A 52,985-nucleotide genomic window follows, 5' to 3' on the forward strand; every position below is an offset into this window, starting at 1 on the left:
CGCGGAACTGTCCGCCCAGCCGAGTCTCGGTTCGTGAGCACGTGACGGACGAGAGGCGCGGTGCGGGCTGGCACCGTGCCTCCCGTCCGCAGGTCGGTCGCGTCAGCGACGGCGGGTCGCGTCCTCGACCTCGCCGACGAGCTCCTCGAGGATGTCCTCGAGGAAGAGCACGCCGAGCGTGCGCCCCTCGGCGTCGAACGCCCGCGCCACGTGACGACCGGCGCCCCGCATGGTCGCGAGGGCGTCCTCGAGGTCGGTCTCGGTGTACAGCGAGATGAGCTGCCGGATGCGCTTCGGCGGCACCGGGTCGTCGTACTCGTCCGGGCGCAGGTCGATGACGTCCTTCACGTGCACGTAGCCCGTGGGGGAGCCGTCGTCGCCGACGAGCACGTACCGGGAGAACCCGCGCTGCGCCACCGCCCGCTCGACGTCGCCGGGGGTGGCGTCCTCGGGCAGGGTCACGAGTTCGGCCATCGGCACCGCGATGTCCTTGACCTGCTTCTCCGTGAACTCGAACGCCATCCGGAGCGTGCCACCGTTGTCCACGAGGGTGCCCTCGCGGCGGGACTGCTCGACGATCGTCTGCACCTCTTCGACGGTGAAGGCGCTGACGGCCTCGTCCTTCGGCTCGACCTTGAACAACCGGAGCACGCCGTTCGCCGCCTCGTTGAGACCGACGACGACCCAGTGCAGCCCGTGGCCGATGTACCAGAGCGTCGGCACGAGCATGAGCGCCGCGCGGTCGGGCATCGAGAAGGAGATGTTCTTCGGCACCATCTCGCCGAACACGACGTGCAGGAACGACACGAGCAGCAGCGTGAAGACGAACGCGACGACGCCGATGACCTCGACGCTCCACCCGGTGAGGTGCAGCGGCCCCTCGAGCAGGTGGTGGATCGCCGGCTCGGAGACGTTGAGGATGAGCAGCGAGCAGACCGTGATGCCGAGCTGGGTGGTGGCGAGCATGCGGGTGGCGTGCTCCATCGCCCAGAGGGTCATCTGGGCGGCCTTCGACCCGGCCTCGGCCCGCGGCTCGATCTGCGACCGTCGTGCGGAGATCACGGCGAACTCGGCGGCGACGAAGTAGGCGTTGCCGAGCAGCAGCACGACGAGCCAGAAGATGCCCCACCAGTCGGAGGCGGAGGAGGCGGACTCGCCGGCGGCGAGGACGGTGACGGTGGTCATCGGGTGCCGCCCTTCGTGGTCGTGCGGGTGGTCGTGCTGTCGACGGTCGGCGTGGACTTCGTCGCGGGGATGATGATCGCGGTCGCGGGGGACTGCGCGGCGGGCTCGGACGGTGGGGGCGCGGTCGGTGTGTACCGGATCCGGTCGACTCGGCGGCCGTCCAGGCGCTCGACGCGGAACACGCCGCCGTCGATGGGGACCTCGTCACCGACGACGGGCAGGCGCCCGAGCGTCGACATGACGAACCCGCCGACGGTCTCGTACGGACCGTCCTCCGGCACCCGGACCCCGGCGCGGTCCTCGAGCTCGTCGGGGCGGAGGAGCCCGGGGAACGTCAGCCAGCCGCGGGAACGGACGACGTCGATGCGGGCGCGGTCGTGCTCGTCGGACACCTCGCCGACGATCTCCTCGACGAGGTCCTCGAGCGTGACGACCCCGGCGGTGCCGCCGTACTCGTCGACGACGATGACCATCTGGTAGCCGCGGCTCCGGACCTCGGCGAGCAGGGCGTCCCCTGGCATGGTCTCGGGTACGCGCTCGGCATCGGTCATGAGCGCGCCGACGGGGACCTCGGGGCGCTTCTCGCGGGGGACGGCGACCGCCTGCTTGACGTGCACGATGCCGACGACGTCGTCGGCGTCCTCCTCGATGACGGGGAACCGGCTGAAACCGGTCCTCCGGGCGAGGGCGAGGACGGCCTCGGCGGACTCGGACACCCGGATGGTGGACAGGCGCGGCCGCGGCGTCATGACCTCGCCCGCGTCGAGCTCGGAGAACGAGATGGTCCGTTCGAGGAGGGTCGCGGTGTCCTGCTCGAGGGAGCCCTCGGACGCGGACCGGCGGAGCAGCGAGGTGAGCTCCTCCGCGCTGCGGGCTCCGGACAGCTCTTCCTGGGGCTCGATCCCCATCGACCGCAGCACGGCGTTCGCGGTGCCGTTGAGGACCGCGACCGCGGGCTTGAACACCGTCGTGAACGCGATCTGCAGCGGGACGACGATCTTGGCCGTCTGCAGCGGCAGCGCGAGCGCGAAGTTCTTCGGGACGAGCTCACCGAGGATCATCGAGAGCAGCGTCGCGATGACGAGTGCCACGATCGATCCGACCGTCTCGACCACGGCCTCGGGCAGCTGCATCGCGAGGAACGGCGCCTCGAGCAGCGTCGCGATCGACGGTTCGAGCAGGTACCCGGTGAGCAGCGTGGTCAGCGTGATGCCGAGCTGCGCGCTGGAGAGGTGCGTCGAGGTGACCTTCAGCGCACCGATGACCGGCGTGAGGCCGGACTCGCCCCGGTCGCGACGGGCCTCGACCTCGGCGCGGTCGAGGTTCACGAGCGCGAACTCAGACGCGACGAAGACACCGGTGCCGAGCGTCAGCAGGATGCCACCGATCAGCATGACGACGTCGATCGGACTCATTCTTCACCCCCCGGACCGTGCGGGGAGGAGCTGCTCACCGTGTGAGCGGCGGATGAGTGGGAGGGCGAAGAGGCATTCGGAGGATCGTCCACAGTGCCCATCATCGTACCGGGTGGGCGTCGGGAAGCCGAGAGGACGTACAGGACGGGTCAGGCGGTCACCCGGGCCCGGTGGTACTGCTGCGGCTCGTAGTCCACACGCACCCCGAGCTCCACCGCCGCGCGCAGGGCGAACGACGGGTCGCGGAGGAACTCCCGGCCGACCATGACGACGTCGGCCTGCCCGGTCGCGACGACCTGCTCTGCCTGGAACGCCTCCGAGATCATCCCGACCGCGATCGTCCCGATCCCCGCCTCGCGCTTGACCGCCGCGGCGAACGGCACCTGGTAGCCCGGGCCGACGGGGATCGGCGCGCTCGACACGTTCCCGCCCGTCGAGACGTCGGCGAGGTCGGCGCCGTGCTCGGCCGCCCACCGCGCGACCTGCACGGTCTCGTCGAGCGTCAGGCCGCCGTCGACCCAGTCGGTCGCGGAGAACCGGACGACGACCGGGAAGCCCTCGCCGACCTCGGCGCGGACGGCGTCGAGCACCTCGAGGAGCGCGCGGGCGCGGTTCTCGAGCGATCCGCCGTAGTGGTCCTCGCGGTGGTTCGACAGCGGGGAGAGGAACTGGTGCAGCAGGTAGCCGTGCGCGGCGTGGAGCTCGACGAGGTCGAAGCCGGCGTCGACCGCGCGACGGGCGGCTGCGGCGAAGGACAGTGCGACGACCCGGACGTCCTCGGCCGCGAGCTCGCGGGGCTCGGCGTAGCCGTCGAAGGCATCCGCCGAGGGGGCGACGGTCTGCCAACCGCCCTGCTCGACCGGCACCGATCCGTGCTCGGACTCCCACGGGCGGAAGGTCGAGGCCTTGCGGCCGGCGTGTGCCAGCTGGATGCCGGCGGCCGCGCCCTGCGAGTGGACGAAGTCGACGATCGGACGGAACGCGTCGCGCTGCTCGTCGTTCCAGAGCCCGAGGTCCTGCGGGCTGATCCGCCCCTCGGGGACGACGCCCGTGGCCTCGACCACGACCGCGCCGGCGCCGCCCTTCGCGAACGACCCGAGGTGCACGAGGTGCCACGGGGTCGGGACGCCGTCCTGGGCCTCGACCGAGTACTGGCACATCGGGGACACCCAGATGCGGTTGCGGACGGTGAGGTCGCGGATGGTGATCGGCTCGAACAGGACGTGCGTCACGCGGGTGCTCCTTCGACGGTCGCCGCCAGGTCCTGCAGGAAGGTCCGCAGGCCGGCGGGGGACGTGTAGTGGTGGCCGACCGCCCCGATCGCTTCCGCGCCGGCGGCGTTCTCGGCCCTGTTGTCGACGAACACCATCTGCTCGGGTGTGATTCCCAGTCGGTCGCAGGTGTCGCGGTAGATGGACGGGTCGGGCTTGAGCACGTGGTCCTCGGCGCTCACGACGACGGTCTCGAACAGCGACCCCATCGGCGACCGGCGGTACGGGTCGCCGAAGTCGAACCCGGCGTTCGAGAGCAGCGCCAGCCGGGTGCCGGCGTCGTGCAGCTCCTCGACGATCGCGAGGGTCTCCGGCTCGACCTCGAACCAGCCGGTGAAGTCGATCGCCCAGAACCGGTGCACGTCCGTGACGCTCCAGGTCCGGCCGACGCGCGCACCGATGGCCCGCCAGTACGCGAGCACCGACAGGTCCCCGCGGTCGAGGTCGTGCCGGAGCTCCTGGTAGACGGGGAACAGCTCGTCCGCGGGCACACCGGTCGCGGCGACGAGGGCGTCCCGCGACGCGTGCGGCGTCCTGCTGATCACCTCCCCGTAGTCGAAGACCACGACGCGACCGGGGAGGAACAGACTCATGCACCCCACCGTACTGTCGGGACGATGAGCGATCCCGTGCCCTTCCGACCGTCCGACGCCGCCCCGTGGATCACCGTGCCGCACGGGGAGTCCACGAAGTACCGCCGCGGGGTCCTCGGCGTCGCGACCGGCTCCGACCGGTACCCGGGGGCGGCCGTCCTCGGTGTCGACGCGGCCGTGCACACCGGCGTCGGCATGGTCCGGTACGTCGGCCCGGACCGCGCGACCGACCACGTCCTCACCCGTCGTCCCGAGGTCGTGTCCGGCGTCGGCCGGGTGCAGGCGTGGCTCGTCGGCTCCGGCATCTCCGCCCCGTCGCTCGACGACCTCGACGCATCCACCGCCGACGCCTTCCGGCACGCCTCCGACGACGGCGTCCCGGTGGTCGTCGACGCCGGCGCGATCCCGCTCGTCGACCTCGGCCCGCTCGCCGTGCTCACCCCGCACGCCGGCGAGGCCGCGTCCCTCCTCGGCGAGTCCCGTGAGGACGTCGAGGCGGACCCGGCCGCCGCGGCACTCCGCGCCGCCCGGCAGACCGGCAGCGTCGTGCTCCTCAAGGGCGAGCAGACCCACGTCGTGACGCCCGACGGCGCCGTCGCGCTCGTCGCGTCCTCCGCGACGCCGTGGCTCGCGACCGCGGGCGCCGGGGACGCCCTGGGGGGCGTGCTCGGCGCGCTCGTCGCCGCACGGCAGGGCCTCGCCGAGTCCGCGGACCGGCGGCTCGAGCCGTCGGACCTGGCGCACCTCGCGGCGACGGCGGCCGTCGTGCACGGGCTCGCGGCGCGCCGCGCCTCGCGTGGCGGCCCGTTCCCGATCACCGGGCTGATCGAACGGGTGAGCGGCGTCGTCCGGGACCTCGCGGTCGACGGCGACGCGGAGGAACCGCGGTAGCCGCCCGGCACGAGGTGCCGCTGCCCGACGACGGATCCGCTGTCGGACGACAGCGGATCCGTCGTCCGTTGCAGACGCGGGCAGCCCGTGGCGACGAGGACCGACGTCGCGGTCGTCGCACGACAGCGGGCAGGTCGTTCCGCTGCGGTGGACGCGAGCACACGACGGCCGGGAGGCACGGGTCGGGCCCGCACCGCGCCTCCCGGCCGTCATCCGGTCACCTCCGACGCCCTTGTCGGCGTTCCCGCACGGCTGGGTCGGTACGCTCGTCCGGTGCAGCGGAGAGCCTGGGTCGAGCCCGTCCTGTTCGGCGCGGCGTTCGTCGCCGTCCACGCCGTGCTGTGGTGGCTCACGACGACCTCCGGCAACCTGCCGCTCGGCGACGTGACGATCACCTACCGTCGCTGGATCGAGACCGGTCAGCAGTCACACGTCTGGGTCGGCGTCGACCAGGTGTGGGTGTACCCGATCCTCGCGATCGTCCCGATGGCCGCGGCGGCGCTCGGCGGTGTCGCGTCGATCGGGACCGGGTGGCTCGTCCTCATGGTGCTGCTCGACGCCGTCGTCTGCGTGGTGCTCTGGCGGTTCCGGGCCCGCGTCGGCGCCGTCCGGATCCGCGTGGTCTGGTGGTGGCTCGTCTTCCTGCTCGCCCTGGGTCCGATCGCGCTCGGCCGCATCGACACGGTGGCGACCGTCCTCGCGCTCGCCGGGCTCGCGTTCGTGGTGTGCCGGCCGGCGGTCGCGTCGGTGCTGTTCACGCTCGCGGCGTGGACCAAGGTGTGGCCGGCGGCGCTCGTCGGGGTCCTCGTGCTCCTGCGTCGCGGACACCGACGCGGCGTGCTCGCGGGTGCCCTCGTGACGACCGCGCTCATCGTGCTCGTCGACGTGCTGTACGGCGGTGCAGCGTACCTGTTCTCGTTCGTCGGGCAGCAGAGCGGCCGTGCCCTCCAGATCGAGTCGCCGCTCGCGACGCCCTTCATGTGGGCGGCGGCCTTCCGTGCGCCCGGTGCGGCCGTGTACTACGACCGGGAGATCCTGACGTTCGAGGTGTCCGGCGCCGGGACCCACGCCGCCGCCGCGGTGTCGACGCCGCTCATGGCGCTCGTCGTGCTCGCCGGGGTGGTCCTCGCGCTCCTGGCCGTGCGGCGCGGCGCACCCCGGACGCAGGCGGCGCCGCTCCTCGCGCTCGTGCTCGTCGCCGCGCTCGTCGCGACGAACAAGGTGGGGTCGCCGCAGTACATCGGTTGGTTCGCGGTCCCCGTGGTGTGGGGCCTCGTCGCCGGACGGGCGAGCGCACGGCGCTTCCTGCCGATCGCGCTGCTCGCGCTGCCGACGGCGTTCCTGACGCAAATGATCTACCCCGGGTACTACGACCAGGTCCTCACCGTGCAGCCGTGGATCCTCGTGGTGCTGACGCTCCGGAACGTGCTCGAGGTCGTCCTGCTCGTGTGGGGGATCGTCGGACTGGTGCGGCTCGGGTCGGGCGCCTCGTTGTCGGGTGCCTCGTCGTCGGGCGGCCCGTCCTCGGGCGCGGCGCGCTCGGTGCGTCAGCGGGGCAGGATGGACGCATGATCGTCGCGTTCTCCGTCGCACCGTCCGGTGGTCCCGCCGCAACCGAGGACGGCTCCGTGCTCGACGCCGTGGCCGCCGCGGTCCGGGTCGTCCGCGAGAGCGGTCTCCCGAACCGCACCTCGTCGATGTTCACCGAGCTCGAGGGGACGAGAGTAGCGCAAATGGACATGAAGGAGGCCGCGTGATGCTAGTCGCGTTCAGCGTTTCACCGAGTGGCAACGGCCGCGAGGACGGCTCGGTGCACGACGCCGTTGCGGCGGCCGTCCGGATCGTGCGCGAGAGCGGGCTCCCGAATCGCACGACGTCGATGTTTACGGAGATCGAGGGTCCGGACTGGGACTCGGTGATGGACGTCGTCAAGCGGGCGACGGAGGCGGTCGCACCGTTCGGGAGCCGCGTGTCGCTCGTGCTGAAGGCAGACATTCGCCCGGGCTACTCCGGCGAGCTCGACGCGAAGGTACAGCGTCTCGAAGCGGAGCTCGACAGTTAGGAGCGGAGTCATCTGATGCCAGAGGTGCGGGGTCGTTGCTGTTGCAGCGACCCGCGGCTCGGAAGGCGCGGCTCGAAGCCGACTTCAAAAATCAGGTGGCAGGGTGTCATTATGGCATTGAGCGACCACCCGACGGCGGCGGACCGTGTGCAGCATTTTCTAGCTACTGTCTCCGATTACGAACGCTTGAACGTTGCGATGCCGATCGGTAGGAGTATCAATCTGCTCGGTCACTCGGACGAAGCCGAGCGCTGGAAGGTGGTCACACACGCTCTGCTCCTCCGGAAGTACTTCGCGAAGACTGACAACCTGTACCTGACGGAAGTCGTCAGGGCGGCGCGTGCGTGCGTCGTAGGCGAAGACCTCCCGGCGCGAACATGGAACGAGATGGAGCAAAACGTCGCCGTCATGCAAGGTGGGTTTGGAAGCTCGTTCGGAGACAGCCCGAAGGTGTATCAGGACGACGAACTGTTGATGGCGCAGCTCTATGGGCGGTTCCTGCACGGCGACTTCGGTAAGTGGCAGACCAGTGAGATGGCCGGGGACCGGGGGAGCGACACCGCGGTCTTCCACGCCACTGTCAATCGGGCCGACCGGGTGTTGAAGCTCGCGCGGTGGCTTCGGCAAGGAGCCGAGGAAGGGCATCTAGCGTACTGACGCTGACCTCGTCGTCATCACGTTGTGGTGCTTCATGGCGGAGCGCCAGACGGAGGCCTAAGGCGGGTACCCGTAGTCGTAGCCATTCAGAATGAGGATGACACCCGGTTGCGCCGGACCGCCCCGTCCTGGCCGTGGGCCTGGCATTCTCGGTGTGGACATATGACCGGATCACGAAGCGCCCGGCGTCCACTTCTCAGCGCCCCCAGCTTTTGACGAGAGGCTGGAGGGCGGTGCCGTCGATGACGCTACGTAGCGGAGTGTCGAAGCGTCGAGGCAGTCGTGTCACGTGCCGCCGACGCCGAACGGCAGAAGGCCCCCTCGCAAAAGCGAAGGGGCCTTCTGGTGTCAGTGCGACTACCGGCGGTCGCGAATTACTGCGCCTGCCGCGGCGGCGAGGACCGCGAGCGCAGTACTCGTCACAACCTGCTGCCGCTCCCACACACCTAGGGCGTGTCCGGTCGAACCGTGCTGCGGCGCGGAGCTGCGGTAGCCCGGCGGCGAAAGTTGAGGCAGAATCAAGGCGAGGGAAGAGGTGGCAGTGTACTTTTCAGAGGCCTACGAGATCGAGCTAGGGACCGACGACGACTGGTTCGATCCGATCCTGGAGGAGGACACGCAGCTTTTTGTCGATCCGTTCCTCGTCTTCGCAGAAACAGAGGGCAGGTGGGCGGATTGTGATGATCTTTTAAGCGGCCACTTCGAGAGGGGCTTCCGGCTACTCGCCGGACATCACCAAAACCCCGAAAGCGTTCAGTATCGCAAGACAATCGACATGATGCTCTTCCCAGAGCCGTCTGAGATTGGTCTGGGTTACGTAGCTTCAGGCTCCAAGGGGTCGGGCACGGGGCGGGGATTTGCGCGGCGAATAGTCGGCGCAATGGCTCTCGCAATAGAAGCAGGGCTCGCTGATCTCCATCGCTTCGAGGAACTTAGCCTGCTCGTCGAGAAAATCGGGCGCGATCGGATATCGGACATTTCGTGCAATCTGCTGAAACAGCGACTGGTGAGATATACGCAATCCATCTGCGAGCGCCACGGGATTTCTCTGGAGAAGTTCAAGGTGAAAAACGCTTCTTTTGACGAGCAGCGTCTTCGTTGGGTTGAATTGGAGGTGGATTTACCCAAAAATCCGTCTACCGGTGCTCCAGTGATTTTGATCCCGAAGCGTTTTCTTCGTGAGTTGCCGACGCTGAACTCCTCAGACTGGTGGGACTGGGTTGAACCTAGCTTTCGCGATGACGTCAATTGGGATACTAGTCGTAAGCTTTCAAAAGCAGACATTGTTGACTTGGCGCGCAAGCACCCAGACCTCGTGCGGGAGTGGACTGAGGCTCGGAGTGGCGATGAGCCGCACCCTTATGACGTCGATCGAGACCCCGAGGGATTGCACAGTTGGCAGGCTCAGGCGCGGGCGGCTGCATCAAGCGACCCGATTGACGATTCGATATCGCGACTGAGTTTGGATGAAGTGGTCGGGCTCGTCAATGAAAAGTTCCGACACTTTGTGGAAGATCGCGGTGGATGGGAGTTGCTCTGGAATGATGACACGTCGGCGCCAAAGCGCGAGACTTCAATTCAACTGCTCTACCGTGGAGTGGTCGAAGCCTACTGCGAGGCGGCGCAAGTATTCGTAGATCGTGAAGTCAATCTCGGGCGAGGGCCCGTAGACTTCGTGTTCACTGGATCGACCCGTCGATCTCTGCTGGAGATAAAGAAGTTCAAGAATGGGCGGTTCTGGGATGGGCTTGAGCATCAATTGATCTCCTATCTGAAAAGCGAGCGCTGCAAATCCGGGTGGTTCCTCGCGGTGCGATTGTCGGACTCTCGGACAGAAGCGCGGCGCCATGCCGCTCTTTCCTCCCGCACTAACGCCCTTAGGAAGTCGACTGGCTTCGACTTGCACAGCCTGGCGATCGACGCTCGAAGGCCGAAATCGGCGAGCAACCTTGGTCACGGCGAAGAGTCCGAAGCGCCCGATGTTGATCCAGAGGAGTTCTAGCTGCCATCCGCGGACGGACTCTCGCCCTAACCACTGCAGAAGGCCGGTAGGCGCACCCGCCTGCGTATCGGAAGCCAGGAGGGGCGGAGCGCATTGGCCGAGTCGGAAGGCGGTCATGGTCGCGAGGCAGTGCCGCGAGGGGTGGGGTGAGGTATTCCTCGAATCGCCACGTGCATTGGTGTCGTGAACTGCATCGGCGCTGAAGCGTCTATGCGCGCAAATGTCAGCATCTGAGATCGACACGCGGGGACTAGGGAGTATCGTGAATTTTTGGGGCACAATCACTGCGGGAGACTGGTTGACGCTCGCCGTGGCGGTGGTGGCAGGGCTGGGTAGCGGTTACGTCGGCGCGCGCATAGCGGCGAAGTCTTCGGAGGAGCTCGCTGCATTGGCGCGTGATGGGGAGGCGGAACACGCTCTCCGTAATTTCCAACGCGGCCTCCGCGACCGTGCGATCGAGCTAGAGGTTGAGCTCACACAGGACGGTGATGTTGTGTTCACTCGGACGTCGCTCGACGCGCTCGGTGAGTTGCGCGCGCTGGCGTACCCTCACGTTTCTCGTCTGGGCAGGGAGAGTCATACGCTCGTTGAAAAATCGACGTTCAGCGGGGACAGCTATGGATCAAGCGATCCGACGCTCCCGATCAACAATCTTTGGGATCGCGCGGAGAGGTTGAAGCGCGCGATCGATGCGGCATTTCCCCCGGATAATGCTTGAAACCCTCAGACCCGCGCTTGCCGGGAGTCGCTATGCCGTTTCGGTAGAGCGGGGTGGGGGGTGAGGGGGAGTCACCCCCCACCCTCGCGAGCACTGGGCCCAGCTCAGACGAGGCCCGGATGCGGCTCCGGTGCCCAGGTGGGGGCTGCCTTCGGTCGTCGTGCCGAGGCACCTTCCGCGCTGCTCTTGCGCGCGTGATGCCAGCGGCACAGAGCGTGGAGGTTGTCGAGCGAGTGGTCGTCGCCGTGCTCGACGTGGTCGCAGTCTGTAGCGTGCTCGTTGCATCGCCCGCCGAGACTGTCGAGTGCTTGGCACCACCGCCTCGCGTGGGCCAGGACAGCGGCACGGCGGCGGCGCCAGTCCGCAGGCAGGCGCGAGCGCCGGTCGCTCGTCGCCCAGCCACTCACCGGCGGTCGCCCTCCCACTGAGCGACGGCCCCCTCCAGGGTGCGGAGGGACCCTTCGAGGGCCTGGGCGGTGCGCTCCAGCATGAGCTCTGCCTCGGCAGCGCGCCGAGCAAGCGTGAGCCGGTCGATCGACGCGACGGTCTCGCCGACGGGGTCCTTCACCCCGAGGGCCGAGGCGAGGGCGAACGAAGCACGACCGGCCGGTGGCGAAGCCATTGCCTCGTCGACCGCGGCGAGAGCCAATGCGAGTCGCAGCGCGGCGTCGGCGTGGCGCCGAACCTGGGCCGGAAGCGGGGGCCGGGACGGCGTCGCTCGGCTGAGGACGTCGGCCGTCATCGGACGCCCGCCCGTGCTCGCAGCGCGGCGGCGACTGTCGCCGGGCTGAACTCCGGTGTCGGCTCGCCACCGTGGCCCGGCGTGAGGTCCGGGGCTGGGCGGACAGGGACTTCGGCGCTTGGCGTCGGCTCCTCGGCCGGTGCTGGGGCTGCCGCGGCTCCTGCGCGAGAGAGCTTTTCCGCCTTCGCGAGGATCACCTCCTCGGTGTCGCCGGAGAGGAACTCGACGAGCTCCTCGGCGATGGAGTGCTTCCGGAGGGCGCGCTCGGTCCAGAGCGAGCGCTCCGCGTCGGCGGCGCGCTTCTCGGCGGCGGTGAGCTTGCCCTCGGGGTCGGCGTCCTTCGCGGCCTTCTCTGCGTCTCCGCGCGCCTGGCGCTCGGTCGCGAGCTCGGTCGTGAGGGTGTCCTTCTCGCCCTGGAGCTTGTCCTTATCGGCGCGGAGGTTCTGGACGAGGGTCCAGGCGCGCTCGGCGTCGAAGTCGTCGCCCCACGGCGGGGTCGAGGTGTCGGTCGAATCGGTCATTCTGTGTGTCCTCCTGGGACGCGAAAGCCCCGGACCTGCCGGGGCTTGGGGTGGGGTGAATTACGCCTCGGACGTATGAACGGTCCGGCGCGTGTCGCTCTCGCGGTAGGCGCGGCGGGCGCGCGAGGCGGTGCGCTCGACGCGCTGCTCGGCGGCACGGCGTTCGCGCTCGAAGGCGAGCTCCTCGTCGAGGACGGTCTCCGGCGTGGTGCCGCGGCGCGCGGCCTCGGCGCGGAGGCGGGCCTGGGCCGCCGGAGAGACGTCGGCGAGGGAGCGCACGGGGTGAGCGCGCTCGACGGCCGCGACGACCGCGACGATGGTTTCGAGGTTCGGCATGGGGTCTCCTATCAGGCCGCGTTGGTCAGGACACGCACGGCGCCCGCGTCCGGCTTCAGGGCCACGGTGCCGTCCTCGTTGTCGACGGCGAGCGGCATGGCCGAGACGCCGACGAACGCGCTCACGGTCGAGGTGTCGACGGCGAGGCTCGGGTCGTATGCACGGATGTGACGGAGGGCGAAGCCCTCGGCCTTCACGCTGGCTCCATGCGGAGCCCCATCGGGCACACGCGGGGCGCGGACGACGAGGGCGAAAGCCTCGGGGATGAAGGCCACGATCTCGTCGGACGCAAGGCGCGTCGACTCGACGATCTGGAAGCCGCGGACCTTGCCGTCGGCGTCGAAGGTCGTACCCGAGGAGCCGACCGGCCCGTCGAGGAGGTCCGTGTAAACGCCCGAGCCGACAGCGGCGATCAGGGTCGCCTCCGTGGGGACGCCGTTGTCGCGGAGCTGCTTCCGAATGGCCGTGAAGACACGTGCGGGGGCCGCCGGGTCGTAGGTGAGCTCGGTCGTCGGCGTTGCCTTCATCGTCGTGGCGACGGTGCGCTCGACGTAGTTCACGATCGAGTCCGCCTGCGGCAGGAGAATCTGCTTCGCGAAGTCGGTCACTTCGAGGTCCATGTCACCCTCGGACAGCACGACGCCGTTGTAGGCGTGCGTGGAGAGCTTGACGTCGATCGACTGCTCGGTGATCGAGCCGCGGGTGAGCGGAGTCGTCGTGTCTTAGATGCCGCGGGTCTGCGCGGCAATCGCGCCAGGGACGCGAATCTTCACGGTGTCGCCGCTGCCGAGGTTGAACTCGGCTTCTAGGTCGCGGTGCAGGAGCGCGGCGAGGCCGAGCCCCTTCCCGACGAGCTCGGCGGCGGTCCCGGCGATATTGTCTGGCGTGAGCAGGGTGTTAGGCATGGGTTCCTAGAGGTAGGAGGACCGGGCGGCGGTTGCGCGTCCGGGCGCGGGTAGGTGGGTCAGACGCCGAAGAGGCGTCGGACGTGCGAGGCGATCTCGCGGAGCTCGGCGTCTGCGGCGGAGCGTGCGACGGCGTCTCCCCAGAGGGCCGCGGCGTCGCGATCGGCGAGGGCCTTCGTCTGGCGGAGCAGGAGGGTTGTTGCGGCGGCGTCGCGGGCCGAGTCGAGGTCGCGGTCGCCGCGGAGACGGGCGACGCGGCACGTCGAGTTGCAGTAGCGGGCCGTTGGGCGCCGATCGGCGGCAAGCCGGGCGCCACAGGTGGCGCATGAGCGGTTCACGGTGGCGGCTCCAACGTTGGTAACGGAATGAGGGTCAGGAGAAACGCCCACCCTCGCCGGGTAGGGCAAGGGTGGGCGTCGTCCTCCGGGAGCGACCCCTTCACAAGCCCGAGGAGGGGTCGGAAGAGAAGGGGGCCAGTGGCGCGGCGAACTATGCCTTCGGGCGAGGGCGCCGCCGACAGGACCGACAACGGCGTTCGAGGCCGTCTTCGGCCGTTGCGTCCGCGCCGAACCCCGAGAGGGGTTGCGGCTCGTTGCACCAGACACACGTCTTCCGCGCCACTGCTCGGCGCCGCTGGCGGCGGGCAAGCCCCGCTAGGGCGATCGCGGTTACGACGCCGGGCTCGTCGGGGTCTTCGAAGGCGAGGGCGGCGCGCCGGATGCGGTCCTCGGGGGTGAGCTCGGCGCTCACTTCCCCGCTACCTTTCGTCGAGCTCGGCGGTAGACGCGTTGATAGCAGGTGGTGCAGCAAGGAACGCCGTCGACTGGGTCTGCTGGCGTGTACTCGCCGTCCGTGTCGCCATACCACCGCCGGGACGCGGTGACGCGGACGGCGGGACCGTACGGGCCGCCGCGAAGTGCGCAGAGCTGGCAGGGCATGCCCATGTCGGCAACCCGAAGGCGGCTCATTCGTCACGGCCCCGTGACGGCAGTGACGAGGTGTCGCTCTCGCCCAGTCTCTCTACTTCTTGTTGACACCAAGAGAAGAGATAGGAGGCGGGCATTAGTCGACCACTTCCGTCACCGGACCGAAAGCGCGGCAGGCGCGGCGGATGGGCCGCGCGCAGGGGCGCGAGGGCGTTGGGTACCTGCATGGTGCTTCTCTCTCTGAGTGTCCGCGGAGAGCGGAGGACTGGAACACAGAGGAAGGGGGCCAGTGGCGTCGAGCTGCTCATGCGCAATAGGAGCGCGAGCGCGCGGAGGCGCCTCTGGTGCGCGAGTCGACTCGGCGCCGCCGCCACCTTCGACACCTTCACCACCCCGGACACGACGGAGCCCCCTCGTTCCGGCGCGGAAGAGGGGGCTACGGGCGGCGACTAGCGACGGTCGAACGCGAGCGATACCCGCGCCGGGTCCCACTTGCCGCGCTGTTTTGCGTAGGCAAGCCCGATCACGGCGCCGCATCCGATCAGAAGCTCGCGGCGCCCGAGGTAGTCACGAGCTTCCCATTCCTCCGCAAACGATTTCCCCGTCTCGACGAGCTCAGACGTCGGGTCGCTAGGGACTGCGTCGAGACGGACCCGCTCAGCGTGCAGCTTCGTGAGTCGCTCAGCAAGTGCACGAATGTCGGCCCCGGGATGCTGGAGCTCTTCGGACGTGGTCCGGATCGCTTCTGTCACTCGCGCGAGCTCGCCTGTCTCCCGAAGTCGAACGCGTTGCTCGACGACGGCGTACCGACCGAAGACGGCGAGGAACTGCCGTTCGACCTCAGCCTCGACGCGGTCGCACTCCACGACGACTCCGCGCTCGCACTTGCGTCCCTGGGCGGACGCCTGGCAAGCGTAGACCGGCTTTCCCGCCGAGCGGCGACTCTTCGCAACGAGAGTGCCGTCGCATCCGGGGCACGAGATCAAGCCCGACAGGACACGGGAAGCCTTGCGACGCCGACCTTCGGCGGTTGCCTCCGCGCGGCCCGGCGTCGGCGTCCGCTGCGTCAGCGCCCTGAGACGCTCGACCTCGTCGAGGGAGAGGATCGGCTCCCACTGCTGAACGGGCATGCCGTGCTCGTCTCGGAGCACCGTGGCAGAGCGGACCTTGCGCTTCTTACCGTCGGGCCCCTTCGCGTACTCCGTGCCGACGCGCACACGACCCAGGACGGCGTCGGAGCGGAGTAGGCGCTGAAGGGACGAGGCGCTCCACTGGGCCGCGCGACGGGGCTTGATCCCGGCCTCGTTCAGGCTCTTGCAGACCGCGTAGACCGATCGACCGCCGAGGACATGCGTGGCGGCGAGGCGGACCGCCGCCGCCTCCGCGGGGTCCGGCTCCAACGCTCGGCCGACTCCCGACGGGTGGGGGACCACCCTGTACCCGTAGGGCACAATTCCCCCAGGGAACCGGCCAACCGTTGGAAGGTGGCGGCGAGCGGACGAGACACGCGCGCCGATAGTGCGGGCCTCCATAGCGGCGAACACCTGAAGGATTTCGGCCATTGCGCGGCCCATCGCCGTGGTCGTGTCGAGCGATTCCGTGCAGGAAATGATTTGAAGCCCGGAGTCCAAGAGCAGACCGAAGTCCACAACGGACCGAGCCAAGCGGTCAAGCTTCCAGACGAGCACGGCGTCCGCTTCGCCACGGGCAAGGCGCTCACGGGCGGCGTTGAGGCCCGGCCGGTTCAGTCGTGTCCGGGTGGCTGAAACATCGTTGTCCTCCTCGATCCCGACGAGCTCCCAGCCGCGAGCCCGCGCTGTGTCGGCGATCGCCTGGCGCTGTCGCACTATTGCTGTGCTCTCTTCCGTGGCCCGGGACAGACGGGCGTATCCAACTACTCGCATGGGAGCTCCTCTCGACGATATGTCGGAGGAGAAGGGGGCCAGGTCGGCCCAACTGCTCAATGCCCGATCACATCGGGGAGTGGGACGAGGTCATGGACGTCGTGAAGCGCGCCACCGAGGCCGTCGCGCCGTTCGGGACGCGGGTCTCGCTCGTGCTCAAGGCCGACATCCGGCCCGGGCACACGGGCGAGCTCGACGGCAAGGTCGAGCGGCTCGAGGCCGCGCTCGGCGACTGACCATCCGCCCGTGCCGAGCGCGGGCTCGGTGCGGCCGCGACACGCCGCGCGCCTCCCGCGGATGTCGGTGGTCGGGTGTGTCCTGTCGGTGACGGACGCGAGGGGCGTCCGCGCGACGACGAGGAGCTGCTCATGATGCACGACGGCTGGTGCCCCGACTGTGACCTGCGTTCGGTCGTCATCGACTCCGACGCCGACGGACAGCACGCCTGGGCGACCTGCAGCGAGTGCGGCGCGGGCTGGGCCCACCGTGACGAGCTGCCGGAGACCGCCGCCGCACCGGCTCGGGCCGTGCCGGAGCGCCGCGCCGCCTGAGCCGGCGAGCGCGACGCCCGTCCGGGCTGACGCCGTCGCGACCGGTCGAATCGATTCGGCACGTCGTCTTCCGTCGGTCGGTTGGAGCGTTCTACACTGCTGGGAGCAGGTCGGCGATCGACCTGCGACCCGTTCGCCGCTGAACCGGGACGCCCGATCCGGGCGGTGTCCGCCGTTCGTGACGGGCCGCCGCGCGACCAGCGTGTGTTTCGCCGTCCCGGTCGATCCACCGGACCACCCGTGGGTCGCTCGACGGCGTGCCGGGCCGACCCGCTCCTCCCGTCCGAGAGACAGGCTCCATGACCCACCTCACGCCTGCGCGCCGCGCCGCTGCGCTCATCGCCCTCGCCCTCGGCGGGTTCGCGATCGGATCGACCGAGTTCGTCGCGATGGGGCTCCTGCCGAACATCGCCGAGGCCCTGCTGCCGTCGCAGTACGCGGCGAACCCCGACGCGGGCATCGCACACGCCGGGTGGCTCGTCAGCGCGTACGCGCTCGGGGTCGTCGTCGGTGCACCGACCATCGCTGCGATGTCGGCAAAGTTCCCGCGCAAGGGCCTCATCCTCGTCCTGCTCGTCGGCTTCGTGCTGGCCACCGTGGCGAGCGCCGTGCTGCCGTCGTTCGGGCTCGTGCTCGTCGCGCGGTTCGTCGCCGGCCTGCCGCACGGCGCCTACTTCGGCATCGCCTCGATCGTCGCGGGCGACATGATGGGGCTGGGCAAGCGCGGCAAGGGCATCGCGATGGTCCTCCTCGGACTCTCGGTCGCGAACGTCGTCGGCGTGCCCGCGATCACCTGGGTCGGTCAGGTCGCCGGCTGGCGCACCGCCTACGGGGTGGTCGCCGGGCTGTTCGCGCTGACGTTCCTCGCGGTCGCCGCGTTCGTGCCGCGGTCCGCGAAGGACGAGCACGCGACGATCGGCCGTGAGCTCCGGGCCTTCCGCGAGCCGCAGCTCTGGATCGTGATGGGCCTCGGTGCGATCGGCTTCGGGGGCTTCTTCGCGGTGTACTCGTACATCTCGCCGATCGTCCAGAACGTCACCGGCCTGAGCGAGTCCGCGGTCCCGCTCGTCCTCGTGGTGGTCGGGCTCGGCATGGTCGTCGGCGGCGTCGTCGGCGGGCACCTGGCGGACCACAGCGTCAAGCGCACGATCTACGTCGGACTCCTGGCGCTCGTCGGGTCGCTCCTCGTCACCGTCCTGACCGCGCAGTGGACGGTCGGGATGTTCCTCGGGGCGTTCCTCATCGGGGCCACCTCGTCCGCGATCCCGCCGGCGGTGCAGTCGCGGCTCATGGACGTCGCAGGCGATGCCCGGACGATCGCGGCGGCGCTGAACCACTCGGCGTTCAACATCGGCAACTCCCTCGGCGCTGCCCTCGGCGGTGCCGCGATCGCGGCCGGGTTCGGGTTCCTGGCGCCGGGGTGGCTGGGGATCGTGCTCGCGCTCCTGGGCGTCGGGGTCACGGCGGTCAGCTACGGGGTGGAGCGGCGGTCGACCGCCAGTGCGGCGCTGCGCTCGGCGCACCCGTCCACCGGCCCGATCACGGCACCGGTCCCGACCGTCTGACGTTCGGCGGGCGCCGCGCGTTCGGCGGGCGCCGCGCGTTCGGCGGGCGCCGCGCGTTCGACGAGCGCCGCGCGTTCGACGGGCGGCGGGCGCCGCGCCGCTCGCCCGCCGCGCACGCCGCCGGCTGCGTCCGTCGGTGTGCCTCGCCGCTCGCCCGCCGCGCACGCCGTCGGCTGCGTCCGTCGGTGTGCCTCGTGTTCACACGACCAAAGGCACCTCGAACCATGCGATCGCGCGGTTCGAAGTGCCTTTGGTCGTGCGGAGTCCTTCGTCGCGGCGGAGGCGCTACAGGCCGAGCGGGCTGCCGTCCTGCACGATGATGCCGTCGGTGATCGCCCGCTTCCGGAGCGCCACCTTCGTGCCGACGTCGAAGCCCGCGACGCGGTACTTCTCGCGGATGCGCTTGAGGTAGCTCTTCGCCGTCTCCTCCGAGATGCCGAGCTGGTACGCCACGCTCTTCACCGGCTCGCCGCCGCCGTAGAGCGCCATGACGCGACGCTCCTGGGCGCTGAGCTTCGGCACGCCGCCGACGTCGCCGGAGTTGATCGCGAGGTCGAGCTCGGCGGAGACGTACTGCTCGCCGCGCTGGGCGGAGCGGATCGCCTCGACGATCATGTCCGCGTCCTCGCTCTTCACGAGGTAGCCGAGTGCACCGGAGGCGAGGGCCTCGCGGACGACGTTCGGCTCCGAGTAGGTGCTCATCACGACGGTCTTGACGCCGGCGGTCTTCAGCGTGGAGATCTTGAGCGAGACCGGGATCGAGTCCTTGAGGTCGAGGTCGAGCAGCACCACGTCGACCGGGAACGCGGGACTCGTGAGCAGTTCCGGCCAGGTCGTCACGGCGGCCACGAGTGTGATGTCGTCGGCGGCGCTGCGGATCCACTCCGTCAGTGCACCGAGGAGCATCCTGTGGTCGTCGACGAGGGCGAGTCGGATCGGTTCCTCTGGAGTCGCCATGGTGGCGTCCTTTCTCGGGGGCTGTGCCGATCCTAGGGGGACCGAACGCACGGTACGGGCAGGCTGATCAGGGTGTCCGGTTGTTCGGGTCCAGCCGGGTGCGGTCCGCGCGACGGCTACATCGTCGGGTGCCGGTTGACGACGCAGTGCGCCACGATGCGCAGGGTGCCGTCCTGCACGGTCTCGGTGAAGGGGCCGATGCGGTGCAGGGCGCTCCACGTCGCCGGACCGAGCCGCCGGCGCGTGACGCTCCGCGACTCGATGACGATCGGGACGTCCATCGTCTCGTCGGTGACCGGGTGACCGTCCGACCCGACGGGGCCGAGGGTCACGGCGACGACGGGCTGGCCGGGCTGGGCGGTGCGACCCTCACCGGCCATCTGCCACAGGGCCTGGAGGAGCCCGTCGCGTTGGGCGGGGGAGAGGTGCCCGGCGAGCGAGCCCGGGTCCGCGACGCTCACGGCGCGACCGAGGTGGTCGGACTCCGTGATGGCGTGGTACAGCCAGGTCTCCCGGCGGCCCTCGATGAGGTGCAGGCGGAGTTCCGTGGCGAGTGACGCGGCGACCGAGGCCGAGGCATCCGAGAGGGGCAGCGGGTCCGACCCGTTCGCGACGGCGTCCAGCAGCTTCTCGGCGGCGAGGTCGAGTCGGGCGAGCTCGTCCGACGCGAGCATACCGACGGCGAACTGGGGCGCCTGCACGTTGCTCTGCACCAGGACGCGGTCGAGCTCGCGCTGCACGAGTTGGCGGAAGCGCTGGACGACGAACAGCGCGAGCGATGGCGGCACGACGACCAGGGAGACGAGCGAGACCATGCCGGGCAGGGTGTCCGTCGTCACGGGGGTCGAGACGAGGCACATCACGATGAACGTGGTGCCGAGGACGACGATGGCCGCCGCGACCTCGCGCGCCGGCCGCAGCGATGCGATGGGCAGCAGGGCGAACCCCGCGGCGACCGACGCGGTGGCGAAGTGGGCGATGTCGTGGCCGTGCCAGATGCCGATGAAGTCGAGTGTGACGACGCACGCCAACACCACGCAGATCAGTGCGAACGCGACCCCGGTCAACCGCTCTCCGTACGTGAGCAGGCTGAGGCCCACGCCGAGCGCCGCGACGATGTACAGCCCCCAGGCGGCGGCGGGCAACCACGGGTCGGGGTACTCGGGCCAGCGGGCGAGGAAGAGCACGATGCCGGCGACGGCCTCGATAGCGGTGAGGACGGCTGCGCCGGCGCCCAGGTACCCGGCACCGAGGGACGCGCCGGGCTTCGCCGCCTGCCGCAGCGAACGAGCACCGGTCGACGTCGAGGGCAGGCCGCGTGCCTGCCGACGGTCGCTGCCCCGGTACCGCTCCCGCGCCTCCCGGCGGGTCCGCGGCGCGGACTGCACGGTCTCACCGGGCAGTCCACGACTGATGGTGTCCTCGGGGACGCGGCTCACAGCGCGGCCCCCGTCCGTCGGGGCGCAGTGCCTGCGGGACGGTGCTGGCTCATCGGGGTGCCTCCAGGACGACGGTCGTGCCGGAGCCCGGCGCCGAGAACAGCTTCGCGTCGCCGCCGACCTCGCGGAGGCGGTTCACGACGCTCTCCTTGAAGCCGAGCCGCTCGGCGCTCACGTGCGTGAGGTCGAAGCCGACACCGGAGTCCGTGACCATCGCGCGGACCATCTCGTTGTCGTGCACGATGGTCACGTGCGCCTCGCCGACGCCCGCGTGCCGCCGCACGTTCTCGAGGCACTCGCCGAGCGCCAGCAGGAAGGCGTCGAGGACGTTGGACGGCAGGAGCACCTGGCCGGTCCCGTGCCAGCTCACCTCGAGCCCCATGCGACCGAAGCGTTGCTTGACCGACTCGAGGGTCTGACCGAGGGGTGACTCCTCCTCGCGCGTCAGCGAGTAGTCGCCGGACTGCTGTGGCTGGGGCGTCGCACCGAGCCGGAGGTGACGGAGGAGCCGCGCGTCCTCTGCGGCCTGTTCGCGCATCGCCTGCTCCGAGACGCCGACACCGGAGTGGGCGAGGAGCGTGAGGGTCGCGAGCACGGTGTCGTGCAGGAGCCGAGCACCCTGGCGGCGCTGGGCCTCGGTCTCGCTCGCCTGCCGCTCGGCACGGTGCGCGGTGCCGATGCTGTAGATGCGGCGAGCGACGCGGGGGATGCTCCGGGAGATCCAGACGGTCACGACCGTGAGGAGGACCCAGCCGAGGAGCGCCCCGCTCGTGGCGACCGACAGGAGCGACCCCGTCGCCCAGGTCATGCCCACGGCGGTGGCCGCGCCGGCGACGAGGGTCAGACCGAGGCCGACGGGGTGTCCGCGCTGGGCCATCAGCGGCGCGGAGACACCGCCTGCTGCCAGCGGCATGACGGCGCTCGCGATGACCGGTCGCGTGGCGTCGTCCGCCCCGATGAGCAGGATCGCCAGCGCACCGAGGCCGCCGGCGAGGATGACGGCGGTCCACCACACCGACCCGCTCGACCCGAACGCCACGAAGCCGGCGATCATCGCCGCGATGCACGCCAGGGCGCCGAGGAGCAGCCCGACGGGAACGGCGAACGAGGACAGCACGGCCACGACGCTGATCAGGGTGCAGACGATGCCGACGACACGGACGGTCGACCGGAGCAGCCGGTCGCGTTCCTGTGCGATCAGTTCCATCGATGTCCTGTGCGGTCGTCGTGCGAAGTCGAGACTCGGTCAGCCGAGCACCCCGCCATCATTCCACGCACGGCACCCGTTGGGGGGTCTTCGGCGCGCGGTGCCGGAGCGGATGGGAACCGAATTGTGATCGCAGGTGCGATGCAATCCGGTCGACGCGGGCTGCGCGCCGTGCCAGCCGCGCCCGCGCCCGTCGCGTGCGCGGCCCGCGCCCGTCGCGTGCGCGGCCCGCGCCCGTCGCGTCCGCGGCCCGCGCCCGCTGCGGCCCGGCGGCATCAGTCGAACAGTCGTCGGAGGTGTGACCCGACCGCCTCCTGCTCGATGAGGAACCCGTCGTGTCCGAACTCGCTCGTCACCACGGTCGCGCGCTCCCCGTCGAGGGTGTCCGGGATGCCCGCGGCGATCCGGTGCTGGTCCTCGACGGGGAACAGCCGGTCGCTCGACACACCGATCACGAGCGTGCGCGCCGTCACCCGCCCGAGCGCCGCAGCCACCCCGCCGCGGCCGGAGCCGACGTCGTGCGAGTCCATCGCGTGGGTCAGCGTCACGTACGAGCCGGCGTCGAACCGCCGGGTGAACTTGTTGCCGTGGAAGTCGAGGTAGCTCTCCACCGAGAACCGCCCGTCGTCACCGAGCGGCGACACGTCGCTCTGCCAGGACCGGTCGAAGCGGCCGTTGAGCTCGTCGGGCGCCCGGTAGGTCATGAGCGCCATGCGGCGGGCGAGCGCGAGCCCCCGGTGCGGACCCTCGCCGGGCGCGGCGTCGTGGTAGTCGCCGTCCGCGAACCCGGGGTCCATCTGGATCGCGGCACGCTGCAGCGAGTTCGCGGCGATCTGGTCGGCCGTGGTCTGCGCAGTGGAGGCGAGGACGGCCAGGCGCGCGACCCGGTCCGGGTGGGAGATCGCGAACTCCAGGGCGTGCATGCCCCCCATCGAGCCGCCGACGACCCCGGCGAACCGCTCGATCCCGAGTCGGTCGGCGAGCTGGACCTGGACGGCGACCTGGTCGCGCACCGTGACGAACGGGAAGCGTGCCCCCCACTCGACCCCGTCCGGTGCGACCGAGGAGGGCCCGGTCGTCCCCTGGCAGCTGCCGAGCACGTTGGGCACGACGACGAACCAGCGGTCCGTGTCGATCGCCCGGCCCGGTCCGACGACGTCGCCCCACCAGCCGGCGGTGCGGTGTCCTGGGCCGGCCTCCCCGGTGACGTGCGAGTCGCCGGTGAGGGCGTGGAACACCAGCACGGCGTTGTCGCGGTCCGGGGACAGCGTGCCCCAGGTCTCGTAGGCGACCCGGACGTTCGGGAGGCGCCCGCCGCGGACCCACTGCTCGCCGAGGCTCTCGAACCGTCGGTTGCCGGGGTGGTCGCCGGGGCGCCATGCGCCCGTGACCGGCGGCTTGCCGAGGGTGCCGAGCTCGGTCCCGGGCACGAGGGAGGACGGCACGGAGTCCTCGGGGGTCGTCTGCCAGTCCATCGTCCGACCAGTCTGCCGGGAGGCGCGGGTCGCCGCCGCCGTGTTACGTCACGCCGGGCGCGTGGTCTGCTCGCCGACCCCGCGCCCGCGGCGCTGCAGACGGCCATTCGAACAGGGCCGCGACCAGGCGGCGGTGACGGACGCTCACGAGGGCGGCGGCGATCATCAACGCGGAGGTGCTCGCGGATGCGATCACGATCGGGGCCGGCCACGTCCGCTGCTGGTCGACCAGACCGATCAGCGCGAGGGAACCGAGCACGCTCACGAGGTGCGTCACGTAGGGCACGATCGCGTTCCGTCCGAGTCGTTCGAGCGCGTCGACCACGCTGGTGCGCCGTCCCGCGGACCGCCTCGCCGTCCGGGTCGCGGTCCGGGCCGACAGGACCAGCGTGACGACGGCGGTGGCGACGAGCGGTGCCCATGCGGCCTCGTACCGCACCGCGTGGCTCGTCGTGGCGACGAGCAGCACCGCCGTCGCGGTTCCACCGACGAGCCGTCCGAGGAGGGCTCGCCCCCGCGCGGGTCTCCAGCCTCGGATCGCCACGCCGAGGAGGAAGAAGCCGAGCAGGTACGTGAACCGGTCGGCCCGGTGCGTGTCGGGCACGAAGCTGCTCACCACGACGGACAGTGCCGCGACCGCGATGAGCGCGGTTCGTGGCACGCGGCGCAGGAACCAGGCCGTCACGGCGAAGACCGCGAGGAACTGCAGGAACCACAGGTACGTGGGAGCCGTCGTGGGGACCCGGACGATCGCATCCGGGACGAAGCTGCCGGTGGCCGCGAGGACGACCATCGACCACAGGAGGTAGGGCCAGACGAGGGTCTGGGCCCGGCGCACCGCGAAGCTCACGAACGGTCGGCGGAGTGCCCCGCCGAGGACCAGGCCCGAGATCGTCATCAAGAGCGGCATCCGGAGCGGCGCCAGCATCCCGTCGACGGCGTCGGTCCAGGCGTGCGACCACCCGTCTGCCGCGCTCAGGGCGGTGGCGTGGTGGAGCACGACGGCGATCGCGCAGCACCCGCGGACCACGTCGACCCAGCGTTCTCTCCGTGCAGGCATGCCCGCAGTCTGGGGTCCCGGACGGCGCCGGCAGCAGTTTCCCACATGTTGCATTCCGAGCGGCCGGTCGGCGCAGTGCCACCGGTGCAGGCGCGACGAGCGACGTCCCACGTGTCGATCGACACGTGGGACGTCGGGACGCGCGCGTTCCGTGGAAGGGGTGGTCCGGCGCGGGGGCGCGGGGGCGCGGCCGGCGTCAGGCGCGGAGGCGCTCCGACTCCGCCCGGGCCGCGGCGAGCCCGGCCTCGAGGTCGGCCCGCAGGTCCTCGACGTTCTCGATCCCGACCGACAGGCGCACCAGGCCCGGCGTGACCCCGGTCGTCAGCTGCTGCTCGGGCGTGAGCTGCGAGTGTGTGGTGGACGCCGGGTGGATCACGAGCGAGCGCACGTCGCCGATGTTCGCCAGGTGCGAGAACAGCCGCAGGTTGTCGACGAACGCCTTGCCCGCGTCCACGCCGCCCTTGAGCTCGAACGACAGCACCGCGCCGACGCCCTTCGGCGCGTACTTGTTCGCAGCGGCGTACCAGGGCGAGGTCGGCAGCCCGGCGTACGACACCGACGCGACGTCCGGGTGCCGGTCCAGCCACTCGGCGATCTCCTGCGCGTTCTGCACGTGCCGCTCGATCCGCAGGCTGAGCGTCTCGATGCCCTGCAGCAGCGCGAACGCCGTGTCGGGGGAGTTCGACGCCCCGAGGTCACGGAGCAGCTGCACCCGCGCCTTGATGATGTAGGCGAGCGGGTCGCCCACCGCCTGCGAGAACACCGCCCCGTGGTACGACGGGTCCGGGGTGCTGAACTCCGGGAACTTCTCGGCGTGGTCGGACCAGACGAACCGCCCGCCGTCGACGATCACGCCGCCGATCACGGTGCCGTGGCCACCGAGGAACTTCGTCGCCGAGTGCACGACGATGTCTGCCCCGTGCTCGAACGGACGGATGAGGTACGGCGTCGCGATCGTGTTGTCGACGATCAGCGGGACACCGGCCTCGTGCGCGATGTCGGACACCGTGGCGATGTCCAGGACGTTGATCTTCGGGTTGCCGACCGTCTCCGCGAAGAACAGCTTCGTGTTCGGACGGACGGCGCGACGCCACTCCTCGGGGTCGTCCTGGTCCTCCACGAAGGTGGTCTCGATGCCGAGCTTCGCGAGCGTGTACTTGAAGAGGTTGTACGTGCCGCCGTAGATCGACGACGAGGACACGATGTGGTCACCCGCACCCGCGATGTTGAGCACCGCGTACGTCTCGGCCGCCTGGCCGGAGGACACCAGGAGCGCCCCGGTCCCGCCCTCGAGCGCGGCGATGCGCTGCTCGACGACGTCGTTCGTCGGGTTCATGATGCGCGAGTAGATGTTGCCCGGCTGCGCGAGTGCGAACAGGTCGCGGGCGTGGTCCGAGTTCTCGAACACGTACGAGGTCGTCTTGTAGATCGGCGTCGCACGCGCCCCGGTCGTCGGGTCCGGCTGGGCGCCGGCGTGGACCTGGGTCGTCTCGAACCGCCAGGCGGCGGCGTCGTTCGTGCTCATCGGTGCTCCTGTCGGGTGCGGTTCTCGGGATGTGCGGCGCACCGGCCTGGAGGCCCTCCGGCAGCGCTGCGTCGCACGTCACGGTACGCAGGTGGGCGGGTCCGCACCAGCGCGCCCGCCACGCGACGTAACGGACGTGGCGCGGAGCGACCCGTGCCTCCCGGCCGACGCTGTGCGCCTAGCGCACCTCGTCCTTCCGGAACAGCCACCCGACCCTGGGTTCGAGCAGCCAGCGCATCGCGCTGCGCACGAACGGCTGCGCCAGGAAGAGGCTCACCGCGCAGGCGACCACGACCATGAGGAGCACGTACGGCCAGGCCGAGTGCTCCCCGGCGAGGACGCCGGACTCCCGGATCGGGTAGAGGACGAACGTGTGGAGCAGGTAGACGTACATCGTCGCCGCGCCGAACCGCGTGATCCAGACCGTCCGTCGGGGCACCAGGAGCAGGAACGACGCCGTCAGCACCGCGGCGAGCAGCATCAGGCCCAGCCGGACCGCGCCCGCCCACCAGGCGTCCTCACCGAGCCCGGAGTACGAGTCGTCGTAGAAGAACCAGTGGTGGAGGTCGAACTCCTTGAACTGCGGGATCCAGATCGCACACGACACCGCCCACGCCGCGAACACCGCCGCCGCGAGGATCCGCACGCGCACCACGCTCCGACGCGGTGCGTCGTACCAGCGGTCGAAGAGCCCCCACTGCTTCACCTGCCACCCGACGAGGAAGAACGGCAGGAGGCTGATCGCGCGGCTCAGCGACAGCGTCGAGTCCACGTTGTCGAAGTACCCCACTCCGATGCTGAACACCACCGCCCAGAACAGCGGCCACCGCAGCTGTGCGAGGTACGGCAGGATCAGCCGGAAGATCCCGAGGGCCAGCAGGAACCAGAGCGTCCACGTCGGCTGCGTCGGGTTGAACTGCTTGCCGCCCTCGACGATCGCCTGCACCACGGTCCAGATCGTCTGCATGATGATGTACGGCACCACGATGTCCGTGATCGTCCGCTTCATCCGGTCCGCCGTCGGGGTCGCCGCCGACGAGAAGTACCCGCTGATCACGCCGAACGCCGGCATGTGGAACGCGTAGATGAACGTGTAGAGCGCCAGTGCGTGCTCGCTGTCGCTCGTCTGCCGCTGGATCGCGTGCCCGATGACGACGAGCGTGACCGCGAGGAAGCGCGCGGTGTCCCACATCGGGATGCGCTGCTTCGCCCGCCCCGGCTCGAGGCCGGCAGGGGCTACCGGAGCCGCTTCTCTCGTCATGGCCCGCCACGCTACCGGCTGGCACGGCGTCGTGATCGGTACGGTGGTCTCCCACACCCGTCTCCCACACCCAGGCGTTCGGAGGAACACCCATGGCATCTCGTCGCGCAGTCGTCACCGGAGCCAGCTCGGGCATCGGCGCTGCGACCGTCCGGCTCCTCCGCTCCCGCGGGTGGGACGTGCTCGCCGTCGCCCGACGAGAGGCGAAGCTGCAGGCGCTCGCCGAGCAGACCGGAGCGACGTACCTCGTGGTGGACGTCACCGACCCGTCGGACGTGGCGGCGCTCGCCGCACGGGTCGCCGAGACCGGCGGGGTCGACGTGCTCGTGAACAACGCCGGCGGGGCCCTCGGCTCGGCGTCGGTCGAGGAGTCCGACGTCGAGGACTGGCGCGCGATGTTCGAGGTGAACGTCATCGGGACCAAGCAGGTGACCGCCGCACTGCTGCCGCTGCTCCGACGGACGGCGCTCGCCGCGGGGCACGCCGACATCGTCACGGTGACGTCGACGGCCGGGCACGTGGCGTACGAGAACGGCGGCGGGTACAACGCCGCGAAGTTCGCCGAGCACGCGCTGGTCGGAGCCCTCCGGCTCGAGCTCAACGGGGAGCCGATCCGGGTCGTCGAGATCGCCCCCGGACTGGTGAAGACCGACGAGTTCGCGCTGACCCGGTTCCGGGGTGACGCGGCGAAGGCGGCAGCGGTGTACAGCGACGTGCCGGAGCCCCTCGTGGCCGAGGACGTCGCGGAGGCCATCGTGCACGCGGTCGAACTGCCGGCGCACGTGAACCTCGACCTCGTGACCGTCCGGCCGGTGGCGCAGTCGGCGCAGCACAAGCTGGCACGGGGGCCGTTGACGCCGCGCGACTGACGCGGCGGACCGGGCGCGGCCGCTGCTGCCGCTGCTGTGCGTGCGCTGCTGCGCGCGCTTCCGCGCTGCTGGGCGTGCGCCGCCGCGCTGCTGTACGAGCGCTGCCGCGCGAGCGTGCACGCGCCCGGGTGCGGATCGCGGGTCGCGGGCGCGGGGTCCCTGCCGGTACCGTGGTCGGATGCCGATCAGCAGCGAATCCGAGCCGGTGGCCCAGGCTCCGTCGACCGTGACCGTCACGAGCGGGCCCGAGGTGCTCGGCTGGCTGGAGTTCGGCGACGCTGCGCGCCTGCTCGCCAAGGACGTGCTGTCGTCCGGGTTCGAGCCCGAGGTCGTCGTGGCGGTCGCCCGCGGCGGGCTGATCATCGCCGGTGCCGTGGCGTACGCGCTCGGCACCAAGGAGTGCGGCTCGATCAACGTCGAGTTCTACACCGACGTCGAGCAGCGCCTCGAGGAGCCCGTCATCCTCGCCCCTGCCCTCGACGCCCCGGCCCTCGCCGGCAAGAAGGTGCTCGTCGTGGACGACGTCTCCGACTCCGGCCGTACGCTGCGCCTCGTGGTCGACATCATCGCGAACGCCGGTGCCGAGGTCCGCAGTGCCTGCCTGTACTCGAAGCCCGGCACCGTCCTCGAGCCCGACCACGTCTGGCGACGGGTCGACGGCTGGATCACGTTCCCGTGGAGCGCCCTCGCCCCCGTGACGGCCGAGTCGTGAGCATCCACCTCGTCGGCGGGGGACTCCTCGCCGCGGCCGACGTCGCCGCCTCGTTCACCGCCGAGGCCACGGCGCGTGCAGCCGCCGTCGGCCGGACCGTCCCGCGCATCGCCGTCCTCTCGGTCGCGCGCACCGACGGGTCGTCCCTGTCGAGCACCGCGGACATCGCCGAGACCCTCGCGGGCGCGCGGCAGGCCGAGACGATCGTGACCGAGGTCGCGGCCGGTGCGGCCTTCGACACGACCGTCCTCAGCGACGTGGACGCCCTCGTCGTCGCCGGTGGCGTCACACCCGACTACCTGACCGCGGTCGCCCCGATCGTCGACCAGCTCCGCCTGCTCGTCAGCGACGGGTTGCCCTACCTCGGGTACTCGGCGGGGGCGATGATCGCCGCCGACCGCGCCCTCGTCGGCGGCTGGCGCATCGGCGGCGTCGAGATCTGCCCGGAGGAGGCCTCCGAGGGGCTCGACGAGGTCGAACTCCGCGAGGGGCTCGGCCTCGTCGACCTCACCGTCGACGTGCACGCGGTGCAGGCCGGCACGCTCGCCCGGCTCGTCGCCGCCGCCGAGGCCGAGTTCGTCACGGCCGGTCTCGCGATCGACGAGGACACCACCCTCGTCGTCGGTGAAGGCGCGCTCGAGGTCCGGGGGACCGGCAGCGTCTGGCGGGTGATCGCGGGCGACGAGTCCGTGTCCGTCGCCACCATGGGCGCGTAGCGGTCGTGGAGCCGAAGCCCCTCGCCGAACTCGTCGATCCCGGCTGGGCGGCTGCGCTCGCACCCGTCGAGGACGACGTCCACCGGATGGGTGACTGGCTCCGCGCCGAGGTCGCCGACGGACGCCCGTACCTCCCGGCCGGACCCGATGTGCTGCGCGCGTTCCGCGACCCGTTCGACGACGTCCGGGTGCTCGTGCTCGGGCAGGACCCCTACCCGACCCCCGGGCACCCGATCGGCCTGTCGTTCGCCGTCGACCCCGGGGTCCGGCCGGTGCCGCGCAGTCTGGCGAACATCTACGCCGAGCTGCGCGACGACCTCGGCGTCGAGCCCCCGGCGCACGGCGACCTCCGGGCGTGGTCGTCGCGCGGCGTCCTGCTGCTCAACCGGGTGCTCACGGTCCGCGCGGGCGACGCCGGGAGCCACCGGGGGAAGGGCTGGGAGGCCGTCACCGACCAGGCCGTCCGTGCACTCGTCGCCCGCGACCGACCGCTCGTCGCCGTGCTCTGGGGTGCCCAGGCCGCGACCGTGCGACCCCTGCTCGGGGACACGCCCGTCGTCGCGTCGGCGCACCCCTCGCCGCTGAGCGCCCGCCGCGGGTTCTTCGGCCGCCGTCCGTTCTCGCAGGTGAACGAGCTGCTCGTCGCCCAGGGCGCGGACCCGGTGGACTGGTCGCTGCCCGCCTGACCACACCGCGCGGGTCTCGAGCTGAGCGACAGGTCTCGTGCCTGCCCCGTAGGCTCGACCCGTGCTCGAGGAGGAATACCAGCGACGGCGGGTCCTGCCGCGACACCTGCGCGCCCCGGTCCCGCAGGAGGCCGCGTTCGCCTACACGATCCGCGCCGCCGAGCCGCGGGACCTCCCCGACGTCCGCGAGATCCACACGCACTACGTCCGGAACTCGTCCGTGACGTTCGACCCGTCGGCGTTCACGTTCGCGAAGTGGAAGCAGCGGTACGACGAGATCCGTCGGCGGGGGCTGCCGTTCCTCGTCGCCGAGAACCCCTCGGGCCAGGTGCTCGGCTACGCCCTCGTCGACCCGTGGAACCCCCGCGACCGCTCGAACCACGTGGTCGAGGACTCGATCTACCTCGGGGCGGCGGCGGGTGGCAAGGGCCTCGGTCGGGCGCTGATGGAGGCGCTGATCGAGGAGTGCCGTGCCGCGGGCGTCCGCGAGGTCGTCGCCGTCATCGCCGACCGTCAGGCCGAGGCGTCGATCCGCCTGCACGAGCGACTCGGCTTCGAGGAGGTCGGACGCATGGGGAAGGTCGGCTACAAGTACGACCGGTGGCTCGGCACGGTGACGATGCGCCTCCGGCTGCGCGGTCCGCGCCTGTTCGCCCGGGGGCGCGCCGCGCGCTGAGTGCGCGCTGGGCCGGTGCGGGGATGCGGCTCGGTCGCAGAACACGTCGCTCGTTGCCGGCGCGCGCGGCACGTCGTGCGACCGCGGCGCACTGCACGCGGCACGTCGTGCGACCGACGTGGGCGTGACCGGAGCGGGTGCGGCGATCCGGTGAGCGGTCGACGGACCGGAGGCACGTGACGGGCCGGCACCGAGCCTCCCGTCCGCCCCTGGGTCACCACGTGCAGACGCGACCCGCGCCGGTCGCAGAACGGGTCGCCTCGCGTCGCCGCTCGCGACAGGTCGTGCGACCGACGCACCCCACCGGCGGCACGTCGTGCGACCGACCCGCGCCCGCGCGCCTCGCGCTCAGCGCGCCCGCGCCTCCGCGATGAACTCGTCCCTCGTCACCCGCACCAGGTCCGCTGCGGCGGCCGACGCCCCCGTCGCGTCACCGCCGGCGATCGCCCGCGCGACCGCGTCGTGCCGCGCCGCGGCGTCCCGGGTCCACCGCGTGATCGTGTCGCGGGACTCCGAGGTGCGTGTCCGCAGCAGGGCCTCGACCGTTCCGGCGAAGTGCGTGAAGACGGCGTTGCCGGACGCGGCGAGGAGTGCCCGGTGGAACCGGACGTCCGCTTCGAGGTAGGCGCGACTGTCCTCCCGGCCGCACGCCGCGATCATGTCCGAGGCCGCCGCCGCGACCGCCTCGACGGCCGGCGCGTCCGGGGCGGCTGCTGCGAGCGAGGCGGCGACCGGCTCGACGCCGAGGCGCAGCTCGAGGAGCTCACGCTGCTGCACGAAGTACGCGGGGGAGGCGCCGCGCCACCGGATGACCGTGGGCGCGAGCAGCTCCCACGAGCCGATCCCGAGCACCTGCGTGCCGATCCGCTGCCGGGGCTCCACGAGGCCGAGCGACTGGAGGACGCGCAGCGCCTCGCGGACGACCGACCGTGAGACGGCGAACTCGGCGGCCACGACCTCGGGGCGGACGACCGTCCCGGGCGCGAACACACCGTCGACGATCCGCTGCCCGAGGGTGTCGAGCACCTGGGCGTGCAGTCCGCGGGCCGTCATCGTTCCTCCGTGCAGTACGTGTCACGCGGGCGCCGTGACGTCCGGTCCATCGAAGCGGCAGACTGCGCCGGAGGGCGGGTGCCGCGCTGGAGATCATCGTATAGTCTGATTAATCAGATTATTCGGGTCGACGGCGCACCGTCGGGCCGGCGGGTCCGGAGGAACGCTCGGACCACCACACGAAGGCGACGGAGTCCCGCGGATGCGACTCCAGGAAGGGGCGCAGATGCCTCACGCGCTCACGGCGGCCACCGCCCACACGACCGTCCTCGCAGCAGAGGGGGGCGCAGCGCCGACGGTCGACCCGTCCGGGCCGGTCGCGCAGCTGATCGTCGCCGCACTGATCGGCATCGTCGTCATCATCGCGCTCATCACGTGGCTCAAGGTCCACCCGTTCATCGCGTTGACGATCGGCGCGCTCGGCGTCGGCATCGGCGCGGGACTCGCCCCGGACAAGGCGGTCACGAGCTTCGGCAACGGGTTCGGCGCGACGATGACGAGCGTCGGCATCCTCGTCGGCCTGGGCTCGATGTTCGGCAAGCTCCTCGTCGACTCCGGTGCGGCCGACCGCGTGGTGGACACCCTCGTCCGCCGCTCGTCGAAGGCCGCGCTGCCGTGGACGATGGCGCTCATCGGCGCGCTGATCGGGCTCCCGATGTTCTTCGAGGTCGGCCTGGTGCTCCTCATCCCGATCATCGTGCTCGTGGCGAAGCGCAGCGAGGTGCCGATCATGAAGATCGCGGTGCCCGCCCTGGTCGGCCTGTCGACCATGCACGCCTTCGTGCCGCCGCACCCCGGTCCGCTCGTCGCGATCTCCACGGTCGGCGCGAACCTCGGGACCACCCTCGCGTTCGGCATCGTGCTCGCGATCCCGGTCATCGTGCTCGCCGGCCCGGTCTTCGCGCGCTTCGCCGCGCGCTGGGTCGACATCCCGGCGCCCGACATGTTCGGCTCGCGCGGATCGGCCGGCGGACACGACGACCCCGCCTCGGCCGGACGGGAGGCACGGCGCGGCCCCGCCACGCAGGACACTGCTTCCCTGCCGAACGGCAAGAGCGACTTCACCCGCGTCATCAGTGAGCCGCGCAGCCCGTCGTTCACCACGGCCCTCGTCGGCATCCTGCTGCCGGTGGTGCTCATGCTCGCGCAGGCGATCCGCGAGGCCGTGGCGCCCGACGCCGCCGGGTCGTGGGTGAGCGTGCTCGACTTCCTCGGGACGCCGATGATCGCGATCGGCATCGCCGCCGTCTTCGCGATGGTCTTCTTCGCCATCGGTGGCGGCATGGACCGCGCGGCCGTGTCGAAGTCGCTCGAGAGTGCCCTCCCGCCGGTGGCCGGGGTCCTGCTCATCGTCGGCGCCGGTGGCGGGTTCAAGCAGGTCCTCATCGACACCGGGATCGGCGGGGTGATCGCCGACGCCGTGAAGGACTCCGGCATCTCCGTGCTGCTCGTCGCCTGGGTCGTGTCGGCGCTCGTCCGGGTCGCGACGGGTTCGGCGACGGTCGCCACCGTGACCGCCGCCGGCATCATGGCCCCGATCGCGAGCGACCTGTCGCAGCCGATGACCTCGCTGCTCGTGCTCGCGATCGGCGCCGGCTCGGTGTTCCTCTCGCACGTGAACGACGCCGGGTTCTGGCTCGTGAAGGGCTACCTCGGCACCACGGTGGGGCAGACGTTCAAGACCTGGACGGTGCTCGAGTGCCTCATCTCGGTCTTCGGGCTCGGCGGCGTGCTGCTGGCCGGGGTGTTCCTGTGACCGGGGACGGTCGGGCAGCGGACGCCCGCGTGCTGGACGCTCGCGTGCTGGACGCTCGCGTGCTGGACGCTCGCGTGCTGGACGCTCGCGTGCTCGTCGTCATGGGGGTGTCCGGCTCCGGCAAGTCCACGGTCGCCGCTGCCGTCGCCGAGCGGCTCGGATGGGACTTCGCCGAGGGGGACGCGATGCACCCGCGGTCGAACGTCGACAAGATGCAGGCCGGCACGCCGCTGACCGACGAGGACCGGTGGCCGTGGCTCGACGTCGTCGCGGCGTGGATCCGGGACCACCTCGACGCCGGCACGCCCGGTGTCGTGACGTGCTCGGCGCTGAAGCGGTCGTACCGGGACGTGCTCCGCGCGCCGGGGGTCGTGTTCGTGCACGTGGCCGGGGACAGGGCGCTCATCGCGGACCGGATGGCGGCGCGCTCGGGGCACTTCATGCCGACCTCGTTGCTCGCCTCGCAGCTCGCGACGCTCGAGCTGCCGGGGGCGGACGAGGCGCACGTCACCGTCGCCGCGGACCGCGCGCCGGAGGAGGAGGCCGACGAGGTGGTCGAGCGCCTCGGACTCGGCGTGCACTGAAGCGCTGCGCATCGCCGCGCTGTGCACTGCCGAGCGGACGCGCCCCCTCCGGATCAGGGAGGGGGCGCGTCCGTGTCCGGGTGCCCGTCCCGCTCAGGCCTTCGAGACCATGATCCAGCTCACCTGGATGCCGTACTTCGTCGCCGGGCTGATGCGGAGGTCGACGATGCCGTCCTTCCCGATCTCCGCGGTCGACGTGAGCGTCCGGTAGGTGCCGTCGATCGGCTGCTCCGACGCGACGGTCGCCCCGTTGACGCGCACGGCAGCCGCACGACCGGGAGCGCTGTTCGTCCACGGGTCCCAGAAGCCGACGTCCACGCGGTAGCGACCCTTCCCGAGGCCGCCGAGCGCGTACTCGAGGTCGGTGGCGTCCGCTTGCCAGCGCACGGTCGACGTGATCGTCCCACCGCTCGTGCCCGAGACGCCGCCGGTGGTGCCGAAGTACCCCCAGTGGTCGCCGGTCCGCGGGTCGGCGCCGAACCGCTGGTCGGCGACGCTGTTCAGCAGCCGGTCGCCGCGGCGCTGCAGGAACGCGAGGTCGGCCGTGTGGTCCGCGGTGCCCTGGCCGCCGGCATCGACGAAGTAGGAGAGGCGCTTCGGCAGCACCGTCACCGAGCGGGTGAACGTGCGACCGTCGTCGAGCGTCCCCGTGACGGTCTGCTCGCCGGCGGTCTCCAGCGCCGTCGTCGCCCAGGAGACGCGGTGGGTCTCCTGCCCACGCGTGCGGGTCGTGCCGCCCTCACGGACGCTGACGCGTCTCGGCAGCGCGCCGGTGTCGCCGAGCGTGATCTGCCCGGGCACCGTGGTGGTCACCGTCCACGGGGTGTACGGGTGCAGGTCCGCGAGCGTCCACGCACCGGTGTCGCACGAGAACGACATCGACCCGCCCTCTCCGAACGTCACGGGCAACCACACGCTCGGGGCGGTGCGCAGGTCCTCGGCGTTGTTCCAGCGGTCGCCGAGGTAGACGACGCGGCCGTCGCCGAGGTTCAGCAACGAGGTGCTCTGCGAGTTGCACGTCGTGTCCGCACCCGTGCCCGTCGCCGGGTTGCCGTGCGCGGTCCACGTGCCGAGGATGTCCGTCGCCGTGGCGTACGCCGCTGCGTTCGGTGCCCACCCCGTCGCTCCCGAGGTCACGAGGTAGTAGGTCCCGCCCACCTTCGTGATGGCCGGTGCCTCGCGCTGCCCGCCGATCCACGGCTGCGGACGGCGGAAGTCGACGCCCTCCACCGCCTTCGTCGGATCGGTGGAGAGGTTCGTGTAGTCCGCATCGAGCTTCGAGATGTAGAGCGTGAGGTTCTCCTCGCTCGCGTACACGATGTACGCCGTGCCGTCGTCGTCGACGAAGAGGTTCATGTCCCGCGCCATGCCGGGGGAGTCCGGCTGGTGGTTGGTCGGGTCGTCGGCCGGCACGCGGTCGAGGCGGTACGAGTCGATGTACCGGAACGGCCCCGTGGGCGAGTCGGACACGGCGACACCGGCCTGCGCCTTCGCGTACTGCGCGTCGGACGAGTCGGTCGGCCCGTCGGCGTGCACCCACATGACCCACTGGCCGGTCTCCACGTTGTGGATGACCTTCGGCCGCTCGAGGATCGCACCGGGGCGGGTGCTGCTCGGTGCGGTGACGCCGAGGTCGCGGTACACGGCGTCCCGGTGCGCCTGGTCGTAGCCGCCGTACAGCGCCGCGAAGTACGGGTCGTCGAAGTCCGAGCGGCTCGTCATCGTGCGGAGCGCGAGACCGTCGTCCTTCCAGTCGTACAGGTCACGCGACTCGTAGACGTGGACGCCCCGGGTGTCGCTGTACCCGTTGGTCCGGTCCTCGCCGTACCAGTAGTAGATCGTCTTCCCGTCGCCGTCCGTCGCCGTCACGACCTGGCCGCCGTGGCCCTGGATCGGTTGCCCCTGGTCGTCGAGCCACGGCTCGCCTGGCCGGAACGACGAGTCGGTCGTCCCGCCGCTCGCCGCGACCACCGGTGCGGCGGTCAGCCCGGTGAGGGCGAGTGCTGCGGCGACGGCCACGGCGACGATGCCGCGCCAGCGTCTGGTGGTGCCCGGAGTGCCGGGTCCGGTTGTGCGAATCTCCATCGATCCGCCCCCTTCTGGTCCTCGTTGCCCCCGATGGCAACGTCAACATCTTGCGGAGGACGACCGCTCTCCGCAAGCAGGCGGATCGTGTTGCCATCTGTTGCCACCGCGCCGGGCAGTCGCCGCTCCGGTCAGCGAGGATCCGGGGTCTGGGCCTTCCGTCCTGCGCCGCGGAGGAGTAGACCTCTGGCCATGCCGCACTTCGTCATCCTGATCCACGGGGGCTCGGGCGATCCGTCGCCGGCGGACCTCGCCGCCCACGACGTCCACGCGCAGGACCTGATCGGTTCCGGAGCGCTCGTCGCCGCGTTCGCGTTCGGGCCGACCGACGGGGCTGTCCGGATCGACGCTGGCGGGCCGGCGTCCCGAGCTCCGGGTGCGGCCGCGCTGGACGGGATCGGGGTGGTCGAGGCCGACGACATCGACGCCGCGGTCGCGATCGCCCGAGCGAACCCGGCGATCGTCCAGGGCGGCTTCGTCGAGGTGCGTCCGGTCCTCGGCTCGTGGGTGCGCGGCGGTGGCTCGGGTGGCCCGGATGCCTCAGACGGCTCGGCGCACGGGGTGCCGTCGACGTCCTGAGCCACGGGTCAGTGCTCGGACACGCGCCCGTCCTCGACGTGCCAGTGCCGGTCGAGCCGGACGGTGTCGAGCATCCGCCGGTCGTGCGTGACGAGGAGGAGCGTTCCGTCGTAGGACTCGAGCGCCTGCTCGAGCTGCTCGATGGCTGTGAGGTCGAGGTGGTTCGTCGGTTCGTCGAGCACGAGCACGTTCACGCCGCGAGCCTGCAGGAGAGCCAGTCCGGCACGCGTTCGCTCGCCCGGCGACAGGTCCGCGCAGGCTCGCCCGACGTGGTCAGCCTTGAGGCCGAACTTCGCCAGCAGGGTCCGGACGTCGGCGGTGGCGTACTCGGGGACGAGGGCCTCGAACGCCGCGTCCAGGGACTCGGTGCCGGAGAACGCCGCCCGTGCCTGGTCCACCTCGCCGATCGCCACGCTCGACCCGAGCGACGCCGATCCGGTGGTGGGCGCCTGCCGGCCGAGCAGCGCGCGCAGCAGCGTCGACTTGCCGGCGCCGTTCGGTCCGGTGATGCCGATGCGGTCCCCGCCGTCGACCTGCAACGACACCGGGCCGAGGGTGAAGCGACCCTGCGTGAAGGTCGCGTCGGCGAGCGTGGCGACGACCGCCGACGATCGTGGCGCCTGCCCGATGGTGAACTCGAGGCGCCACTCCTTGCGCGGCTCCTCGACCTCGTCGAGCCGGGCGATGCGCGACTCCATCTGACGGACCTTCTGGGCCTGCTTCTCACTCGACTCGCTCGCGGCGCGCCGTCGGATCTTGTCGTTGTCCGGGTTCTTGCGCATGGCGTTCCGGACGCCCTGACTCGACCACTCGCGCTGCGTGCGGGCACGGGCGACCAGGTCCGCCTTGGTCGCCGCGTACTCCTCGTAGGCGTCGCGCTTGTGCTGGCGTGCGATCTGGCGCTCCTCGAGGAAGGAGTCGTAGCCGCCGCCGAACAACCGGTTCGACGACTGCGCCAGGTCGAGCTCGAGCACCGCCGTCACCGAGCGGGCGAGGAACTCGCGGTCGTGACTCACCAGCACCGCCCCGCCCCGGAGCCCGTGCACGAACTGCTCCAGCCGCGCGAGGCCGTCGAGGTCGAGGTCGTTGGTCGGCTCGTCGAGCAGGACGACGTCGAAGCGCGAGAGCAACAGCGCCGCGAGGCCCACCCGCGCAGCCTGGCCGCCGGAGAGCGAGGTCATGAGCGAGTCCGGGCCGACGCCGATCGAGCCCGGTCCGTCACCGGTCCCGAGCCCGAGTTCGGCCAGGACGGCGGGGAGCCGGTCATCGAGGTCGGCGGCGCCCGATGCCAGCCACCGCTCGAGCGCGACGGAGTAGGCGTCCGCCTCGGCGTCGCCCGCGCCCGGGTCCCCGAGCGCGGCGGCCGCTGCGTCCATGGTCTCCGTCGCGGCGGTGCTGCCCGTCCGGCGCGCGACGTACGCGGCGACCGTCTCGCCCTCGACCCGCTCGTGCTCCTGCGGCAGCCAGCCGACGAAGGCGTCCGGGGGTGACGTCGACACCGTTCCCGCGAGGGGCTCGTCGACGCCGGCGAGCAGTCGGAGCAGGGTCGACTTGCCGGCGCCGTTCACGCCGACGACGCCGATCACGTCCCCCGGTGCGACCGTGAGGTCGACACCCTCGAACAGCGTGCGGGCGGCGTAGCCACCGGCGAGGTCCTTGGCGACGAGTGTGGCGGTCATCCGCCAATCGTCCCATCCCGCGCGCACCCGACCTGCCACGAGGGAGCACCAGCGCCCCCGCAGAACGGACGCGGACGCGGACGCGGACGATCAGTCGAGCGTGATCGACCGGTCGAACGTCCGGGTGGTGGGCGGCCCGGCGATGACCGACCCGAGCTCCCGCGCCGCTCCCTCCGGTGTCGCACGCCACGCGACGTAGGCCGCGTGGTCGGCCGCCGTCGTCCACCGCTCCACGACCACCACGTGGTGCGGGTCGGCGTCCTCGACGATCACCTCGAGCGACTCGTTGCCGGCGAAGGCACGGGTCTGGGCGAGGGTCGCGCGGATCGCGGTCTCGATGTGGTCGGCGGGCAGGTCGTCGCGGAGCTGCACCTCGAGCAGGACGGTCATCGACACTTCGGGCACCTTTCGTCGTGGTTGCGCGGGACAACACGCGGCGGCCGTCGGCTGTTCCCGCGGCCTAGGCTGACACGCGTGTTCGAACTGCACCACCTGTCCGCCCAGGAGCTCTGGGACTGGGTCCGTCGCGGTGAGGTGACCGCGCGCGAGGCGGTCGACCACTACCTGGCGCGCATCGAGCGGCTCGACCCCGACGGCGTCGACGGGCCCGGACTCGGCGCCTTCGTGACCGTCACGGCCGAGGCCGCGCGCGACCGTGCCGACCACCTCGGTGGACGGGTGCCGACGTCGCGGCCGCTGTGGGGCCTCCCGGCGGCCGACAAGGACCTGTACGACCGGGCGGGCGTCGTCACCCGCAACGGCACGACCAGCCTGCCTGCGCGGTCGGCGCGCGCCGACCACCCGCTCGTCGCCGCGGCGGACGCCGCGGGCAGCATCAGTCTCGGCAAGACGGCCTCGCCGGAGTTCGGGATGTCGTCGTCGTCGGAGACCCGGTTCGGCACGACCCGCAACCCGTACGACCCCGCCCGCGCGCCCGGCGGCAGCTCGAGCGGTGCCGCCGTGGCGGTCGCCGCCGGGCTCCTCCCCGCGGCGGTCGGCAGCGACGGAGGCGGATCCGTGCGGATCCCGGCAGCGGCGACGGGGCTCGTCGGGCTGAAGCCGAGCCGTGGCCGCGTCCCCGCGATGCCGGGCCGGTCAGGGGTCGGCGGCCTCTCGGTGGCCGGGCCGCTGACCCGCACGGTCGCCGACGCGGGCATGCTGCTCGACGCGCTCGTCCGACCCACGGGCCTCGACGAACCGGAGCCGTACGCGCTCGTCACGCCCGACGGCGGCGAGGGGCCGTTCACCGCGGCGGCCGTCCGCGGCGAGGGGCGGTACGTGGTCGGCCTCCTCGACGGTTCGCCCTGGGACGACACCGTCGACGTCGTGGTGGACCCCGCCGCGCGGGCTGCGGTCGAGACGGCCGTGCGGGTGCTCGGCGAGGTCGGTCACGGGGTCGAGGACGTCGCGATGCCGCGCACGCCCTACGCCGACGCGTTCCGGGTGGCGTGGGAGTCGAGCGCGGCGCGGCTGCCGCTCGTCCCGGGCATCGACCTGCGCGAGCTCACGCCCCTCGTCGGGTGGCTCGTCGACCGCGGCCGGCGCCTGACCGGGACGCAGGTGCTCGACGCGATGACGACACTCGACGCGTTCTCGGTCTCGCTCATCGGCGCGTTCGACCGGTTGGACGCCGTGCTCACCCCGACCCTCGCGCTGACGCCTCGGCCGCTGGGTTGGTACGGCGACGAACCGGAGGAGGACTTCCGGCGGCAGTGCGCCTACTCGCCGTGGACCTCGATGGCGAACGTGTCCGGGCTGCCGGCGATCACGCTGCCGGTGGGTGTGACGGCCGACGAGCACCCCGACGGCGGCGGGCTCCCGATGGGGGTGCAGCTGATCGGCCGCCCGGGCGGAGAACGGGTGCTGCTGGCGATCGGTGCCCAGCTCGAGCGTCGGCTCCGCTGGCAGCGGCGGCACCCGCCCGCCTGGACCGCGTAGGGGCCGGACGGGAGGCCCGTGGCGGCGCCGCCACGGGCCTCCCGTCCGGGACGTGCCGGGTGGGCGCGGGGCGCGCCGTCCCGGAGCGACACGGTCGTTGTCGTACGACGTCGGCGACGTCGCTCGTTGCGCGTGCAACGGTTGCGTGCGCGGGGTCGGGAGGCGCCGTCCCGGAACGACACGGTCGTTGTCGTACGACGTCGGCAGGGTCGTTCGTTGCGCGTGCAACGGTTGCATGCGCGGCAGAACGACACCACCGCTGTCGTACGACGGCGGCCGCGTCGCTCGTTGCGCGTGCAAGAGTTGCGTGCGCGGGGTCGGGAGGCGCGTCCCCGAAGGACACGGTCGCTGTCGTACGACGTCGGCCGCGTCGTCGACGAGCCAGCCGCGTGGGACGACCCACTTCGACTCCGCACGCGTCGATCGACACGCAGGGCGTCGGAACGCGCGCGTTTCGCCGAGCCCGGACCTGTCGTCCTACGGCAACGTCGGCGCGGCCGCCACGAGCGCCCGCGTCACGGGGTGCTCCGGCGCGTCGAGGAGCGACACCGGCCCGTGCTCGACGACCCGCCCCGCCGACATCACGGCCACCGTGTCGCACAGCCGCTGCACCACGCCGATGTCGTGCGACACGAGCACCAGGGTCAGCCCGAGGTCGTCGGCGAGCGACCGGAACAGGTCGATCACGCGGGCGCGGACCACCACGTCGAGGGCACTCATCGGCTCGTCCCCGAACAGGATCCGGGGCGAGTGCACCACGGCGCGGGCGATCGCGATGCGCTGCCGCTGCCCGCCGGAGAACTCGTGCGGGTACCGCGTCACGGCGTCCGCCGGCAGGTCCACCCGCTCCAGCACCGAGGACACGAGCGCGGCGTGCGAGCCGGGGACCCGGAGCGCCCGCAGTGGTTCGGCGACGATGGCACCGACGCGCATGCGCGGGTCGAGCGAGGCGTACGGGTCCTGGAACACCACGCCGGTCTCGCGTCGGAACCAGCGCAGCGCACGCGCGGACGCCGACGCGACCACTGGCCGTCCGGACGCCGTCACGGTCCCGGCGGTGGGTGCCTCCAGGCCGGCGAGCAGCCGCACCAGGGTGGACTTGCCGGAGCCGGACTCGCCGACGATGCCGAGGCGGCTGCCGGCGGCGACCGTCAGGTCGACGCCGTCGACCGCGGTCCGGACCGGTCCGGGCTCGAACGGTCCACGGCGGGGGAGCCGGTAGTGCCGGTGCAGTCCGGTGCCCTCGAGCAGTGCGGTCACCGGTCTCCTCCGGGGGTGCGGCGGGCGGTGGCCCGGGCGGCGGACACGAGCGCGGCGGTCGCCGGGTGCGACGGCGCGGAGAGCAGCTGCTGGACCGAGCCCCGCTCGACCACGCGTCCGGCGTCGAGCACGACCGCGGTGTCGGTGATCCGGGCGAGGACGGCGAGGTCGTGGGTGACGAACACCGTCCCCGCGGCCTGCCGTTCGAAGAGGTCGAGGATGCGCGCCTCGGTGGTGACGTCGAGGGCGGTCGTCGGTTCGTCGGCGACGAGGTACGCCGGCTCGCCCGCCACCGCCATCGCGATGCAGACGCGTTGCCGCTGACCGCCGGAGAGCTGGTGCGGGTACTGCCGGAGGAGCGACGAGGGGTCGGGGAGGCCGACCTCGGTGGCGAGCGCGACCGCTCGGGCCGCGGCGGTCCGCCTGTCGAGGCCGTGGTGCAGGCGGAGCGGCTCCGCGATCTGCGCGCCCACCCGTCGCAGCGGGTCGAGCGCGGTGCCCGGCTCCTGGAACACCATCCCGATGCCCGAGCCGCGGTGGCGCGCGCGCTCCCGGTCCGGCATCCCGACGAGTTCGGTGCCGTCGAGGCAGACGCTGCCGGTGACGGTCGCCCCCGCGGGTTCCAGACCCATGAGCGCGAGCGCGGTCATCGACTTGCCGGAGCCGGAGGCGCCGATGACGCCGAGGCGTCGGCCGGGAGGCACGGTGAACGTCACACGGTCGAGGATCGTCCGCCCCGCGATGCGGACGGTGAGGTCGCGCACCTCGAGCCCGCCCGTCGCGTCGACCGTGCTGGTCGCGTCGACCGTGCCGGTCCGTCCGGTCCGATCGGTCCGCCCGCTCTGCTCGTCCTGGCCGGTCATGCGGTCACCCCCGGTTCGGCGCCGGCGGCGCGGTCGCGGTCGGCCGCGGACGTCGTGCCGCCGTCCGCGGTTCCCGAGGTTGCCGGGCCGGCAGCGTCGGCGGACCGGTCCGCCGTGGTCAGCCGCGGGTCGGTCGCGTCACGGACGGCGTCGCCGAGGAGCGACAGCGCCGCGACGACGAGGGCGATCGACGCGCCCGGCCAGGTCGCACTCCAGGGGTGCACGCCGATGTACGCCTGGAGGTCGGACAGGAGCGACCCCCACGACGCCGTGTTCGACCCGGCGCCGTAGCCGAGGTACGACAGCCCGGCCTCGGCGAGCACCGCGGTCGCCATCGCGAGCGAGAGCTGCACGGTGAAGAGCGGCGCCGCGTTCGGGACGAGGTGCCGCAGCAGCACGCCACCACCGCCGACACCGGACGCGCGGGCCGCGGTGACGTAGTCGCTCCGGGCGATGCGGCGGATCTCCCCGCGGGCGACGCGGGCGATCGTGACGCCGAACGACAGCCCGACCGAGACGATCACGACACCGAGCGAGCCGCCGTACACCGCGGTGAGGAGCATGGCGGTGAGGAGCGTCGGGAACGCCACGAGGATGTCGAGGAGGACCGCCGTGCCCTCCCGGACCCACCGTGCGGTCAGCGACCCGATCGCGGTGAGGACGATGCCGACCACGCTCGCGATCACGCCGGACCCGACGGCGACGAGGACCGTCGTGCGGGTGCCGGCGAGCAGGTAGCTGGCGATGTCGCGCCCGGAGGCGTCGGTCCCGAACCAGTGCGCGGCGCTGGGGCCCTCCCACTGGTGGAACGGGTCGGCGCGGAAGGGGTCCTGCGGCGTCCACACGAGCGACACCGCGGCGAGGACCACGAGGAGCGCGAGCACCACCACGGCGAAGACGCCGGTCGGTCGGGCGAGGAGACGACGGATCACGACGAGGCCTCCCGCTGCCGGGGGTCGAGGGCGCGGTGCACGACGTCGACCGCGAAGCCGACGAGCAGGACGAGCCCGGTGAGCACGAGCAGCTCCGACTGCACCTTCGTGACGTCCCGCCGTCCGACGTCGGTGACGAGCATCCGGCCGACCCCGGGGAGCGAGAACAGCTGCTCGACCACGACCGCCCCGACGAGCAGCCCCGCGATCTGCACCCCCAGCACGGCGAGTACGGTCAGCGCGACCGAGGGCAGCCCGTGCCGGAGGAGCGCCTGGGTCCGGGTGAGCCCGATCGCCGCAGCCGTCCGGACGTGGTCGGCATCGAGGACGCTGAGCGTCGCCGAGCGGGTGAAGCGGAGGATGACCGCGCCCTCGACCGCGCCGATCGTCAGGGCCGGGAGCACGAGCGAGGAGAACGCCCGACCGGGCTCCTGCCAGCCGTCGAGCGGGAAGCCCTGCGTCGGGAGCCAGTGCAGCGTCACCGCGAACAGGGCCACGAGGAGCATGCCCGCCCAGACGATCGGCACCGCCGCGACGGCCTGCGCGACGAACCCGATGACCGCGCCGCCCGCACGCTTGCGGAGCACGGCGGCCAGCACGCCGAGCGGCACCCCGAGGACGAGGGCCGCGACGAGCGACATGCCCGCGAGCGGCAGCGTGACGCCGAGCTTCTGCACGAGCTCGGGCGCGACCGGGCCGTCCGTGACGAGTGACCGGCCGAGGTCACCCCGGAACAGCCCGCCGACCCAGTCGAGGTACTGCAGGACGACGGGGCGGTCGAGCCCGAGCTCCTGCCGCAGCTGCGCGACCTGCTCCGGGGTGGCCTGGGTGCCGGCGACGATCTGCGCCACGTCGCCCGGCAGCACCCGCAGCGTGGCGAACACGATGATGCTCGCCACGAGCAGGCCGACGACGAGCAGCAGGAGCCGCCCGATCAGGAACCGGGTCACGCGTCGATGCTACGGGGAGCGGCCGTCACCGTCGGCTCACCGGACGGCGAGCTTCGACAGGTCGAGCCGGGAGTTCGTGCCGTCGAACGGCACCCCCGTCACGCCCTTCCGCACCGCGGTGATCGACGTCGACGTGTACAGCCACTCGCCGGCGGCGTCCTCGGACACGATCCGGGCCGCCTTCCGGAGCGCCTCGACCTTGGCCGACTCGGTCGTCGCCGCGACGGACTGCGCGTAGAGGTCCTGGACCTCCTGGTTGTCGTACCCGAAGTAGTAGTCCGGGTTCGCCCAGTTGCCGAAGTCCCGCGCCTCGACGTGGTCGACCATGCTCATGTCGAACGTGCGGTCCCCGGACTTCGGGGCCTGGAACACCGTGGAGAGCCAGGTCGCGAAGTCGACGCGCTTGACGGTCAGGGTGATGCCGACGTCGGCGAGCTGCGACTTCAGCACGTCGCCGATCGTCGTCGGGTAGATGTTCGCGTACGTCAGCGTGAGGTCGAGCTTCTGCTTGCCGGCCGCGGCGAGGAGCTTCTTCGCGTTCGCGGGGTCGTACGCGTCGATCGAGGTGAGGTCCTCGTAGCCGGGGTCGAGCGCCGGGATCGGACCACCCTGCTCGACGCCGGTGCCACCGATCGCCTTGATGATCGCCTTCGCGTCGATGGCCTGCCGGATGGCCTGGCGCACGCGCTTGTCGGTGAACGGGGCCTTCTTGTCGTTGAACGCCAGCGTGTACTTGTCGGTCGTCTTGCCGGTGTGGAGCGTGATGTCCTGGTTGCCCTCGAGCTGGCTCTTGAGTGTTCCGTCGACCGCGGTCTGCACGTCGAGGTCGCCGTTCGCCATCGCGTTGACGGCGGTCGAGGGCTCGGTGATGTAGCGGAACTCGACCTTGGCGACCTTCGCCTTCGCGCCCCAGTAGTCGTCGTTGCGCTCGAAGGTCAGCGAGTCGCCCTGCTTCCACGACGCGACCTCGTACGGGCCGGTGCCGTTCGCCGAGTCCGACAGGTCGTTCTTCGCCGCCTTCTCGAGCACGAGGCCCGAGCGTCCGGTGAGGTTCCAGAGCAGGTCGGAGTCCGGCTTCGAGAGCTGGAGGACGACCGTGTCGGACGACGGCGACGTGATCGACGCGACGTTCGCGAGCTTGGCCGAGTCGACGTAGGTCTCGTTGTCCTTGACCTGCTCGAGCGACCACACGACGTCGGCAGCGGTGACGCGCTTGCCGTCCTGGAACGTCGTGCCCTTCCGCAGGGTGAACGTGTAGGTGCGTCCGTCGGAGGAGACCTCGTGCGAGGACGCGAGCACGTTCCGGACCTCGCCGTCCGCGGTCCGGCCGACGAGGCCCTGGTAGACGTTGTCGATGAGCACCTGGTCGAGCGCGGCACCGGACTGGGTGCGGATGTCGAGGCTCGTGGGCTCGAGCACCAGGCCGACGCGCACGGTGGCGTCGGCGCCGCCCTGCTCGGTCGAGGACCCGGAGCAGCCGGCGAGTGCGAGTGCGGAGACGGCGGCCACCGCGGTCGCGGCGAGGGCGATGCGCGCCCGCTTCGACGCGGCGGTGCGGGGGAGGAGCGGACTCATGGGTTGTGGGTTCCTTCCGGGCGCTCGTGGCGACGGTCGTCGCGCGGCGCTCGCACGAGACTACTGGCGTGCGGAGCCGTGCTGCGACGGTTTCTGTTCCGAGTGCAACAATTCGTGATCGTGCGTCCATGCCCGGATCGCGCGGGCGAGTTCGAGCGGTGCCTGGTTCTGCACCGCGTGCCGCGACGGCACCGTCACGATCCGGGCGTCCGGCAGACGTTCGGCGAACGAGGCGTGCAGCTTCGGCGAGACGTAGCCGCGGTCGCCGCGCACGAGGAGGATCGGCACGTCCAGTGCCTCGAGGTCCGGCCAGGCATCGGCGAACCGCCCCACCGAGGCGGTGCGGCCGATCGGCAGGTGCGGGAAGTGGTGCCGACGCACGAGTCGGCCGTCGGCACCGAGCCGCGTGGTGTGCCGGGCCTCGCGCAGCAGGACGTCCCGGTCGTCGCCGACCCGTGCCTCGACGGCGCGGTCGACGACCTCGTCGAGCGACGCGAACGGCTCCTCGTCCTCGAGCGCGCGGGCGATCCGGTCCACGGCCCGCTGTGCGAAGTCCGGGGACATGTCGACGAGCACGAGGCCCGTGACCCGCTCGGGAGCGGTCGCGGCGATCCGCGCGGCGAGGATGGCGCCGAGCGAGTGCCCGACGAGGACCCCCGGCGGCACGTCCAGCGCGTCGAGCGCGGCGAGCACGGTCGGCGCGGTCGCGCTCGCGCCGTAGTCGGCGTCGTCGCGCCACGACGACCGTCCGTGCCCCGGCAGGTCGAGCGCGACCGCCGGCGCGCCGACGGCGATCGCCGTCTGGTCGAAGCTGTGCGCGTCGATGCCGAGCCCGTGCAGGTAGGTGATCCGGGCCTCCCGGTCGCCCCACCGGATCGCGGACACGTCGTGCCCGTCCGCGGTGCGGACCACCTGCCTGGAGGCGCCCAGCGGCTCCGTCACGCCGCTCGCGGCGGCGAGACGGGCGAGGTCGGCGAACTCGTCGGGCTGGTCGGGCGGTGCGGCAACGGACACGCGACGATCCTGCCACCGCGCCGAACCCTGGCCGCGTTAGGTAAGGCATGCCATACTTGGACCCGTGGCAGCCCTGTACCGCATCTTCTCCGTCCGCGTGGCAGCCGTCACGTCCCTCACGCCGCACTTCGTGCGCGTGACGCTGACGGGCGACGCCCTCGCGGAGTTCTCCGCCGTCGGGCTCGACCAGCGGATCAAGGTCATGCTGCCGATCGAGGGCCACGGGTTCACCGAGCTGCCCGAGGACGGCGACTGGTACGCCGCCTGGCGTGACCTGCCGGACGCGGTGCGCAACCCGCTCCGCACCTACACCGTGCGGTCGTTCCGGCCCGACGCGCACGAGCTCGACATCGACTTCGTCGCGCACGGCGACGCCGGACCCGCCTCGCGCTGGGTGTCCGGCTGCCGGGTGGGCGACGAGCTGCGGATCATCGGTCCCCGGGTGCCGGAGTCGCCCGACGAGCTGGCGACCGGTGCCGCCGAGTTCGCCCCCGGCACCGCGACCCGCATCCTGCTCGCCGGCGACGAGACCGCCGCGCCCGCCATCTGCGCCATCCTCGAGGCGCTCGACGTCGCCACGGTCGGTCACGTCTTCATCGAGGTCCCGACCGACGCCGACCGGCTGCCGGTCAGCGCGCCGTCCGGGGTCGAGGTCCGGTGGATCGCCCGCAACGGCGCGTCGCACGGTGTCCGGATGACCGACCAGGTGCACGCGTGGGCGTCGACCGTCACCGCGACCAGCGGCGGCGGTCCGTCGGCGGTCTGCGCCGACGTCACCGACTTCACCGAGGTCGACGTCGACGAGCAGGTCCTCTGGGAGGTCCCCTCGCCGGTCGACGAGCGCCCGGTCTACGCCTGGATCGCGGGGGAGGCCGGTTGCGTCAAGGAGCTCCGCCGCCACCTCGTGCGCGGGGTCGGTCTCGACCGCAAGCAGGTCGCGTTCATGGGCTACTGGCGGAACGGCAAGGCCGAGCATTGACAGCGGTGGTGCCGACCACCGCCCTGCCGACGACCGCGCTGGGTGCTCGTGGGCTGACGCTCGCGTACGACGACCGCGTGGTCGTGTCCTCGCTCGACGTGGACGTCCCGGACGGTGAGCTGACGGTCGTCATCGGACCGAACGCCTGCGGGAAGTCGACGCTGCTCAAGTCCTTCGCGCGCACGCTGCGGCCCAGCGCGGGCACGGTGTACCTCGACGGGGCGCCGATCACGTCCCTCCGCCCGAAGGCCGCCGCCCGTCGGGTGGCGATGCTGCCGCAGACGCCGATCGCCCCGGACGGCATCACTGTCCGCGACCTCGTGTCGCGCGGACGCTTCCCGCACCAGGACCTCCTGCACCCGTCGTCGGGGTCCGACCGGGCGGCCGTGCAGGCTGCCCTGGAGCAGACCGACACGGTGTCGCTCGCGGATCGCAGCGTCGACGAGCTCTCGGGTGGGCAGCGGCAGCGCGTGTGGATCGCGATGGTGCTCGCGCAGGGGACCGACATCGTCCTGCTCGACGAGCCCACGACGTTCCTCGACATCGCGCACCAGTACGACGTGCTCGAACTCGCGGCCGGGCTGCACCGCGCCGGGCGGACAGTCGTGGCGGTGCTGCACGACCTCAACCAGGCCGCGCGGTACGCCACGCACCTGATCGCGATGCGCGCGGGGTCGATCGTCGCGGCGGGCACTCCGGCGGAGGTCCTGACGGCCTCCCTCGTCGAGGACGTCTTCGGCCTGCCGTGCGTCGTCGTCCCCGATCCGGAGACCGGCACGCCCCTCGTCGTCCCGAGGCGTCCCGCGGCCTGACGGTGCCTGCTCGCCGCGGACGCGTGGTCTGCCCGCCGCGGACTCCGGCAAGCGGTTGGTCGCAGGACGTGCCGCTCACCTCCGTCGCGCGCGACACCTTCCGCGACCAGCGCGAGAGACGCGCGGCATGTCGCGCGACCAAGCGACGGACTGCCCGCTGGCAGAAGCATCACGTGCTGCGGCGCCGGTTGGTCGCAGGACGTGCCGCTCACCTTCTTCGCGCGCGACACCTTCCGCGACCAGGCCGAGACACAGACGGCATGTTGCGCGACCAGCTCGGGACCCGCGGCAGTCGCGCGACCGAGGAACGGACTGGAGGCCCGTGGCGGCGCCGCCACGCGCCTCCCGTCCGTCCCGAGCAGCGTCAGCGGACGTAGCCGCCGTCCTCGAGACCGGCCTCGACCTCGAAGCGGTTGCGCAGCGGGTCGCGCCCGGCGATCGCGTACAGGACGGGCATCGCCATGCCGTACCGCTTCCACTGCGTGACGTGGACCCGCTCGTGCCGGAGCACGCGGTCGCCGTCGTTGTCGCGCGTCAGGTACACCGAGCCGACGCAGGTGCCGCCTCGGCGGAACGCCCACCGGGGGAGGCCCGAGCAGACGACCAACCCGTCGACCACCCGGACGGGCCCGGTCGACAACGGGAGCCCGACGGCGAGGCCGACGGCGGTCGCGACGAGCCATCCGGCCCGGGACACGACCGAGTCGACGAACGGGTTCACTCCGGGCGGCCGTAGGTCTCGAGGAGCCGCAGCCACACCTCGTTCATCGTGGGGTAGGCGGGAACGGCGTGCCAGAGGCGGTCGATCGGCACCTCACCGACGACCGCGATCGTCGCCGCGTGCAGCATCTCCGCGACGTCCTGGCCGACGAAGGTCGCGCCGACGACGACGCCACGGGATTCGTCCACGACCAGGTTCGCTCGGCCGGCGTACCCGTCCGCCTGCAGCGCGGCGCCGGCGACGTTGCCGAGTTCGTACTCGACGGTGCGGACGTCGATGCCCTGCTCGCGGGCCTTCGCCTCGGTGAGCCCGACGCTCGCGACCTCAGGGTCCGTGAACGTCACCTGCGGGGCGGCGGCGTGGTCGGCGGTGGCGACGTGCGCACCCCACGGTTCGGTGTGGAGCGGCGTGCCCTGGAACCGGGCGGCGATCGCCTCGCCGGCGGCGCGCGCCTGGTACTTGCCCTGGTGGGTGAGCAGCACGCGGTGGTTCACGTCGCCGACCGCGTACAGCCAGTCGGTGCCGTGCACGAGCATCGTGTCGTCGACGTCGAGCCACGCGCCCGGTTCGAGGCCGACCGTCTCGAGACCGAGGTCGGCGGTGTGCGCGCGGCGACCGGTGGCGGCGAGGACCTCGCTCGTGACGACCGTCGAGCCGTCGTCGAGCGTCGTGGTGACCAGGCCGTGTTCGTCGCGGTCGACCCGCACGGGGTTCACTCCGGTACGGACGTCGACGCCGCGAGCGCGGAGGGCGTCCGCCACGAGCTCGCCGGCGAACGGCTCCATCCCACCGAGCAGGCCGTGCCGGGCGACGAGGGTGACCTTCGCGCCGAGCGATGCCCAGGCGGTCGCGAGCTCCGAGCCGGAGACACCGCCACCGATGACGAGCAGGCTTTCCGGGACCTCCTGCGCGCTGGTTGCCTCGCGGGTGCCCCACGGCTGAGCCTCGGCCAGACCGGGGACGTCGGGCAGGGTGTGCAGCGAACCGGTGACCACGGCGACGGCCGCGCGGGCCGAGTGGGACTCGCCGCCGACCTCGATGGTCTTCTCACCGGTGATGCGCGCGTGCCCGCGGAGGAGGGCGATGTCGGCCGACTCGAGCCAGGACACCTGCCCGTCGTCCTTCCAGTCCGAGGTGAAGGAGTTGCGGCGGGCGAGCACGTGCGCGGCGTCGAGGGTGCCGGTGACGGCCTGCGCTGCCCCGTCGAGGCGCTTGGCCGCCTCGAGCGCATGGCCGCTGCGGAGGAGCGCCTTGGAGGGCATGCACGCCCAGTACGAGCACTCACCACCGACGAGTTCCGCCTCCACGATCGCGACCGAGAGTCCGCGCTTGTGGGCGTAGTCCGCCACGTTCTCGCCGACTGCGCCGGCGCCGATCACGATGAGGTCGTAGTCCGTCATGTCGCCAACCTACGCGGCCTCGATCAGGGGATGCCGACGGAGATGGGTACAGGGCGTGGCCGGGTCGGTCCCCGCACCCGCCAGGGCTCGGGCGTCTTCGCGGCGTTCGCCAAGGCTCGGGGGTCTTCGCGATGTTCGCAAGGGCTCAGGGGGTCTTCGCGGCGTTCGCCAGGGCTCAGAGGGTCTTCGCGGCGTTCGCCAGGGCTCAGGGGGTCTTCGCGGCGTTGGCCAGGGCCCCGACGGCCCGCAGGATCACGCCGAGGTCGTCGACGGCACGCTCGGGGTCGACCGGCGCGAACCCGGTGAGGGCCGCACCCACGAGCCGACGACCCCGCGTCGCCGCCTGGATGAGCTCGACCAGGCCGGCACCGTCGAGACCGAAGGGCACTGGTTCGAGGAGCCCGTCGACCTCCGAGGGGTCGAGCACGTCGAGGTCGACGTGGACGAAGACCGAACCAGCTGCCGTGGCGTCCACGGCGGCGGCGACGGCGTCGGCGGTGGCGGCGTCCACGTCGAGGGTGCGGATGCCGGCGCGCTCGAGCGCGGTCAGTTCGCTGTCCTCCGTGCCACGCACGCCCGCGAGGACGACCTTCGACCCCGACAGGACGGGCAGGTCGGGGAAGAGGTCGTCCGGTCGGTCGACGAGGATCCGGAGCGCCGCCGCCTCGGCCGCCACCGGTTGGGCGCGGTTCAACGGGCGGTAGCCGCTCGACCCTGCGATCCGGACGAAGGCGGTGTCGTCGTCGACACCGACCGTCGCGCCGAGGAACGACGAGCCGTCTCCGCCGACGACGAACGGGGTCTCGCGTGCGACGCTGGACTCCTCGGCCACCCGTTCCGCTGTCTGCCGCACCGAGGTGTAGCGGGCGATCGCGGTCTCGAGTCGGTCACCCGCCCCCGGCGGGACGTCGACCACCGTCGTGGAGGCCCGGGGGAGGTCCGCCGCGATCGCTGCCGCGCCGTCCCCCAGCCGCATCGCACGGGACGACGCCGAACCCTGCCACTGACCGACCACGATGAAGTGCATCGTGCCAGTCTGGCAGCCGGGTCCGGCGTCGTCCGGAGCGCGTGCTGGGTTGCTGCTGGGTCGCGGCTGGGTCAGCGCCCAGCGACACGGCCCCGCGCGCAGCGCAACTGGTCAGATGCTCGACGAGCCACCGCTCTTGAGCGCAGCGAGTCGGGCCTCGACCTCGGCGTCCTTGCCGACGTCCTCGAGGCTCTCGAACTGCGCGTCCAGGCTCGAGGACTGGAGCTCCTGCTGCCCGAGGACCTTCGCCTCTTCGCGGCGGACCTTCTCCTCGAAGCGGTTGAGGTCGCTCGTCGGGTCGGTGATGTCGATGTTCCCGATCGCGTCGTTGACCTTCGACTGGGCCTCCGCCGTCTTCTGGCGGGCGACGAGCGAGTCGCGCTTCGACTTGAGCTCCTCGAGCTTCTGCTCCATGCCGGCGAGTCCGGCCTTGAGCTTCTCGACCTGCTCGTTCTGCGTCGCGAGCGGTCCCTCGTTGTCCTTGACCTCTTGCTCGGCGGCGATCTGCTTGCCGATGGCGATCTTGGCGAGGTTGTCGAACTTGTCGGCGTCGGCGGTCTTGCCCTCGGCGCGGTACTTGTCGGCGGCGGAGGAGGCGTTGGCGGCCTTCTGCCCCCACTCCACAGCGGCCTTCTTGTCCTCCTCGTGGTCCTGTTCGAGCAGGCGGAGGTTACCGATGGTCTGCGCGATGGCGGTCTTCGCATCCGCGATGTTGTTCGAGTAGTCCCGCACGAGCTGGTCGAGCATCAGCTGCGGGTCCTCGGCGTTGTCGATGAGCTGGTTCACGTTCGCCCGGATGAGCGAGGAGATGCGCCCGAGGATCGTCTGCTTGGCCATTGCTGTTCCCTTTCTGGAGAAGAACGGTTCCGTGCTGTCAGGTCGTGCTGTCAGGTCGTGGTGCGGGTGGTGCCGGCCAGGAGGGGCGCCGGTCAGAAGCGGCCGCCGCCGGAG

52 protein-coding genes and 1 pseudogene are annotated in these 52,985 nt (G+C 71.6%); 21 read left to right on the top strand and 32 right to left on the bottom strand.

Annotated elements, in window-relative coordinates; translation table 11 throughout:
• Nucleotides 1–102 precede the first annotated feature (102 nt).
• From NS184_RS12040 to NS184_RS12055, 4 genes are all read right to left on the bottom strand, one after another.
• Nucleotides 103–1,185: a hemolysin family protein gene (locus tag NS184_RS12040; RefSeq protein ID WP_058726355.1), complete on the bottom strand. Its 1,083-nt coding sequence runs from the start codon at nucleotides 1,183–1,185 to the stop codon at nucleotides 103–105.
• Nucleotides 1,182–2,600: a hemolysin family protein gene (locus tag NS184_RS12045; RefSeq protein ID WP_058726356.1), complete on the bottom strand. Its 1,419-nt coding sequence runs from the start codon at nucleotides 2,598–2,600 to the stop codon at nucleotides 1,182–1,184. Before NS184_RS12045 ends, NS184_RS12040 begins: the two co-directional genes overlap by 4 nt.
• Before the next feature lie 149 nt (nucleotides 2,601–2,749).
• A complete protein-coding gene (locus tag NS184_RS12050) occupies nucleotides 2,750–3,832 on the bottom strand; it encodes an NADH:flavin oxidoreductase/NADH oxidase (protein ID WP_058726357.1) in 1,083 nt (360 codons plus the stop codon).
• Nucleotides 3,829–4,464, bottom strand: coding sequence for an HAD family hydrolase (locus NS184_RS12055; RefSeq protein WP_058726358.1), 636 nt, complete (start codon nucleotides 4,462–4,464; stop codon nucleotides 3,829–3,831). The genes NS184_RS12050 and NS184_RS12055 overlap by 4 nt, the downstream gene beginning before the upstream one ends.
• 24 nt (nucleotides 4,465–4,488) lie before the next feature.
• Between NS184_RS12055 and NS184_RS12060 the strand changes: the two genes are divergently transcribed.
• From NS184_RS12060 to NS184_RS17930, 7 genes are all read left to right on the top strand, one after another.
• Entirely contained in the window at nucleotides 4,489–5,355 is an 867-nt protein-coding gene (locus NS184_RS12060) for an ADP-dependent NAD(P)H-hydrate dehydratase (protein ID WP_058726359.1), read from the top strand.
• A gap of 273 nt (nucleotides 5,356–5,628) precedes the next feature.
• The gene (locus NS184_RS12065) at nucleotides 5,629–6,927 is read left to right on the top strand and encodes a glycosyltransferase family 87 protein (RefSeq protein WP_058726360.1); all 1,299 of its coding nucleotides are present in this window, start codon (nucleotides 5,629–5,631) and stop codon (nucleotides 6,925–6,927) included.
• The gene (locus NS184_RS12070) at nucleotides 6,924–7,112 is read left to right on the top strand and encodes a thiamine-binding protein (RefSeq protein ID WP_058726361.1); all 189 of its coding nucleotides are present in this window, start codon (nucleotides 6,924–6,926) and stop codon (nucleotides 7,110–7,112) included. Before NS184_RS12065 ends, NS184_RS12070 begins: the two co-directional genes overlap by 4 nt.
• Entirely contained in the window at nucleotides 7,112–7,417 is a 306-nt protein-coding gene (locus NS184_RS12075; RefSeq protein WP_058726397.1) for a thiamine-binding protein, read from the top strand. Before NS184_RS12070 ends, NS184_RS12075 begins: the two co-directional genes overlap by 1 nt.
• 111 nt (nucleotides 7,418–7,528) lie before the next feature.
• On the top strand, nucleotides 7,529–8,074 hold the full coding sequence (locus NS184_RS12080; RefSeq protein WP_058726362.1) for a hypothetical protein: 546 nt from the start codon (nucleotides 7,529–7,531) through the stop codon (nucleotides 8,072–8,074).
• A gap of 535 nt (nucleotides 8,075–8,609) precedes the next feature.
• On the top strand, nucleotides 8,610–10,076 hold the full coding sequence (locus NS184_RS17925) for a hypothetical protein (protein ID WP_193750456.1): 1,467 nt from the start codon (nucleotides 8,610–8,612) through the stop codon (nucleotides 10,074–10,076).
• Nucleotides 10,077–10,296: 220 nt separating this feature from the next.
• On the top strand, nucleotides 10,297–10,794 hold the full coding sequence (locus tag NS184_RS17930) for a hypothetical protein (protein WP_193750457.1): 498 nt from the start codon (nucleotides 10,297–10,299) through the stop codon (nucleotides 10,792–10,794).
• A 403-nt stretch (nucleotides 10,795–11,197) separates the two neighbouring features.
• Here NS184_RS17930 and NS184_RS18980 read toward each other — a convergent pair whose 3' ends face one another.
• The 7 genes from NS184_RS18980 to NS184_RS12115 all read right to left on the bottom strand — a co-directional run bounded on the left by NS184_RS18980 (nucleotide 11,198) and on the right by NS184_RS12115 (nucleotide 16,128).
• Nucleotides 11,198–11,536 carry a DUF7169 domain-containing protein gene (locus NS184_RS18980; protein WP_430733542.1) on the bottom strand — a complete coding sequence of 113 codons (339 nt, stop codon included), beginning with the start codon at nucleotides 11,534–11,536 and terminating at the stop codon, nucleotides 11,198–11,200.
• On the bottom strand, nucleotides 11,533–12,057 hold the full coding sequence (locus tag NS184_RS12090; RefSeq protein WP_058726364.1) for a hypothetical protein: 525 nt from the start codon (nucleotides 12,055–12,057) through the stop codon (nucleotides 11,533–11,535). Before NS184_RS12090 ends, NS184_RS18980 begins: the two co-directional genes overlap by 4 nt.
• A gap of 60 nt (nucleotides 12,058–12,117) precedes the next feature.
• The gene (locus NS184_RS12095; RefSeq protein WP_058726365.1) at nucleotides 12,118–12,393 is read right to left on the bottom strand and encodes a hypothetical protein; all 276 of its coding nucleotides are present in this window, start codon (nucleotides 12,391–12,393) and stop codon (nucleotides 12,118–12,120) included.
• 11 nt (nucleotides 12,394–12,404) lie between these two features.
• Complete coding sequence (locus NS184_RS12100) at nucleotides 12,405–13,013, bottom strand: hypothetical protein (RefSeq protein ID WP_152998194.1); 609 nt, start codon at nucleotides 13,011–13,013, stop codon at nucleotides 12,405–12,407.
• 102 nt (nucleotides 13,014–13,115) lie between these two features.
• The gene (locus NS184_RS12105) at nucleotides 13,116–13,298 is read right to left on the bottom strand and encodes a hypothetical protein (protein ID WP_058726367.1); all 183 of its coding nucleotides are present in this window, start codon (nucleotides 13,296–13,298) and stop codon (nucleotides 13,116–13,118) included.
• Between the two features lie 59 nt (nucleotides 13,299–13,357).
• A complete protein-coding gene (locus tag NS184_RS12110) occupies nucleotides 13,358–13,636 on the bottom strand; it encodes a hypothetical protein (RefSeq protein WP_058726368.1) in 279 nt (92 codons plus the stop codon).
• A gap of 1,037 nt (nucleotides 13,637–14,673) precedes the next feature.
• Nucleotides 14,674–16,128: a recombinase family protein gene (locus tag NS184_RS12115; protein WP_083513663.1), complete on the bottom strand. Its 1,455-nt coding sequence runs from the start codon at nucleotides 16,126–16,128 to the stop codon at nucleotides 14,674–14,676.
• A gap of 71 nt (nucleotides 16,129–16,199) precedes the next feature.
• Here NS184_RS12115 and NS184_RS12120 point away from each other — a divergent pair.
• The 3 genes and pseudogenes from NS184_RS12120 to NS184_RS12130 form a co-directional block, all read left to right on the top strand.
• Nucleotides 16,200–16,364: pseudogene (locus NS184_RS12120) on the top strand (thiamine-binding protein); the annotation flags it as partial.
• A gap of 132 nt (nucleotides 16,365–16,496) precedes the next feature.
• Nucleotides 16,497–16,679 (top strand): hypothetical protein, encoded by a 183-nt coding sequence (locus NS184_RS12125; protein ID WP_152998195.1) that lies wholly within the window; start codon nucleotides 16,497–16,499, stop codon nucleotides 16,677–16,679.
• 299 nt (nucleotides 16,680–16,978) lie between these two features.
• Complete coding sequence (locus NS184_RS12130; protein ID WP_058726371.1) at nucleotides 16,979–18,244, top strand: MFS transporter; 1,266 nt, start codon at nucleotides 16,979–16,981, stop codon at nucleotides 18,242–18,244.
• Nucleotides 18,245–18,529: 285 nt separating this feature from the next.
• Here the strand turns inward: NS184_RS12130 and NS184_RS12135 are convergent, their stop codons facing one another.
• From NS184_RS12135 to NS184_RS12165, 7 genes are all read right to left on the bottom strand, one after another.
• On the bottom strand, nucleotides 18,530–19,201 hold the full coding sequence (locus NS184_RS12135) for a response regulator transcription factor (protein WP_058726372.1): 672 nt from the start codon (nucleotides 19,199–19,201) through the stop codon (nucleotides 18,530–18,532).
• 116 nt (nucleotides 19,202–19,317) lie between these two features.
• Complete coding sequence (locus tag NS184_RS12140) at nucleotides 19,318–20,640, bottom strand: hypothetical protein (RefSeq protein WP_058726373.1); 1,323 nt, start codon at nucleotides 20,638–20,640, stop codon at nucleotides 19,318–19,320.
• A 49-nt stretch (nucleotides 20,641–20,689) separates the two neighbouring features.
• Complete coding sequence (locus tag NS184_RS12145) at nucleotides 20,690–21,847, bottom strand: ATP-binding protein (RefSeq protein WP_058726374.1); 1,158 nt, start codon at nucleotides 21,845–21,847, stop codon at nucleotides 20,690–20,692.
• Between the two features lie 275 nt (nucleotides 21,848–22,122).
• Nucleotides 22,123–23,322, bottom strand: coding sequence for a homoserine O-acetyltransferase MetX (metX, locus tag NS184_RS12150; RefSeq protein ID WP_058726375.1), 1,200 nt, complete (start codon nucleotides 23,320–23,322; stop codon nucleotides 22,123–22,125).
• 43 nt (nucleotides 23,323–23,365) lie between these two features.
• Entirely contained in the window at nucleotides 23,366–24,382 is a 1,017-nt protein-coding gene (locus NS184_RS12155; RefSeq protein WP_193750458.1) for an acyltransferase family protein, read from the bottom strand.
• Between the two features lie 196 nt (nucleotides 24,383–24,578).
• Nucleotides 24,579–25,907 (bottom strand): bifunctional o-acetylhomoserine/o-acetylserine sulfhydrylase, encoded by a 1,329-nt coding sequence (locus tag NS184_RS12160; protein WP_058726377.1) that lies wholly within the window; start codon nucleotides 25,905–25,907, stop codon nucleotides 24,579–24,581.
• A gap of 178 nt (nucleotides 25,908–26,085) precedes the next feature.
• Nucleotides 26,086–27,168 (bottom strand): acyltransferase family protein, encoded by a 1,083-nt coding sequence (locus tag NS184_RS12165; protein ID WP_058726378.1) that lies wholly within the window; start codon nucleotides 27,166–27,168, stop codon nucleotides 26,086–26,088.
• A 92-nt stretch (nucleotides 27,169–27,260) separates the two neighbouring features.
• Between NS184_RS12165 and NS184_RS12170 the strand changes: the two genes are divergently transcribed.
• From NS184_RS12170 to NS184_RS12190, 5 genes are all read left to right on the top strand, one after another.
• A complete protein-coding gene (locus NS184_RS12170; protein WP_058726379.1) occupies nucleotides 27,261–28,037 on the top strand; it encodes an SDR family oxidoreductase in 777 nt (258 codons plus the stop codon).
• A 178-nt stretch (nucleotides 28,038–28,215) separates the two neighbouring features.
• Nucleotides 28,216–28,749: a phosphoribosyltransferase gene (locus NS184_RS12175; RefSeq protein WP_193750459.1), complete on the top strand. Its 534-nt coding sequence runs from the start codon at nucleotides 28,216–28,218 to the stop codon at nucleotides 28,747–28,749.
• The gene (locus tag NS184_RS12180; RefSeq protein WP_058726380.1) at nucleotides 28,746–29,465 is read left to right on the top strand and encodes a Type 1 glutamine amidotransferase-like domain-containing protein; all 720 of its coding nucleotides are present in this window, start codon (nucleotides 28,746–28,748) and stop codon (nucleotides 29,463–29,465) included. The genes NS184_RS12175 and NS184_RS12180 overlap by 4 nt, the downstream gene beginning before the upstream one ends.
• Before the next feature lie 5 nt (nucleotides 29,466–29,470).
• Nucleotides 29,471–30,151, top strand: a complete 681-nt coding sequence (locus tag NS184_RS12185) for a uracil-DNA glycosylase (protein ID WP_058726381.1) — start codon at nucleotides 29,471–29,473, stop codon at nucleotides 30,149–30,151.
• 61 nt (nucleotides 30,152–30,212) lie between these two features.
• Entirely contained in the window at nucleotides 30,213–30,827 is a 615-nt protein-coding gene (locus NS184_RS12190; protein WP_058726382.1) for a GNAT family N-acetyltransferase, read from the top strand.
• A 348-nt stretch (nucleotides 30,828–31,175) separates the two neighbouring features.
• On the opposite strand, the gene NS184_RS12195 is transcribed toward NS184_RS12190, so the two are convergent.
• A complete protein-coding gene (locus NS184_RS12195; RefSeq protein ID WP_058726383.1) occupies nucleotides 31,176–31,880 on the bottom strand; it encodes a FadR/GntR family transcriptional regulator in 705 nt (234 codons plus the stop codon).
• A gap of 226 nt (nucleotides 31,881–32,106) precedes the next feature.
• Between NS184_RS12195 and NS184_RS12200 the strand changes: the two genes are divergently transcribed.
• On the top strand, nucleotides 32,107–33,636 hold the full coding sequence (locus NS184_RS12200) for a GntP family permease (RefSeq protein ID WP_242863041.1): 1,530 nt from the start codon (nucleotides 32,107–32,109) through the stop codon (nucleotides 33,634–33,636).
• A gap of 101 nt (nucleotides 33,637–33,737) precedes the next feature.
• Nucleotides 33,738–34,220, top strand: coding sequence for a gluconokinase (locus tag NS184_RS12205; protein WP_058726401.1), 483 nt, complete (start codon nucleotides 33,738–33,740; stop codon nucleotides 34,218–34,220).
• Between the two features lie 93 nt (nucleotides 34,221–34,313).
• Here NS184_RS12205 and NS184_RS12210 read toward each other — a convergent pair whose 3' ends face one another.
• Nucleotides 34,314–36,305, bottom strand: a complete 1,992-nt coding sequence (locus NS184_RS12210; RefSeq protein ID WP_152998197.1) for a glycoside hydrolase family 43 protein — start codon at nucleotides 36,303–36,305, stop codon at nucleotides 34,314–34,316.
• A 192-nt stretch (nucleotides 36,306–36,497) separates the two neighbouring features.
• On the opposite strand from NS184_RS12210, the gene NS184_RS12215 reads away from it, so the two are divergent.
• Nucleotides 36,498–36,884, top strand: a complete 387-nt coding sequence (locus tag NS184_RS12215; RefSeq protein WP_058726385.1) for a YciI family protein — start codon at nucleotides 36,498–36,500, stop codon at nucleotides 36,882–36,884.
• Nucleotides 36,885–36,892: 8 nt separating this feature from the next.
• Here NS184_RS12215 and NS184_RS12220 read toward each other — a convergent pair whose 3' ends face one another.
• Nucleotides 36,893–38,563 carry an ABC-F family ATP-binding cassette domain-containing protein gene (locus NS184_RS12220; protein WP_058726386.1) on the bottom strand — a complete coding sequence of 557 codons (1,671 nt, stop codon included), beginning with the start codon at nucleotides 38,561–38,563 and terminating at the stop codon, nucleotides 36,893–36,895.
• Nucleotides 38,564–38,653: 90 nt separating this feature from the next.
• Nucleotides 38,654–38,953 (bottom strand): putative quinol monooxygenase, encoded by a 300-nt coding sequence (locus NS184_RS12225; protein ID WP_242863045.1) that lies wholly within the window; start codon nucleotides 38,951–38,953, stop codon nucleotides 38,654–38,656.
• Nucleotides 38,954–39,037: 84 nt separating this feature from the next.
• Between NS184_RS12225 and NS184_RS12230 the strand changes: the two genes are divergently transcribed.
• Nucleotides 39,038–40,501: an amidase gene (locus NS184_RS12230; RefSeq protein WP_058726388.1), complete on the top strand. Its 1,464-nt coding sequence runs from the start codon at nucleotides 39,038–39,040 to the stop codon at nucleotides 40,499–40,501.
• A gap of 477 nt (nucleotides 40,502–40,978) precedes the next feature.
• Here NS184_RS12230 and NS184_RS12235 read toward each other — a convergent pair whose 3' ends face one another.
• The 6 genes from NS184_RS12235 to NS184_RS12260 are packed head-to-tail and all read right to left on the bottom strand — an operon-like array spanning nucleotide 40,979 to nucleotide 47,095.
• Nucleotides 40,979–41,761 (bottom strand): ABC transporter ATP-binding protein, encoded by a 783-nt coding sequence (locus NS184_RS12235; RefSeq protein WP_193750460.1) that lies wholly within the window; start codon nucleotides 41,759–41,761, stop codon nucleotides 40,979–40,981.
• The gene (locus tag NS184_RS12240; RefSeq protein WP_083513667.1) at nucleotides 41,758–42,624 is read right to left on the bottom strand and encodes an ABC transporter ATP-binding protein; all 867 of its coding nucleotides are present in this window, start codon (nucleotides 42,622–42,624) and stop codon (nucleotides 41,758–41,760) included. Before NS184_RS12240 ends, NS184_RS12235 begins: the two co-directional genes overlap by 4 nt.
• Nucleotides 42,621–43,556 (bottom strand): ABC transporter permease, encoded by a 936-nt coding sequence (locus NS184_RS12245; protein WP_242863042.1) that lies wholly within the window; start codon nucleotides 43,554–43,556, stop codon nucleotides 42,621–42,623. Before NS184_RS12245 ends, NS184_RS12240 begins: the two co-directional genes overlap by 4 nt.
• Nucleotides 43,553–44,506 carry an ABC transporter permease gene (locus tag NS184_RS12250; RefSeq protein ID WP_058726389.1) on the bottom strand — a complete coding sequence of 318 codons (954 nt, stop codon included), beginning with the start codon at nucleotides 44,504–44,506 and terminating at the stop codon, nucleotides 43,553–43,555. Before NS184_RS12250 ends, NS184_RS12245 begins: the two co-directional genes overlap by 4 nt.
• 36 nt (nucleotides 44,507–44,542) lie before the next feature.
• Nucleotides 44,543–46,081 carry an ABC transporter substrate-binding protein gene (locus NS184_RS12255; protein ID WP_058726390.1) on the bottom strand — a complete coding sequence of 513 codons (1,539 nt, stop codon included), beginning with the start codon at nucleotides 46,079–46,081 and terminating at the stop codon, nucleotides 44,543–44,545.
• A gap of 60 nt (nucleotides 46,082–46,141) precedes the next feature.
• Nucleotides 46,142–47,095, bottom strand: a complete 954-nt coding sequence (locus NS184_RS12260; RefSeq protein ID WP_058726391.1) for an alpha/beta fold hydrolase — start codon at nucleotides 47,093–47,095, stop codon at nucleotides 46,142–46,144.
• Nucleotides 47,096–47,159: 64 nt separating this feature from the next.
• Between NS184_RS12260 and NS184_RS12265 the strand changes: the two genes are divergently transcribed.
• Nucleotides 47,160–48,074 (top strand): siderophore-interacting protein, encoded by a 915-nt coding sequence (locus tag NS184_RS12265; protein ID WP_242863043.1) that lies wholly within the window; start codon nucleotides 47,160–47,162, stop codon nucleotides 48,072–48,074.
• 5 nt (nucleotides 48,075–48,079) lie between these two features.
• Nucleotides 48,080–48,886 (top strand): ABC transporter ATP-binding protein, encoded by an 807-nt coding sequence (locus NS184_RS12270; RefSeq protein WP_083513668.1) that lies wholly within the window; start codon nucleotides 48,080–48,082, stop codon nucleotides 48,884–48,886.
• Between the two features lie 364 nt (nucleotides 48,887–49,250).
• On the opposite strand, the gene NS184_RS12275 is transcribed toward NS184_RS12270, so the two are convergent.
• From NS184_RS12275 to NS184_RS12290, 4 genes are all read right to left on the bottom strand, one after another.
• Nucleotides 49,251–49,607 (bottom strand): Fe-S oxidoreductase, encoded by a 357-nt coding sequence (locus tag NS184_RS12275; RefSeq protein WP_242863044.1) that lies wholly within the window; start codon nucleotides 49,605–49,607, stop codon nucleotides 49,251–49,253.
• Entirely contained in the window at nucleotides 49,604–51,007 is a 1,404-nt protein-coding gene (locus tag NS184_RS12280) for a dihydrolipoyl dehydrogenase family protein (RefSeq protein WP_058726394.1), read from the bottom strand. The genes NS184_RS12275 and NS184_RS12280 overlap by 4 nt, the downstream gene beginning before the upstream one ends.
• A 205-nt stretch (nucleotides 51,008–51,212) precedes the next feature.
• Complete coding sequence (locus NS184_RS12285) at nucleotides 51,213–52,034, bottom strand: arginase family protein (protein WP_058726395.1); 822 nt, start codon at nucleotides 52,032–52,034, stop codon at nucleotides 51,213–51,215.
• Nucleotides 52,035–52,145: 111 nt separating this feature from the next.
• Nucleotides 52,146–52,871 (bottom strand): PspA/IM30 family protein, encoded by a 726-nt coding sequence (locus NS184_RS12290; protein ID WP_058726396.1) that lies wholly within the window; start codon nucleotides 52,869–52,871, stop codon nucleotides 52,146–52,148.
• Nucleotides 52,872–52,985 lie beyond the last annotated feature (114 nt).

The organism is Curtobacterium luteum (genome assembly GCF_001475545.1).
Taxonomy (GTDB): domain Bacteria; phylum Actinomycetota; class Actinomycetes; order Actinomycetales; family Microbacteriaceae; genus Curtobacterium; species Curtobacterium luteum_A.

Excerpts from the sequence above, each read along its gene's own strand:
- NS184_RS12040 (WP_058726355.1), bottom strand. The coding sequence starts at position 1,185 with ATGACCACCGTCACCGTCCTCGCCGCCGGCGAGTCCGCCTCCTCCGCC.
- NS184_RS12045 (WP_058726356.1), bottom strand. The coding sequence starts at position 2,600 with ATGAGTCCGATCGACGTCGTCATGCTGATCGGTGGCATCCTGCTGACG.
- NS184_RS12055 (WP_058726358.1), bottom strand. The coding sequence starts at position 4,464 with ATGAGTCTGTTCCTCCCCGGTCGCGTCGTGGTCTTCGACTACGGGGAG.
- NS184_RS12060 (WP_058726359.1), top strand. The coding sequence starts at position 4,489 with ATGAGCGATCCCGTGCCCTTCCGACCGTCCGACGCCGCCCCGTGGATC.
- NS184_RS12070 (WP_058726361.1), top strand. The coding sequence starts at position 6,924 with ATGATCGTCGCGTTCTCCGTCGCACCGTCCGGTGGTCCCGCCGCAACC.
- NS184_RS12075 (WP_058726397.1), top strand. The coding sequence starts at position 7,112 with ATGCTAGTCGCGTTCAGCGTTTCACCGAGTGGCAACGGCCGCGAGGAC.
- NS184_RS12080 (WP_058726362.1), top strand. The coding sequence starts at position 7,529 with ATGGCATTGAGCGACCACCCGACGGCGGCGGACCGTGTGCAGCATTTT.
- NS184_RS17930 (WP_193750457.1), top strand. The coding sequence starts at position 10,297 with ATGTCAGCATCTGAGATCGACACGCGGGGACTAGGGAGTATCGTGAAT.
- NS184_RS18980 (WP_430733542.1), bottom strand. The coding sequence starts at position 11,536 with ATGACGGCCGACGTCCTCAGCCGAGCGACGCCGTCCCGGCCCCCGCTT.
- NS184_RS12090 (WP_058726364.1), bottom strand. The coding sequence starts at position 12,057 with ATGACCGATTCGACCGACACCTCGACCCCGCCGTGGGGCGACGACTTC.
- NS184_RS12095 (WP_058726365.1), bottom strand. The coding sequence starts at position 12,393 with ATGCCGAACCTCGAAACCATCGTCGCGGTCGTCGCGGCCGTCGAGCGC.
- NS184_RS12100 (WP_152998194.1), bottom strand. The coding sequence starts at position 13,013 with ATGGACCTCGAAGTGACCGACTTCGCGAAGCAGATTCTCCTGCCGCAG.
- NS184_RS12105 (WP_058726367.1), bottom strand. The coding sequence starts at position 13,298 with ATGCCTAACACCCTGCTCACGCCAGACAATATCGCCGGGACCGCCGCC.
- NS184_RS12115 (WP_083513663.1), bottom strand. The coding sequence starts at position 16,128 with ATGCGAGTAGTTGGATACGCCCGTCTGTCCCGGGCCACGGAAGAGAGC.
- NS184_RS12125 (WP_152998195.1), top strand. The coding sequence starts at position 16,497 with ATGATGCACGACGGCTGGTGCCCCGACTGTGACCTGCGTTCGGTCGTC.
- NS184_RS12130 (WP_058726371.1), top strand. The coding sequence starts at position 16,979 with ATGACCCACCTCACGCCTGCGCGCCGCGCCGCTGCGCTCATCGCCCTC.
- NS184_RS12135 (WP_058726372.1), bottom strand. The coding sequence starts at position 19,201 with ATGGCGACTCCAGAGGAACCGATCCGACTCGCCCTCGTCGACGACCAC.
- NS184_RS12145 (WP_058726374.1), bottom strand. The coding sequence starts at position 21,847 with ATGGAACTGATCGCACAGGAACGCGACCGGCTGCTCCGGTCGACCGTC.
- metX (WP_058726375.1), bottom strand. The coding sequence starts at position 23,322 with ATGGACTGGCAGACGACCCCCGAGGACTCCGTGCCGTCCTCCCTCGTG.
- NS184_RS12155 (WP_193750458.1), bottom strand. The coding sequence starts at position 24,382 with ATGCCTGCACGGAGAGAACGCTGGGTCGACGTGGTCCGCGGGTGCTGC.
- NS184_RS12160 (WP_058726377.1), bottom strand. The coding sequence starts at position 25,907 with ATGAGCACGAACGACGCCGCCGCCTGGCGGTTCGAGACGACCCAGGTC.
- NS184_RS12165 (WP_058726378.1), bottom strand. The coding sequence starts at position 27,168 with ATGACGAGAGAAGCGGCTCCGGTAGCCCCTGCCGGCCTCGAGCCGGGG.
- NS184_RS12170 (WP_058726379.1), top strand. The coding sequence starts at position 27,261 with ATGGCATCTCGTCGCGCAGTCGTCACCGGAGCCAGCTCGGGCATCGGC.
- NS184_RS12175 (WP_193750459.1), top strand. The coding sequence starts at position 28,216 with ATGCCGATCAGCAGCGAATCCGAGCCGGTGGCCCAGGCTCCGTCGACC.
- NS184_RS12195 (WP_058726383.1), bottom strand. The coding sequence starts at position 31,880 with ATGACGGCCCGCGGACTGCACGCCCAGGTGCTCGACACCCTCGGGCAG.
- NS184_RS12200 (WP_242863041.1), top strand. The coding sequence starts at position 32,107 with ATGCCTCACGCGCTCACGGCGGCCACCGCCCACACGACCGTCCTCGCA.
- NS184_RS12205 (WP_058726401.1), top strand. The coding sequence starts at position 33,738 with ATGGGGGTGTCCGGCTCCGGCAAGTCCACGGTCGCCGCTGCCGTCGCC.
- NS184_RS12210 (WP_152998197.1), bottom strand. The coding sequence starts at position 36,305 with ATGGAGATTCGCACAACCGGACCCGGCACTCCGGGCACCACCAGACGC.
- NS184_RS12215 (WP_058726385.1), top strand. The coding sequence starts at position 36,498 with ATGCCGCACTTCGTCATCCTGATCCACGGGGGCTCGGGCGATCCGTCG.
- NS184_RS12220 (WP_058726386.1), bottom strand. The coding sequence starts at position 38,563 with ATGACCGCCACACTCGTCGCCAAGGACCTCGCCGGTGGCTACGCCGCC.
- NS184_RS12225 (WP_242863045.1), bottom strand. The coding sequence starts at position 38,953 with ATGACCGTCCTGCTCGAGGTGCAGCTCCGCGACGACCTGCCCGCCGAC.
- NS184_RS12240 (WP_083513667.1), bottom strand. The coding sequence starts at position 42,624 with ATGACCGGCCAGGACGAGCAGAGCGGGCGGACCGATCGGACCGGACGG.
- NS184_RS12255 (WP_058726390.1), bottom strand. The coding sequence starts at position 46,081 with ATGAGTCCGCTCCTCCCCCGCACCGCCGCGTCGAAGCGGGCGCGCATC.
- NS184_RS12280 (WP_058726394.1), bottom strand. The coding sequence starts at position 51,007 with ATGACGGACTACGACCTCATCGTGATCGGCGCCGGCGCAGTCGGCGAG.
- NS184_RS12285 (WP_058726395.1), bottom strand. The coding sequence starts at position 52,034 with ATGCACTTCATCGTGGTCGGTCAGTGGCAGGGTTCGGCGTCGTCCCGT.
- NS184_RS12290 (WP_058726396.1), bottom strand. The coding sequence starts at position 52,871 with ATGGCCAAGCAGACGATCCTCGGGCGCATCTCCTCGCTCATCCGGGCG.